Genomic DNA, 44,017 nt, shown 5'->3' on the forward strand with positions numbered 1-44,017 from the left:
AGAAGCGTCGTCGCGTGGTGCTCCCCACCTACCCCTTCGAGCGCAAGCGGCACTGGCTGGACCCGAAGCCGGTGACTGCGACGGTGAGCGTGGAAGCCTCGCTCGCCCGGCGCAAGGACGCCTCCGACTGGTTCTATCTGCCGTCGTGGAAGCGGACGCTGGCCCCGCGTCCGCCCGCCGCCACGCTGGGACACTGGCTCCTCTTCGTCGATGAGCGAGGCCTGGGTGACGCGCTGGCCGCGCGGCTCATGGAGACCGGTGGCCGCGTCACCCGCGTGAAGCAGGGCTCCGACTTCCGCCGCCTGGAGGACGGAGACTACGAAGTGAACCCGGCCCGCGCGGACACCTACGCGTCGCTGATGGCCGCGCTCGCCGAGGACGGGACGAAGCCCGAGCGCATCATCCACCTGTGGAGCACGGAGGCCGGAAGCACGGGACTGGCCGGCATCGAGCGCGCACAGGACACCGGGTTCTTCAGCCTCCTCTTCCTGGCGCAGGCGCTGGGCGGTCAGGGGGCACCGGGACAGGTGCACCTCACCGTGGTCTCCACGGGTGTGCAGGCCGTCAGCGGACACGAGGCGCTCGCGCCCTCGAAGGCGACGCTGCTGGGCGCATGTCGCGTGCTGCCCCACGAGGTACCCGGCCTCACGTGTCGCACCATCGACGTGGAGCTGCCCGAAGGAACGAAGGACCTCCAGGCGCTGGCGGCGCGGCTGGCGGGCGAAGTGTGCGCGGCCTCCTCCAACGGCGCGGTGGCGCTGCGAGGAGCCCAGCGCTGGGAGCAGGCGCTCGAGTCCGCGCGCCTCACGCCCGCCGAGGCGGATGCTCCGAAGCGGCTGCGCGCCGGGGGCACGTACCTCATCACCGGCGGCCTGGGTGGCATCGGCCTGGTGCTCGCGGAGTTCCTCGCGCGGAAGGTTCAGGCCCGGCTGGTGCTGGTGGGCCACCGCGCGATGCCAGAGCGTGCCGCGTGGGATGCGTGGCTCGCGACGCACGACAAGCAGGATGTGGTGAGCCAGCGCATTCGCAAGGTCCTCGTGCTGGAGGCGCTCGGGTCCGAGGTCCTGGTGCTCCAGGCGGACGTGGGCGACTCCGGGCAGATGGCGGAGGTGCTGCGCCGCACGCGAGAGACCTTTGGCGCCCTCCATGGCGTCATCCATGCCGCGGGTGTTCCGGCGGGCGGGCTGGCGCAGCTTCGCACCCGGAAGGCGGTGGAGGACGTCCTGCGCCCGAAGCTGCAGGGCACGTGGGTGCTGAGCGAGCTCTTGAGCGGCATGTCGCTCGACTTCCTGATGCTCTGCTCGTCCCGCACCGCGTTCACCGCCGAGCCCGGGCAGATCGACCACTGCGCCGCGTGCGCCTTCCAGGACGCCTTCGCCCATCAGGCCTCGGCGACGGGCGGACTGCCGGTGGTCTCCCTCGGCTGGGATACCTGGCGCGAGGTGGGCCAGGCCGTCACCACGCAGCTTCCCGACGGAGCCAGCGCGCTGCGCGAGGCGATGCTCGCCCACGCCCTGTCGCCCACCGAGGGCGTGGACGTGTTCGAGCGCGTCCTCTCGCAGATGCCCACGCACGTCGTGGTGTCCACGCAGGACCTGCGGGCGGCGATGGCGCGCAGCGCCTCGTTCCTCCAGGACCTGATGGGCCCGGCCCAGACGGATGACTCGGCCCCGGTGGAGCGCGCGGTCATCGCCACCATGGACGAGGCGGAGCGCGAGCTGGCGGACATCTGGCGGCGCTTCCTGGGCGTGGACAACGTGTCGCTGCACGAGAACTTCTTCGAGCTGGGCGGCAACTCGCTGATCGGCCTCAAGGTCATCAACGAGGTGAAGCGTCGCTTCGGCACGGAGGTGCCCGTGGTGGCGCTCTTCGAGAACCCCACGCTGAGCTCCATGGCGCGGTTGCTGACTCGCGGGCAGGAGCAGGCCCCGACGACGACCACCAGCGACCGGCGGAGCCGTGGGGCGCGGCGCCGGGAGCAGATTCAGCAGCGCCGTCAGTCGGGTCATTGAGGGGGAGGAATCAGCGTGTCTGAAGGCAACACGGGCGTGGAGATCGCAATCACCGGCATGGCCGGACGCTTCCCGGGCGCGCGCAGCCTCGATGAGCTGTGGCGCAACCTGTGCGATGGCGTGGAGGCCATCGAGCCCCTCACGGACGAGGCGGTCCTGAAGGCGGGCCTGCCCCCGGAGGTGCTCAAGGATCCTCACTTCATCAAGGTGGCCTCGAGGCTGGAGGACGTCACCGGTTTCGACGCGGCCTTCTTCGGCTACACGCCACGCGAGGCGGAGGTGATGGACCCGCAGCAGCGCCTCTTCCTGGAGTGCGCGCTGGAGGCGCTGGAGGACTCGGGCCAGGGAGCGCCTCCCCAGGACGTCCTGGTGGGTGTCTTCGGCGGCCAGGCGCTGAGCACGTACCTGCTGCTCAACCTGATGGGGAACTCGGAGCTGTTGCGCACCGCGGATCCGCTCCAGCTCAACCTGGGCAACGCGGGCAGCTTCCTCACCACGCGGGTCTCCTACAAGTTGGATTTGCGAGGCCCCAGCTTCACCGTGGAGAGCGCGTGCTCCACGTCGCTCGTGGCGGTCCACGTCGCCTGCCAGAGCCTGCTCAACCATGAGTGCGACGTGGCGCTCGCGGGTGGCGTGTCCATCAACCTCCAGCTCCAGGGCGGCTACCGCTTCATGGAAGGTGGAATCCTCTCGCCGGACGGTCGATGTCGCACCTTCGACGCGCAAGCGAAGGGCATTGTCTTCGGCAGCGGCGCGGGCGTGGTGGCGCTCAAGCGGCTGGAGGACGCGCTGGCGGATGGCAGCCCCATCTACGCCGTCATCAAGGGCTCCGCGGTGAACAACGACGGCGCCGCGCGCGTGGGCTACACCGCGCCGGGCGTCGAGGGACAAGCCGCCGTCATCTCCGAGGCCCTGGGCAGCGCGGGCGTCTCCGCCGCGAGCATCGGCTACGTGGAGGCTCACGGCACTGGCACCGCGCTGGGAGACCCGATTGAAGTGCAGGCCCTCACCCGGGCCTTCGGTGACGAAGCGGCGGGACCGCGCACGTGTGCCATCGGCTCGCTCAAGCCCAACGTGGGCCATCTGGATGCGGCGGCGGGCGTGGCGGGGCTCATCAAGGCGGCGCTGTCGCTCAAGCACCGCAAGCTGACGCCCAGCCTCAACTTCGAGACGCCCAACCCCAACATCCCCTGGGACGACAGCCCCTTCTACGTCAACACCGCGCTGCGCGAGTGGAAGGCCTCGGCCCACGGTCCACGGCGCGCTGGAGTGAGCAGCTTCGGCATGGGCGGCACCAACGCCCACGTCATCCTGGAGGAGCCGCCAGCTCGCGCCCCCGTCCGGGCGACTCGCGCGCACCAGGTCCTGCTCCTCTCCGCGCGCACCTCCACCGCGCTCACGGCGCAGGCGCAGCGGCTGGCGGAGCACCTCCGCGCGAACCCGGTCCTGGAGCCCGCGGACGCGGCGTACACGCTCCAAGTGGGCAGGCGTCGCCACACGCAGCGTCGCGCCATCGTCTGTCAGGGACGAGAGGACGCGCTCGCGGCCCTGGTCGACCCCACGCGGCACCTCTCCGTCGCCGAGGAGCGCACGAGCCGCTCCACCGTGTTCATGTTCCCCGGCCAGGGCGCGCAGTACGCGGGAATGGCCCAGGGCCTCTACGAGAGCGAGCGCACCTTCCGCGCGGTGGTGGACGACTGCGCCACCCGGCTCGCCCCCGAGCTGGGCCTGAACCTGCGCGACGTCCTCTTCCCCACCGCCGAGCGCGCCGAGGAAGCCCAGCGTCAGCTGCAGCAGACGCGGCTGGCCCAGCCCGCCCTCTTCACCATCGAGTACGCGCTGGCGAAGCTGTGGATGAGCTGGGGCGTGAAGCCCGAGGCGATGATCGGCCACAGCATCGGTGAGTACGTGGCCGCGTGCCTCGCGGGCGTCTTCAGCCTGCCGGATGCGCTGGCGCTGGTGGCCGCGCGCGGGAAGCTCATGCAGGAGCTGCCGCCGGGGACCATGCTCTCGGTCGTGCTCTCGCACGAGGCGCTGGCGCCCTTGCTGGACGCGCGGGTGTCCGTGGCCGCGGTGAACGCGCCGTCGCTCACGGTTGTCGCCGGTCCTGAAGACGCGGTGGATGCGCTGAAGGCCCGGCTCGAGCAGCGCGGCGTCCAGTGCCGCAAGCTGCACACCTCGCACGCGTTCCACTCGGCGATGATGGACCCCATCCTCGCGCCGTTCACCGAGCGCGTGCGCAAGGTCAAGCTCTCCGCGCCCCAGGTGCCCTACATCTCCAACGTCACCGGCACCTGGGTGACGGCCGCCGAGGCGACGGACCCGGGCTACTGGGCCCGTCACCTGCGCCAGCCCGTGCGCTTCGCCGCGGGGCTCGGCCTGCTGCGGCCCGCGCAGGTGTTGCTGGAGGTCGGTCCCGGTCGCGCGCTGTCCACCTTCGCGGCGCAGCCCGGCGCGCTGCCGCAAGTACCCACCACCGTCACCTCGCTCCGTCACCCGGACACGCGGCAGTCCGACGCGGCCGTGCTGCTGGGAGCGCTGGGACAGGTGTGGATGGCGGGCGTGGACGTGGACTGGGAGGCCTTCCACGGTGGAGAGCGACGCCTTCGCGTGCCGCTGCCCACCTATCCCTTCGAGCGCAAGCGCTACTGGGTGTCTCCGGATGGGCACCGCGCGCTGGCCGCGTCCTTCTCGCCGGAGCGCGCACCCGAGGCCCGGGAGCACGAAGAGGCGGCGTCCGCCGGCTACACGCGCCCCGCGCTGGCCACGGAGTACGTGTCGCCCGACACCGCGGATGCACGGACGGTGGCGCGCATCTGGGAGGACGTGCTGGGCGTGCGCCCGGTGGGCCTCAACGACGACTTCTTCGCGCTGGGTGGACACTCGCTGCTGGCCACCACGGTGGTGGGACGGCTGCGAGACACCTTCGGATTCACCGTGCCGTTGCAGTCCCTGTTCGAGGCGCCGACGGTCGCGCGCCTCGCGTCACTGGTGGCCGAGCAGCGCCAGAGCCCCGGCCACGATGACCCGGAAGTCGAAGCCCTGCTGAGGATGCTGACGGAGCTCACCCCCGAAGAGGTCGCGGTCAGTCGCTAGTCGCGCTCCACACCCCTTTCGAGAAACAGCCGATGGCACTCTCCAACACCACACCCCTGAAGGTCCTCATCCTGGCCATGGAGTACACCCCGAACGTGGCCGGAGGCGTGGGCACCTACGTCTACGAACTGGCCCGAGGGTTGGCTCGTGGTGGATGCAAGGTCACCGTCGTGGCGTACACGCCGGGCGAGCCGGCCGTGCTTCGCGAGCCGCAGCTCACCGTGCACATGGTTCCGCCGAGCCGAGGCAGCCTCTCACAGGCGGCGCAGCTCTCGCTCGTGGGCGGCATCCGCCTCTTCAACGAGGACCTCATCCACCATGGACGAGAGCGCATCCGCGAGGAGCAGCCTGACCTCATCCACTTCCACCAGTGGCACACGCATCGCGCCGCGCGGGTGCTCGGCCAAGAGGCTGGCGTGCCCGTGCTGGGCACCAGCCACTACATCTCCGAACCCGCCGAGCGCTGGTGGGGCCAGACGCCCGACCCCGAGATTCTTGAGGAGGAGCGCAGCTTCTACGACGGGACGACGCCGGTCATCTCGGTGAGCGAGTCCATGAGCGAGCTCATCCGGGAGACCTACGGCCTGTCGTCGTCGCTGCTGCACACCATCCACTGCGGCATGGACGCGGGGCCGTTCCTCCAACCCTCGCACACGCCCGAGCAGTACGCCCGGCTGCGCGCCACGGTGGCCACGCCCAATGACCCCGTCGTCCTCTACACGGGCCGGCTGCATCCCCAGAAGGGCATCACCGCCATCTTCGCCGCCGCCGAGCGCGTGCTCGCGAAGCGGCCCGAGGTGCGCTTCCTCCTCGCGGGCGGCACCGACTCGCGCGAGTCCACGCAGATGGTCCAGGGGTTGAGCAAGCGCTACGCGCACCTGCGCCATCGCATCAAGCTGCTGGGCAAGCTGCCGCGCCGTCAGCTCGGCCTGCTGCACCGAATCTCCGACCTGGCGCTGGTGCCCTCGCTCTACGAGCCCTTCGGCTACACGGCCATCGAGGCCATGGCGTCCGGCCTTCCCCTCGTGGCGACGCGCTCCGGTGGCCCGGCCGAGATTGTCGAGCACGAGAAGACGGGGATGCTCGTTCCGGTGCTGCCCGGTGAACCAGGTGGGCCGCGCGAGGTGGATGTCGAGTCACTCGCCAACGCGCAGCTCGCCCTGCTGGAGGACCGCGAGCGCGCGAAGCACATGGGCCAGGCCGGGCAGCAGCGCGTGGTGGAGCTGTTCGGCCTGCCGCGCATGGTGGCCGCCAACCGCGTCGTGTACGAGAAGCTGATCGACATGCCTGTCCAGCAGGCCGAGGCCCCTGTCGCCCGGCGCGAGGTGCTCTCATGACGTCCCAGGTGTCGTCGACCTCCGCGCTGGCCGCGGTGGAGTGGCTGGCCTTCCACGTCCCTCAGCCGACCGCCTGGACGCGGCTGTTCTGTCTGCCCCACGCGGGCGGCAGCGCCTCGCTGTTCCGCACCTGGCAGGCGGAGCTGGGGCAGGACATCGAGGTCTGTCCGGTGCAGCTCCCCGGCCGGGAGAACCGCCTGCGTGAGCCGCCGCTGCGCGAGCTGCCAGCGGTCGTCGACTTCCTGGTGGAGGTGGTGGCGCGGAATGGGGACAAGCCCTTCGCCCTCTTCGGTCACAGCATGGGCGCGCTGCTCGCCTACGAGCTGACACGGGCCCTGCGCGAGCGAGGGCTCCCCACGCCGCTGCACCTCTTCGTCGCCAGCTACCGCGCGCCCCAGACGCTGCGGGCCCACCCACCCACGGCGATTACCCACGACATCGACGCGTCCGAGGCGCGGCGCATGGGCGAGGCCATCTCCGTGTCGGGTGACATGGCGGAAGAGCTGCTGAAGCTGATTCGCACCACCCTGCTCGCGGACACCGCGGTGTGCGAGGGCTACACGTGGAAGCCGGGCCCCGCCCTGGCCTGTCCGCTGTCCGCCTTCCGGGGCTTCGACGACTACGTCCCCGAGGACGCGACGGAGGCGTGGCGTCAGCTCACGTCCGGAGCGTTCTCCACCCAGACCTTCCTGGGGGACCACTTCTTCCTGCGGCAGACGCCTCGCGGCCTGTTGCAGAACCTCCGCCGGAGCCTCGCGAAGCTGCGACCCGCGCCTTCCCCCTGATTCTTCCCAAGGAGCTGCCCAGATGAAGTACCTCATCTACGTCAAGGACCGTACGTCGGGCCCCGTGCCCCCCGACCCCATCGCCCTCAACCGCTCCGTCCGCGAGTGGGTGGGAGCCCGCCTCCAGGACGGCACCATGGACTGTGCCTATTACGTCCTCCCGAAGATGGGGCTCTGTATCGTCAACGCGGACTCGCACGAGACGCTGCTGACGCTGCTGCGCGCGTGGCCGTCGTTCGCGTTCCAGGAGTTCGAGATCCACATGCTGGCGGACGTGCGCCACGGCATCGACAACAACTTCGAGCGCCTGAAGCGCGATGGCCCCCCGGCCAAGGCCGAAGAAAACGCGGCGTGACGCGCCACCCAGGAGAGCAGTCATGAGCACCGCCACCGTCCAGAAGGCTGTCGGGCCCCGGGCCCCCGAGCGCATGCCGCTCGACAACCGCCGGGCCTTCTATGAGGGCCTGGAAGCCAACAACAAGCCCATCATCTTCACCGATGCCATGAAGGGCTGGCCCGCCGCCGAGCGGTGGTCCTTCGACTGGTTCACGCAGCAATACGGCGACGTGAGCGTCCCCGTGGAGTGGCTGCGCTACAACGCCCGCCCCGCTGGAGACGTGGAGCGCGTGGGCCGCGTGCGGAAGATGACGATGAAGGACTACGTCGCCTCGCTGAAGGTGAAGGATGGCGAGGAGACGCCGGGCTACCTCATCGGCAACGACTTGTTCCGCACCCTCCCCGCCCTGCACCGCGACGTGCGCTTCGACGAGTACGCCGTGCAGCGGCGCCTCACCGAGCAGCTCTTCTTCATGGGGCCGAAGGGCACCTTCACCCAGCTCCACTTCGACCGCGCGCACAACCTGCACGCCGTCATGGTGGGCCGCAAGCAGTGGCAGCTGTATTCGCCGTCACGAGACGCGGAGCTGAACCCGGCGAAGCTCAGCCACCCCTGGTCGGTGATGAGCTCGCATGACCTGACGCCGCACGGTGGCAAGCCGGACCAGCTGCCCGCGGACAAGGTCCCGGACTACGACTTCGTCCTGGAGGCGGGAGAGATTCTCTACCTGCCCTATGGCTGGTGGCACCGCGTGTACACGGTCGAGGACGCCATCGCGACCAACTACTGGTGGTGGACCTGGTCCATGCTGGCCCGCATCGGCCCGCGCCTCATCCCCTCCATCGCCGTGAGCGCGGTGAAGAAGATGAGGAAGCAGCAGACGCTCGGTCGCGAGTTCCGCGAGCAGTAGCGCGGAACCGGCGGCTCACTCCAGCTCGATGAGGGCGGCGAACATCGCGCCCTGCGAGACATTGACGACGCCTGTGCCCTCTCCCATGGGGCTCAGGCGCAGCGAGTGGCCGCCGTAGGTCTCACCGAGGACGAAGAGGCCCCAGATGACGATGTGGGGCATCACCACGCCCTCGGGCCCCGGGTAGTGGAAGGGCGCGGGCCGCACGCGCTCCTGCACCACCCAGCCGCCACCATCGAGCGCCTTGCGCACGGCCGCGTCCCACGCCGGAGCGGGCGTCGACGCCCCGAGCAGCACCGACGCGCCGCCGTAGTCCCGCCCCGCCTTGAGCACCAGCTCCTCACGCCGGGAGGCCAACAGCTCGGGCAGGAAGACGCGCTCTCCTCCCCGCTCGACGTGGGTCCGCGCGACAAGTCGGGACCAGGGCACATGGGTGCGCACCAGCGCCTGCTCCTCGGGAGACAGCAGCGACGACGTCACATGCTCCGACAGGAGCGCGAGGTTGCGCTTGTCGTCGAGCACGTCCTGCGCCGGACCGTTGAAGAGGCTGAGGGCGCGGGAGGAGATGGCGGACTGGGCGTTCGCGATGAACTCCGGGCCCGCCATCAGGAGACGATCCCTCGCTTCGTATTCGACGACGGCGTGCAGCCGCTTGCCCTGGGTGGTGAGGCGGTGTCCTTCGGCGCTCTTCACCGCGTCGTAGGTCGTCATCAGGACCTCGCCCCGCGCGCCCTCGGGCCGGAGGATTTCCAGGAGCTGACCGGTGAAGAGTCGGCACGCCTGCTCCGCGAGCGCCGTCGGCGGAAGGGTGCTCGGCGAGAAGAGGATGCCGATGTTGACCTCGCCCTCCCACTCGGTGTCGCGGCGCACGCAGTCCACGATGTTGGCGAAGAAGTCGCGCAGCGTCCGGGGCTGGCGGATGCGCAGCCCCTGCTCGGTGGCGAAGCGGTGCATCGCTGGCTGTGACATGATCTGCTGGACGTGGATGGCCGTCTCCCAGCCCCCGACGCCCGCCGTCAGGTTGAACTCCAGGCACTTCAAGTTCGTGCCGTCGTGGATGAAGTCACCCCGGCTGATGGCCCCGCGCGCGTCGTCCGTGCGCGCCAGTGCGTCCAGCGCCAGGCGGGCCCGCTCTTCCGGGAGCCCGTAGTAGTCCGCCGCGCGAGCCGCGTCCCCAAGCAGACGCCGTGGCGCGCGCTTGATGAGTCGGCACAGCCCCGTCGCCATCTCCCGCATCGTCCGCGCCGCGGCGCCGTCGATGAAGGTGGGCCAGGCATGCAGCTCATAGGGGAAGAGTGGCGAGGCCTCGCTCGCCAGGAAGTGGTGCCGTGCGAAGGTCTCCGGGACGCGCTCGGCGAACTCCAGGAACTTCGCGCCCGTGGAGGACAGCCCCCCGTGCAGCGCCTTGATGTCGGGAGGGAACTCTCCGCCGGGAATCGGCTCGGGCACGCTCATTCCGTACTGCTCCTTCATGGGTAGAAGTGAACCACGTCGACCGCGTGGGAGTGGCTCAAGACAGCTCGCAGACCACGCGAAGCTCGCTCGTGTACCGGTGCCGCGCCGCATCCGTGAGCCAGAGGTGGTCCGGGTCCGGCACCATCTCCGAGAAGCTGACCCGCGAGGCCGGAGCATCTTCGACCGCCCGTCGCACGAGCTTGGCCATCATCTCGACCAGGAGCGGGCTGTCGAAGTCCACGAAGCAGGGCTTGCGCTCCGTCGCCACCTTGAAGAACGCGAAGCGAGGGATGCCGAGTCCGCGCTGCCAGCGCCGCGCCTCCAGCCACTGCTCCAGCGCCTCCGTGACACTCGCGAAGCCCAGGCTTGCCGCGGGCACGCTCCACCGCTCGCGGGCGACGATGACCCCGTCCACCGTCAGTCGCGGTGAGTAGTCCTCGCCCAGCGCCAGGTCGAAGGCGCTCGCACAGCGGTGCTCCAGGTAGACGGCCAGGAAGTCCATCAGCCCGAAGCGACGCCCGCTCACGCGGTCGACGACCTCCAGCGCGCCGTCACGCCGCTCCACCATCAGGTCGCCCACGCGCAGTGCACGCGCGCCCGGGTTCGGCGACGGCTCCTGCCCGGAGAGGTAGTGGAGGCTGTCGCGAGGAAACAGGCACGGCAGCGTCCGCTGGCTCCACTCGGACTTGGGGAACACCGGGATGATGTCCGCCTCGGAGGCACACCGCTCCGCGAGCGCGAACAGCTCCGCGGGCGCGGGGTGCTGCTCCACGAAGAGCGAGGAGAGGCTGTTGCACAGGTGCAGCTCGCCCAGCACGAGCTGGTAGTCGCCGGCTTGGACGGCCTCGGCGCTCGCCGCGTCGATCATCATGTCCGGTGACGCATGCCAGCGGCGCTTCCACCCTGCCCCGCGCGTGACGAAGGCCTCGCTCACGAGGGGACGCAGCGCCTCGACGGTCCGCGTCTGACGGCGGACGCCCGGTTCCAGGGCGAAGAGGTCACGCCAGCGCCGACGGTGCTCGGCGACAATCTCGTCGATGGGCATCAGGGCCCCCGAGGACGCCGGGTCCTGGATGGCCTGGACGAAGGCGAGCTGCAGCGTGGTGAGTTCCACGGGCGCTCCGCCCTGGGACAGCTTGTCGAACAGCGCCTCCAGCCCCACGCCGGTGCGAAGGGTCACCTCGCCCACCAGCCAGCGAGCCCCCGTCAGCAGCAGCTCCAGCACGGGCCCGAGCCGCGCGAGCAGCGGCGCGCCCAGCTCCAGCTCGCCGTCCCGCACGCAGTCCTCGTAGATGAGCGTCCGCGAGGCATACGTCTTCCCCGCCGCGCGCGTGGGAAGCGCACCCGTCACTTCCTTGAACACGCCCTCCAGCTCCGCGAGCGCTCCATCCAGCGCCTCGGGCGAGCCCGCCGCGGCCTCGACGCCGGCACGCGCGTGCTCCAGCCGCTCCAGCGGAGCCAACGCGCGAGCCCGGGCCTCCGCGTCGGGAATCGCCATCAGCGCGCCGCGCAGCACCACCTCGGGTCTCACCACCAGCGGCACATCCCAGCCCCAGGCCAGGACACCCATGCCGCTCGCCTGGTCCAGCGCGGCGTAGACCTCATCCACGCTCGTGAAGGAGGGCGCGGCGCCACGCGTGAGCGTCTCAGCGAGGGCCGCGGCGCTGACCGAGCCGTCACACCGCGCGAGCAACGCCGCCTGCGACGGCAACAGCTCCACGGGCTCGGGCATGGGGCCGTGAAGCACCTGGCCGTCCAGGCGGAAGTACGGCAACAGCCGGGGCGGAGCCCAGCGGCGCAGCGACGCGTCCTGGGCCAGCGCGGCGCCGAGCGTGTCCATGCACCACGCCTCGAAGTAGACGGCGCGCCGCGAGACGAGCTGCTGTCCAGGGAGCAACCGCAGCGCGTCGCTCGACTGCGTCAGCCGCGCCCAGCCCACCGGGCCGAAGAAGCCGATGGTGTCGTTCTTCGTGGCGTAGCGCTGGACGTAGGAAGCAACCAGGCGCTCGCGCTGCCGGGCCTTGCTGTTGCGCGCCGTGGCGGGCAGCGCCGCGAGCGGCTCGACACCCGTCTTGTAGGCATGGCGGTTCTGCCAGAGGAGGGCCTCGCGAAGTCGTGTTTCACCCGCCAGCGAGCGCAGCGCGGCGCTGATGTTCAGCAGGTCCGCGTCGAACGCGGCGCGCAGTGCGTCACCGGGTTTATCAGCCCCCGTCGCAAGCCAGGTCTCGGCGGCGGCAGCGGCCGTCGGAGCCGCGAGCCGGAGCACATCCTCCGCTGGGAAACCGGCGCCGCGCAGCGCGGCCCAGGGCCACAGCGCCATTCCAGGAGCAAGCGGGACAAGCGAGGGTGAAACGGACATCGTGAATTCCAGAGGCTCGGGTACGGCGGTCAAGGAAGTCTGCCCCTTCCGGATTGTCCGCCTACTCTAGTATACAGCCCGTCCCTCTCAACGGCGTTCCCTGTATGAGCGATCAATCATCATTGCCGCGTCTTTCGTATTTCACGGGTCGAGGTGTCGCGGAGAAGATCCGCCTCGCGCTTGCCGAGTCTGGCACGGAGTATCAGGACATCGACCTGGGCAAGTTCGACGTGAAGGCGAAGGAGAAGACGCCTCCGTTCGAGGAGCTGAAGCGCACCGGAAAGCTGGCCTTCGACAAGGTGCCCTTGTGGGAGGAGCCGGACGGCTTCCGCGTCGTCCAGAGCCTGGCCATCCTGCGCCACGTCGCGCGCACCCGGGGCCTCTACGGCGCGAACCCGCGTGAGAGCGCCGCCTGCGACATGATCATCGAGGGCGTCGAGGAGGTCACCGCGCGCGCGCGCAGCCTGACGTCACTCAGCCCTGAGCAGCTGGGCGAGCAGCTCCCCATCATCCTGGGCGAGGAGCTGCCCCAGTGGCTCGGTCACTTCGAGCGGGTGCTCTCGAACAACGGCAGCGGCGACGGCTTCTTCGTCGGCACCACGGTGAGCGTGGCGGACACCAGCATCTTCGGCTTCCTGGAGCTGCTCGTCGACAACGGGCTCATGGAGGTGCTGGAGAGCAGCTATCCGCGCCTGCGCTCGTTCTTCGAGCGGATGAGCCAGCGCCCCAACCTCGCGCGCTACATCGCCTCACCGACGCGAAACCCGCCCGTCCAGCTCCTCAACGGCTGAGCGGACTCCCGGCATCCGAAGCCCTCCGGCCATGACGCTTACCCTGAAGTTCCATGACTCCGTCAGCCACCTGAGCGACGAGGCGCTGGACGTCCTCACGTCCGAGTCGAGTGTGTTCTTCGGCCGGCGCTGGCTCCGGATGCTGGACGCGGTCGACCTCCCCTTCATGGTCCGGGGGGAGCTGTCGCTTCGTTATGCCATTGTCAGCCAGGGCGAGGTCCCCGTCGCGCTGGCGCCGTGTTTCATCACGCGTAGCAAGAACATCTACACGCCCTACGCCCTGGAGAAGTTCTTCTTCAGCAGCTGGAAGGGAGGCTTCGCCAACGCGGGTGGCTTGAGCCGGGTGGCCGTCACGGTGGCGGACCTCTACCACTCGCTGGCGAAGCTCACGGGGGCTGGCATCGACGGAGGCGTGTTCGTCACCAGCCCGCTCAGCATGCGCAGCAGCATCATCTGCGCGCCCCAGTCGCCGGAGCTCGCGCGTCAGGCTCGGGAGCTCATCCTCCGGGGCCTGCGTGAGCTGGCCACGAGTGAGCGACTCCCCCTCTACTTCTACGGAGTGGATGGAGACGACGCGGCGCTGCGAGAGGCGCTCAACTCGGCGTCCTTTCAAGAGGTCTTCATCTACGACGACAACGTCATCGACGTGCCGCCGGGAGAGAGCCTCGACGCGTACCTGGGCCAGTTCAAGAGCGACGCCCGGAGGTTCATCAAGAAGGAGATGGCGAACGTCCGGGACGCGGGCGTGACGTTCGAGCGCGTCTCCCGAATGGGCGAGATGGCCGAGTTGCTGGAGCGGTTCTACGAGGTGACGTACTCGAAGTACGGCAGCGAGCACCTCCGCCACCCGCCCGCGTTCTGGTCCGCCCTCCAGCAGCACGTCTCACCCGAGGCCGAGGCCGTGGTGGGCTATCAGGGCGGCGAGCCCATCGGGTTCTCCCTGCTGCTGCAGAAGCACGACGAGGTGTGGTTCTACCGGGTCGGTCGCGCCGAGGCGGGTGCCTCGGAGACGCCGCTGTACTTCAACCTCGGCTTCTACGAGCCGCTGCGGCGTGCATACGAGCTGGGCGCCCGGAAGCTCTGGCTCGGGCCCAGCGCGTACGAGACGAAGCGGCGAAGGGGCGCGAGAAGGCATCCACTCTTCAGCTACCTGTGGATTCCAGGGCGCTGGCCGCGCACCGTCCTTCAGCCCTACGTGTCTGCCTATTCCCGCGTGAGCAAGGCGATGGCGGCGGGCAGCTCCCAGAAGAATCGGATGCGCAAGACACCCTGAACCAAAGGGTGTCTCGACTCCCGTGGCGCGATGACTTGCCACGGGACGCCAACGGACTCAGCTGTCGAGCTGCTCCGGCGTGACGCAGGCCGCGCCGAGGTCCAGGTCCTCCAACGGGATGCGCTGGATGTGCTCGCGCGGCTCGTATTTGGGATTGAGCTTGTCGCGGTACTTGTCCGAGCCGCTCTCGTACGTCACCCAGAGCTCGCCATCGATGATGTTCACGCCCTGGGCGTAGGGGTCGATCAACCCGTTGCTGATGTCCACCCGGTTGTCGATGTTGGCCGTGAAGGAGTCCGCGCTGGCCTCGAACGGCTGGTAGATGAGCTTCTGGTCGCCCGTGGTGAAGAGCAAGGCGCCGTCGACCACCGTCATGCCCTGTGCACGGTCTGGAGCACGGATGGGGCCCTGGCGCGAGTCCTCGATGAGAGAGCCTGTCTTCTCGTCAATCTCGTAACGCCAGACAGCGCCCGCCTTGCCATCGCCATCCTTGCTGTAGCTGCCGATGTACGCGTAGCCGTCCTTCACCGTCATGAAGCTGCCAGCGGAGACCAGGTCCATGCCGGTGGCGGGGTCCTTCACGCCCTCGGGGAATGGGACCTCCATCACCTGGGAGGCCTGGGCCACGGTCCCCGTCTTCGCCGCGCGCTCCAGCTCCTCGCGCGTGTAGACGTAGATGCCTCGGGTGTCGGAGACGTACACGAAGTCGCCCTCCGTCGAGACACCACCGCCGTGCGTGGGCTTGCCCTCTTCTGGGTGCTTGGGGTCCGTCCCACCGAGCTGGACCTGGAGCGACTCACTGCCCGAGTTCTTGTCCTGCACGGACAGCAACACATCGTGGTCGTCGGAGTAGTACGTCGTGAGCACCTCACCGCGCTTCGCGTCGTACCCCTGGCCCTGGGGCGTCCAGCCCTCGTCCAGATGCAGCAACTCCGGACCGACGGGCGCCGAGCCGCTCGTGGAAATCGGGTCAGCCGCCACTCGCGAGGAATCCGCGACCGCGGCCTTGGTCCCGAAGCCCGTGAGATTCACGGGGCTGGGCCTGGCGGCGTCCAAGCCGTCCTGGAAGAAGGGCGCGGGGGCTGGAGGCGTCACGGGAGCTTCGGCCGCCGGCGCCTTCGCGGCGTCCGTCTGGGTCGTGGTGGGGACGGCGCGGCGAGGAATCGAGGTGATCAAGAACAGGCCTCCGGGATAATCGATTCTCTCAGAAAGACGCCCGGGAGTTGCGTCCTCGCACACCCTACCCCGGTGGGCTTGGGCCACCGGACCCGGATTTTGCTATGGGGGGGCCATGTCCTCGGCACTGCAGACCCGATCCCCCAGCCAGCTGGCCAACGGCCGTTTTGGTCAGACGCGCTACATGATTCGCCGGAAGTTCTTCAAGCTGTTCGGCGGCGCCTTCCACATCTACGACGAGGCAGGCAACCTCGCGTTCTACTCGAAGATGAAGGCCTTCAAGCTGAAGGAGGACCTGCGCATCTACGGCGATGAGGAGATGCGTGAGGAGCTGCTCACCATCAAGGCGCGCGGCATCCTCGACTTCGGCATGACGTACGACGTGACGGACGCCGTCTCCGGAGAGCGCGTGGGCGCGCTGCGCCGCAAGGGCCTGCGCTCCCTCCTCCGAGACCAGTGGCTGGTGCTGAACGAGAACGACCAGGAGGTGGGGAAGATTGAAGAGGACAGCATCATGCTGGCGCTGGTGCGTCGCCTCCTCACCAACCTGGTGCCCCAGTCCTTCACCGGGAAGCTGGGCGAGACGCCGGTCCTCGCCTTCCACCAGCGGTTCAACCCGTTCATCCAGAAGATCGACCTCGACTTCTCGATGGACGACCGACACGCGTTGGACCGGCGGCTCGGCATCGCCGCGGCGGTCCTGATGTGCGCCATCGAGGGCCGTCAGCAGTAGCCCCTGGGAGGGGGCCCGGCAACGTCCCGGCCCCCTTCAGGAACGAAGGGGGAGTCGGAGGGTGAAGGTGGAGCCCTCCCCCATCGTGGAGCGGGCCGCCAGCGAGCCGCCATGAAGCCGCGCGAGCGACGAGGCGATGAACAGGCCCAGTCCATGGCCCCGCCCTTGTTGGCTGTCCGCCCTCCGGAAGCGGTCGAAGATGTGGGGCAGCGCCGCGGCGGGGATTCCTACGCCCTTGTCTCGCACATGGATGAGGACCGCGCCCGGGTCCACCGCCGTCCGGATGTCCACCTCGCGTGAGTCACCGCGATACTTCACCGCATTGGACAGCAGGTTGTTGAGGATCTGCCGCGTCCGCTCCGCGTCGAAGGACACTCGCTCCGGCGGCTCCTGCGCCTCCAGGCGGAAGTCCACTTCCGGCTGGGCCTCGGCCCAGTCGTGGACGACCTCCTGGAGGAAGGGAACCAGCGGCGCGCGCGCGCGCTTGAGCTCCAGCCTTCCATCCGCCAGCTGCGAGGCGTCCAGGATGGACGTCACCAACCCGTTCATCTGATCGAGCTGCCTCATCACCGACTCGGCCGAGCGCTGCTCGTCTTCGGAGGCGCCGCGCTTGAGCTGCTTGCGCAGCAGGAGCTGGACGTTGAGGCGCGCGGAGCTCAGCGGCGTCTTCAGCTCGTGCGCGACCCAGTTGAGCATCTCCTCGCGCGCCGCGCCCAAGGCGGTGGCGACATCACGCGGAGGAGGCGTGTCCGCCCTGGCCCGGTCGTGACGGGACAGCGCGGCGCTGACGGTCTTCTCGAAGGTGGCCAGGTCCACTGGCTTGGCCAGGAACGTCTCGGCCTCTTCACGACCGGGTGGTCGCGCCGCGCTGAGCAGCACGAAAGGCACGTCCGCCAGGGCGGGCTCCGAGCGCATCGCGTAGAACAACTGCATCCCCGTGCGGCGGGGCATCATGTGGTCGCTGATGACCAGGTCCGGAGGCTCCGTGCGCGCGAGCATCAGGGCCTCCTCGCCATTGCTCGCTCGCACGACGCGGTGGCCCAGGTCCTCCAGCACCTCGGAGAACACTTCCAGGAGCGCCTCCTCATCCTCGGCGATGAGAACCAGGCTCATGTCTCACTCCCGCCGATGGTGGTCCCCACGGGACGGGCCTGGCCCGTGAGCAAGCCCTGAGAGGAACGCATGGGGGCGAGCACCCGCAGGCCAGAGTCGGCCACCTCGAACTCGCGCAGGGTGCTGTCGTACTTGCTGTCTCGCATCTTGAGGATGGACAGGATGCGGTGCAGGCGGCCGTGCAGCTCCACGAAGCGCAAGAGCAGGATGTTCTCCGCCAGGATGGCCACGGGCGAGTCGCTGAAATCCAGCTCGGTGCCCACGACCTTGGAGACCTCGCGGGTGAACAACGACGTCACCCCCAATTGCCGCAGGCGCAGCGCCAGGGACGACAAGAAAGCGCGGCGTCGCCCGCTCTCCATGATGGAGTGCTCCAGCTCCGCCAGTCCATCCAGGACGAGGCGCTTCACGCCGCGCTCCTCGATGCGCTGGATGATGCGTCGGATGAGGACGTCCGCCTCGACTTCCGCGGGCAGCTCCTGAATGATCTCCAGCATCCCCGACTCGTACGCGGGCCGCATGTCCAGCCCCACCCGCTTCGCGCGGGAGATCACGCGCTCGGGAGAGTCGAAGAAGGAGACGAAGAGCGACTTCTCCCCATGGCGCGCGCCGTCCAGCGCGAAGTACGACGCCAGCAGCGTCTTGCCAATGCCCAGGCTGCCGGCGATCAGCGTGGCGCTGTTGGACGGAAAGCCGCCGTACATCAAGGAGTCCAGCTCCGGAAGCCCGAAGCCCCTGCGCTCCTGGTCCAGAGGTGCTTCCGGAACGTCGGGCAGCGTCGCCTCCAGTCGAGGCAGGAAGTCCACGCCCTCCGTGGTGATGCGCATGACGTGCTCGCCCTGCAGGTGCGGGCGACCGCGCAGCTTCACCACCTCCACCCGACGCAGGCGGCGCGACCCCTGGGACTGGACCGACACCGCCACGATGCCGTCCATGGTGGTGGCCTCCGGCAGCTCCATCAGTCTCGGGAGTGGATACTCCGTGGTGAACATGCCGATGCAGTTGAGCGCCGCCAGGCCCAGGCCCAGCTCGTAGAGGAACTCCCGCAACCGCGCCTCGTCCTGCCACAGGTCGCGAATGGAGCGCAGGCCATCGATGAAGAGCAGGCGAGCGCCGCGCTCACGCACCGTCTGGAGGAGCAGCTCCCTCGCCTCCTTGGCGCCCCGCTTCAGCGCCGAGTAGGCGCTGATGAGGAACAGCTTGTCGCCCAGCAACTCGGGATTGTGGAAGGAGAAGCCGGACAGCGCCTCCACCAGCTTGTCATGAGGCTCGGACGTGACGGTGACCGCCACGACGGGCATGCCCCGTGCCGCGGCAGCGAAGGCCACCTGACTGCACAGCACCGTCTTGCCGCTGCCGGGCGTGCCCGTGACGATGATGGACTGGCGAGCGGGCAACCCACCCGCCAGGAGCACGTTGAAGCTGGGGATTCCGGTGTCGAAGTTCTGCGGAGGACTGACCATTCGAGAATTCCGGGGAACGTGGAGGCACAGGCGTGGGGGGCCAGAACCAGAAGATGTGCGCGACAACGCGGCACTCAACCTGGAGGTGACGTGGGCCACTTGCAGCCTGAAAAAACGTTCGACAACCCCGAATTGTTCACCGGTTAGCACCCGTCAGCCCTCCAGGGCTGGGTACCGAACCAGCGAACGGCTGGACGACGACACGCCGTCCAGCACCTCTCGCTTCGCTGCGGCTAGCGCGAGGTCCCCTGGCACCAACCGGAGGAACTGCAGGTGCGACGACCATCACACTGGCAGGCGTTGGAGCAGCGGTTCGAGCCCCCCGCGTTCCAGGCCTCATTCCAGTGGTACTGGGGACTGGTGCAACTCACGGAGGGACGCGCCGCGCCCTGGCACCACCCCCACTGGCTGCAGGTGCGCATGCCATCACACTGACAACTGTTGCTGCACCGGTAGGCCCCGCCCGGGTTGCGCGTCTCATCCCGATAGTAATTGTAGAAATCGCACGGCGCGCCGAGCTCCTGTGACTGCGTCTCGACAGACGCCTCCTCCATCAGGACAGGCTCCGTCACGTCATCGACGGACTCAGGAGCCCCGCCACCACACGCCGATGAGAACGCCAGGACCAGGGACACCACCGACAACACCACACCGCGCAAGACATGACGCTGAGAAACCACGACAACCTCCAGAAAACCCGCTTCTCGGAACGGACCGGTAAAACGGGGCCGCACATAAACCAATCGAGAAGGACAGGCGCAACCCAACCTCCACGCGCGACGGATTGTGGATGTTATTGGCGTTGACTGGAGCGCATCACGGCACCCGGAGGAACCCCGCAGCCTTTGTCTGGCCATGCCCGCACACCTGGAGGACATGGCCAGACACTGTCAGGACCGTGGCTCAGTCGTTCAATCCGAGCTCGCGGTTCTCCAGGGACGTCAACCGGGCGGCATCGTAGATGCTGCGCAGGAGCGGATTGGAGATCTGCTCCCCGAAGAGGCGATGGAAGGGAATGGCGTCCTTCGGGTCGTCCGCGTGCTCCTTCAACGCATCCACGACCCACTTTTCAATCTGGTCGATGGTGAGGTCCTGGAGCTTCCCGGCTCCGGGGAGCTTCGAGCTGGGGAGCAGCTCCTTGAGCTTGAAGAGCAGGCCCACCAGCCCCTCGACGGCCTCGTTTCGCTTGTCCAGCTCCTCGACGGCGAGCAGGAAGCCGCCCTCAATGGCTCCCACCAGGCTGCCCATGGCCCGGGCCAGGCGCTGAGTGTCCTGCGAGGGAGGATTGGCCTGGGCCTGCGTCTCCAGCGTCTCCAGCATCTCGCCCAGCTTCGACGTGACGAAGGTATGGAGCGCTTCCTGGCCCTCGAATTCGGGCTCCGTGAAGAGGGTCCGGGTGAAGAACTCGGAGAGCTTGCCCGCGCCCTGGCTGCCAATGGACCCGGAGGCGTCACCCACCGCGGAGAGAATCGCGTCCGCGTTGCGCGTGAAGAACCGGGCCGCCGCCGCGCGGGAGTCGGAGTTCTCGCCGAGGTGCCCGATGCTGTCCATGAACACCTGGAGGGACTCCTCGGTGGGAGGTTGGATGGCGCTGGCCGCATCCAGGAGCTTGCCGAGCGCCGACCCACCGCCGACGACGATGGGCTCGTCCAGGTTCTTGAGCACGAGCGGAACGACGTCCGGGTGGCGCTCCAGGAACTCCTGAAGCTCGTCCGGAGGAAGCCCCGCGAGGGCCGTGGCGATGGCGACGGCGCGCGCCGGGTCCTCGGCGTTGCTCGCCGTCATGATCTCCAGCTCGCGCTCCACATAGGCGTTGATGAGCTCGGGGTTCCCCGTTCCGGCGATGATCTTCGCCAGCGCCTCGTGCGTCTCGCCGCCCCACGAGCCGTTCCCATGGGAGCCGACCGCCTCCGTCAACTCCTCGAGCGTGAGCGCGCCCGAGCGGTAGGCCGCGTCCACCGCATCGGAGAGGAGCTGCTGGTCCTCGGGGCTCAGCTCCCCCGCCTTGTCGAGGAGGTTGCCGGCCGGAGCGCCATACTCGAAGAGCATGTCCATGAAGGCCGCTTGCTGCGCGGGGTCTGGATGGGCCTTCAGCCACTCGGTGATGTAGGACGGGTCCTCGCGGTTCGTCGCCTCCTGGAGCGCCTGTCTCGCCGACTCTTCGTCCGCGCGACTCATCACCGGAGGGGGCGTCGCGACGACCTGGTTCGCCGTCGCCGTCGGATTGCCCAGGCTGGCCAGCGCCCGCTGGGTCAGCGGCGCCCCCTGAAAGGCATCCACGGCGCCCTTCAAACGCGACCGCTCCGCGACGCTGTTACCGGCGGTGCTCCGGGCCGGAGGGGCCGCAGGCTCCTGCTTCTGGGTCGTCCCCACGTTCGTGCGAGGGTTTCGGTCGATGCGCGTGGACATGGCCAGCTCTCTCTCGGGTGGCGATTGGAATTCACTGCCACCGGAGTTGTCGGCACTGGACGCGGACTTGTTTCCTCTCGCCGTCTGTCTGACTGGGACGGGATGTCTGGATGACGCGCTTCGTCAGTCATTCACCCGAGCTGGTGGACGGCTTCGAGCTTGTACCCGTCCGGGTCGGTGACGAAGCAGGCGTAGTACGAATCGCTGTACTGCGGACGCAGGCCGGGCGGTCCCTGGTCCGTGCCCCCCGCCTTCAAACAGGCGGCATGGAATTGGTCGACAGCCTCCCGGCTCGGCGCATTGAAGGCCAGGTGAAAGCCGGGCCCGGGCGCCGAGGTGTCTGGCCGTACGAACAGCGCCAGGACATCCCCCTCTCCGGGCGGGCCGTAGCCCGCGGAGCGCTCGCTGTTCCACACCCGCGCGTAGCCCAGGGGCGCGAGGGCCGCGTCGTAGAAGGCCATGGCGCGCGCGAGCTCCCGAACACCGAACGAGAGGTGCCCGAGCAGGAGGCCGGCCCGCGCGATGCTCTTCTGGAGAGCCCGCGCCAGCACGGCCCGCTCCGCGACGCTCAGCTCCGAGGTGATGGACGCCAGGATCTCTTCGCTTCGCGCCGATGGCTTCATGACGTGCACACTTCCAGGTTAGGGCTCGACCCGATATCCGTAGCGCTTCAACGGCTCCGCGAGCAGCTCGCTCACGTAACCATGCCACTCTGGCGGGATGATGCGGCGCCACTTGTCCACCGATCCATCCCCCGTGACATGCAGCCCGTTGATGCCATCAATCGTATAGGCCTGCCACTTGTCGTCGATCCACCCCTCGCCGCCCTCCTTCCGGCAGACCACTGCGACGCGCTCGGAGCGCTCCTTGTTCGCCTCGAGGGAGAAGTTCTTCGAGGCCTGCTCCTTCTGCTCCCGCGTCAACTTCATCCGGAAGAACGTCTCGAGCTGCCCGAACAGGTAGTCGTGGTCGTTGACGAAGTCCTCGTACCTCAGCCAGAGCGCGTTCTCCTTGCCGGCCCAGGCCTCGCTGACCTGATACAGGTCATTGAACGAGGAGTTCGCCTCCGCGTGCTCCTTGACCAGGAAGTCGATGCTCTGCTTGGTGACAGGCAGATTGGCGCGCTTGAAATACGTACACAAGATGTCTCGAAAGTCTCGGATGGTGACGACCACCCGGTCGTCAGCGCGATACTTGGGACACTTGTGGGTCTTCTTCACGTTGCCGAAGATGGAGTTGAGCACCTGCCAGACAAACGTGGAGCCGCTGCCCGGGAAGCCGAACTGGATGATGAGCGGTTCGGTCCGCGCCTCGACGTGCGGATCCACTTCTCTTTCAAAGTCAGAATAGGACTTCACGGCTGCGGTCATGGACGTGTCTCCTGTTGCGGCTGCTCCGGCCGGGGGGCGGAGGTCTTCTTGCGGCGCTTCTCCGAGGCCTCATGGGCCCGCCGGATGCGGCGCGTCGCCATCTCCGGGGTGTACGCGGGGGCCAGCGACAGGAAGCGGCTGCCCTCCAGACGCGTGCCCTCGCGGTAGAGGATGCGCTGCCCGACGAAGCGCTCCAGGAGCGCGGAGACCTCTTCCGTGCTCGCGCGCCCGCTGTCGATGAAGGCCTCGCGGAGGTCCTCCCAGCGCTGGATCTCCATGCACGCCATGTAGAGGTCGCGCTCGAGCCCGCGCAGCACGATGTTGTTCAGCGTCCCGCCCCGGGTGTCATAGAGGCGCATCGCGTCGCCGCTGTCGAGATAGGTCAGCAGGTGCCGGTACTGCGTCTCCCGCGCGGCGGCGTAGGACCTGCTCCACGACTGACAGGCGTTATAGACACTGCTCCAGTCCGCGGGCGCGCTGGGGCTGTCGTAGGAGAGGTCGAGCAGCGAGATGCGCTGATACACCTCCTCCGGCAGGCCGACGCGGTAGAAGTCGGCGTTGCGGATGTTCCGCAGGCCATACTCCTTGTTCAAGGTGTCGATGGTCGCGCCGCGCCCCAACCAGAAGCGGTTCGGATTGAGCGGGGTGAAGATCATCGCGTAGTCGAGGATGGTCTGACACGTCTCCGTCACCTCCTCCTGCGTCGCCCCGGGGAAGTCGGTCAGGAGGTTGGCGCTGTTGAGGATGCCCAGCTCGTGGCAGATCTTCATCGCCTGGAGGTTGGCGATGACCGAGGTGCCCTTGCCAATCCGCTTCAGGAACTCGTTGGAGAGGCCTTCGATTCCGAACTGGACGTAGCGCACCCCCGCCTCCCAGAGCTTCAGCAGCTCATGGGGACGGACGCTGGCGCGCATCTCGTAGAAGATGACGAAGTCCTTGCCGGTGTCGATGACCCGGTCGGCGAACTCCTCCAGCCCCTTGGCGCGGATGATGTTGTCCAGGAAGAAGAGGACGTTGGTGTGATAGCGCTCGTTGAGCGCGAGGATATCGGTGACGACCCGCTCCGCGCTCTTCTCGCGGTAGCCGTTCCACTGCACGTTGAGGTTGCAGAAGTAGCAGGTGGCCTTGGGATTTCCGGTGCGCTTGGCCCGGTCCCACCAACAGCCTCGGGAGCCTTCGATGGTGAGGAACCACAAGAGGTTCCCCTGCTCCGCCTTCGCCGCGTACTCGTCGTAGTCGGGCAGCGGGAGGGCGTTGATGTTGGGGACCTCCCAGAGCGGCGCCCCTCCGGCCAGCTCGGCCGCCGTGCCCTGGGCGATGATGCCCTTGATGCCCCGCATCTCCGTCTGCCCCTCCTGGAGCTGCCGGACGAGCGCGAGCAGCGGCTGCTCTCCCTCCCCCTGGATGACGTAGTCGATGAAGTCGAACTCCTTCAGGAGCGAGGGTCCCACCAGATTGGAGATGGTCGACCCCCCCAGGAGGGTCCTCGTCCGCGGAGAGCGCGCCTTGAGGCGCTGGCAGAGCGCCAGGTTGGCGAAGAGCTGCCCGAAGCAGGTCGTCAGGCCCACCACGTCGTAGCGCCCCGCAAGGTCGTCCGCGAGCCGATCAAGATGGGCCTCCAACCGCTCGGAGAGCGTGTCGTAGGCGCTGGCCCAGGTGGGCTTCTCACCGAAGAGTGCGGGCGGCAGGATGCCGTCCGGCCCGTCGAGCGGAATCCCCATCCCCTCCATCCGTGACACGAAGAAGTCACGGACCTTGGACTTCCGCTCCGGGTAGAGGCACGGGGTGTACAGCATCTCCCCCACCTCATAGGAGTTCTGCGAGATGCGGTCGTAGCACGCGAGGCCAATGGCGTTGGCCACGTCGAGATACGCGGAACGACACTCCACCGTCACCGTGGGCTCCTGCTGTCGGAGATAGGCCGAGAGCGCGCCAATGGCGGAGGACGGGTGCCTGTGGAGGGACCACGGCAGCGCGATGAGACAGATTCTCAAGGGAGGCTCCTGGAATACGGCGACGGGCCAATCGTATTGACAACCATCAATGCCTGCCACAACATCCTGCATTACGCGAATTCCTCTTACTTCGCAAATTTACAAGAGATGCCTTGGATAGGCTTCGTCGGCACAACCCAATCCCTTTCGGTAATTACGTACGGGATTCGGCTGGGGACACCAAATGACAATCCGAAGCGAACCATATGGAACGGGAAGCGGGCGGCTTGTGCACCGGGAAGGTCACAAAGACATCCTTGAGCTCCCGACCGACGAGGTCATTGAGCTGTTCAAGTCCGCGGGGCTGGTCATCTTCCGTGGCTTCACCACCGGCCCGCAGGTCATGCATGACTTCGCGGGGAGGTTCAGCACCCGCTTCAACCGGGACCGGCTGCGTCCCGTCGTCCCCGGGAGCGATGGCTACGTTCAGTTGGTGACAGAGGGCATGGGGTATGTGGAGCCGCACGCCGAGCAGGCGAACTCCCCCTTCCGTCCGGATGCGCTCTGGTTCTGCTGCAGCGTCCCCGCCGCCGAGGGGGGCGAGACGCTCGCGTGGGATGGCGTCCGGCTCTGGGAGAAGCTCAGCCCCGAGCTGAAGCAGCTCTTCCGCGGGAAGAAGCTTCGTTTCTTCCAGCGTTACTCCCTCGACAAGTGGCAGCGCTTCATGGGCGAGGGCGCCTCGCTGGCCGACGTCCAGAGCACCCTCGATAAGAAGCCGGGCGTCTCCTATTACGTCAGCCCGGACGATTCCATCTACCTGGAATATGTCTGCTCGGCGGTAGTCCAGACACGTTATGGCGGGCAGGAGGCCTTCGCGAACAGCCTCCTCTCCGAGCGCAAGAACACCCTCGGGGAGTTGATGTCGTTCGACGACGGCTCGCCCATTTCAGACACCATCGTCTCCGAAATCCTGGAGGCGATGGAGGAGCTGGAGGAGCCCTTGTCCTGGCACCCCGGCGACCTGGCGTTCATCGACAACTCCCGCTACCTGCACGGCCGGAACGCCTACACGGACCCGCGGCGGAAGATCTTCTCGAGCCTCAGCTTCCTGAACTTCTGAGCGCGTCCCTCCCCTGCGTCCCTTCCCAGGAGTTCCATCAGTGGATCCTCTCGACCCCACCAGCGATGTCGGGTCCGCGGTCGCCATCATTGGCATGGCGGGCCGCTTCCCCGGCTGCACGGACGTGGGCGCGTTCTGGCGTGCGCTGAAGGCGGGGACGGAGACGCTCACGTTCTTCTCGGACGAGGAGCTGCGGGCGCGGGGTGTCTCGCCCGCGTTGCTGGAGGATCCCCACTACGTCAGGGCCAAGGGCGTCCTGGCCGGCACGGAGCTCTTCGACGCGTCGTTCTTCGGGTTCAGCCCGAGGGAAGCCGAGCTGACGGACCCGCAACAGCGCATCTTCCTGGAGGTGGCGTGGTCGGCCCTGGAGCACGCCGGGTACAACCCGGACCTGCACCCAGGCGCCATCGGCGTGTACGCCGGTGCGGGTTGGCCCAGCTACCTGCTGTTCAACCTCGCGACCCACCCGCACCTGCTGGGCCCGGAGAGCGGGCATCAGGTCCTGCTGGGCAACGACAAGGACAACCTGGCGACGCGAGTCAGCTTCAAGCTGAACCTCAAGGGCCCCAGCCTCACCCTCCAGACGGGCTGCTCCACTTCGCTGGTGGCGACGGCCGTGGCCCACCAGGCGCTCATGACGTACCAGTGCGACCTGGCGCTGGCGGGCGGCGTCTCCATCACCGTTCCCCAGGCGGGCTACCTGCATCAGCCCGGCAGCATCTTCTCCCCGGACGGGCACTGCCGGGCCTTTGACGCAAGGGCGCAGGGCACGGTCATCGGCAACGGCGCGGGCGTGGTCGTCCTCAAGCGTCTGGAGGATGCGCTCGCGGACGGCGACAGCATCTACGCCGTCATCAAGTCCGCGGTCATCAACAACGACGGCGCGGCGAAGGCCGGCTACACGGCGCCGAGCATCGACGGGCAGGCCGCCGCCATCATGGAGGCCCACGCGTCGGCCGGAGTCGATGCGGAGACCATCACCTATGTAGAGGCCCACGGCACCGGCACCATCGTGGGAGACCCCATCGAGGTCGCCGCGCTGACCCAGGCCTTCCGCGCCAGCACTGACGCCACATCCTTCTGCGCCCTCGGCTCCGTGAAGACCAACGTCGGCCACCTCGATGCCGCGGCGGGGGTCACCGGGCTCATCAAGACCACCCTCGCCCTCCAGCACGGGCAGCTCCCCGCGAGCCTGCACTTCCAGACGCCCAATCCGCAGATCGACTTCCCGCGCACCCCCTTCTTCGTCAACACCGCGCTCGCCGAGTGGAAGACCGATGGGTTTCCCCGGAGGGCGGGCGTCAGCTCGTTCGGGTTGGGCGGGACGAACGCCCACGTCATCCTGGAGGAGGCTCCCAAGGTCCGGAGGACGAAGGCCGCGCCGGGGCCGCACCTCCTCGTGCTCTCCGCGAAGACGAACGAGGCGCTGGAGGTCGCGAGCGCCAACCTCGCCCACCACCTGGAGACGAACCCGGAGGTGGAGCTGGCCGATGTGGCCTTCACGCTCCAGGTTGGTCGCAAGCCGTTCGCGCATCGAAGGGCGATTGTGTGCGGGAGCGTCGCGGAGGCTGTGGCGGCGCTGAACGGGCGCGATGCGCAGCGAGTCCTCACGCGGCATTCGGAGTCACCCGCTCGGGGCGTGGCGTTCCTCTTCAGTGGACAGGGGACGCAGTACGTCGGCATGGCGCGCGAGCTTCATCAAACCGAGCCCACCTTTCGTGAGCACGCCGAGACCTGCTTCGAGCTGCTCCGGACCCGGCACGGGCTCGATCTCCGCGCGCTCATCCATGCCCCCGAAGCGCAGCGAGAGAGTGCGTCTGAACAACTGAAGCGCACCGAGAACGCCCAGCCCGCGCTCTTCGTGGTCGAGTACGCCCTCGCGCGGATGTGGATGTCCTGGGGCATCCAGATGGACGCCGCCATCGGGCACAGCCTCGGCGAGTACGTCGCGGCGACGCTCGCGGGCGTCTTCTCCCTGGAAGATGCGCTCGCGCTGGTGGTCGCACGCGGCCGGCTCATGCAGGCCCTTCCTCCCGGCGCCATGCTCGCAGTGCCTCTCTCCGAGCAGGAGCTGACGCCGCTCCTCGGGCCTCGGCTCTCCCTGGCCGCCATCAACGCGCCGGGCTCGTGCGTGGTCTCAGGGCCTCCCCAGGCCGTTGAGGTGCTCCAGCAGGAGCTCGGCGCACGTGGCGCCAGTGGCTCCTACCTGGAGACGTCCCACGCCTTCCACTCGGAGATGATGGAGCCCGTCCTCGCTCCGTTCGCACAACACCTGAGGCGCCTTCACCTGAGTGCGCCCCGGACGCCCATCCTGTCGAACGTCACGGGCACGTGGCTGACGGACTCCGAGGCGACAGACCCCGCCTACTGGGTCCGTCACCTTCGCCAGACGGTGCGCTTCGCGGACGGGCTCGGTGCGCTCCTGAAGGACGGGCAACTGGTGCTCCTGGAGGTCGGACCGGGCCGGACGTTGGGCCAGCTCGCCAGGAGGCAGCCGGGTCGTGACTCGACGCAGCTCGTGCTCTCCACCCTTCCCCATCAGCGGGACTCGATGTCGGACCTCACGTCCGTCCTCAGGACGCTGAGCCAGCTCTGGCTGGCGGGGCTCACCGTGGACTGGCTGAAGGTGCGGGGAGAACAACGCCCTCACCGCGTTCCCCTGCCGACGTATCCCTTCGAGCGTCAGCGCTACTGGATGGAGCCGGCCGAGCGTGCGGCTCCGGACGTCCCGCGAGCGCAGTCCCCTCGCGTCGATGAGCTGTGGCGAGGTCTCCTGGACGCGGCTCGGAAACAAGGCGAGGCCGAGCTGGCTGGGTTCGACGCCGGGACACACCTGCTCGACAAGCGCAGCCTCGACGAGGCCTGCACCGCCTATATGAATCTGGCGCTGCGCGAGCTGGGGGCCTTCTCCCACGCGGAGGAGTCCTACACGCGCGAGGCGCTCCTCGAACAGTGCGGGGTCATCCCCCGCTACGAGCAGCTCGTCTCCCGGTGGTTGCAGCTGCTCGTGGAGGCCGGCCACCTCGAACAGGACGAGGCGGGGCGCTATCGAGCACTGCGCCCCTGCGCGCCTGAGTCCGGCGAGTCACTGGTGCGCGGAGCGGAAGCCCGGTGGGCGCGTACGCCGCAGGTGGTGGAGCTCATCCGACGCTGCGGCGATGCGCTGAAGGACGTCCTGCGCGGCGAGCAATCTCCGACGGAGCTCTTCGCCTCCATCCTGGAGGGCTCGGCCGAGAAGGCGCAGACGGAGTTCGGGCTGCGCACGTACTACCGGGCCATCCTGCGCGGAGGCATGGAGCGACTGGTCCAGCAGCTCCCTCCCACGGCGAAGCTCCGGGTGCTGGAGATTGGAGGCGGCACGGGCATCGCCACGAGCGAGCTGCTTCCCATCCTCCCGGGTGAGCGGACCGAGTACACGTTCACCGATGTGGCGCCGCTCTTCCTATCCCAGGCGAAGCGGAAGTTCGGCGCGCACCCCTTCGTGAGGTTCGCCCCCCTGGACCTCGAGCGACCTCCCGCCGAGCAGGGGCTCCCGCTGGAGTCGTTCGACGTCATCGTCGCGGTCAACGTGCTCCACGCGGTGCGGAACCTCCCCGCCACGCTCTCGCACGTCCGCTCCCTGCTCGCCCCGGGAGGCCTGTTGCTCATCGGCGAGCTGACGCAGCCCACCCCGGACTTCGCCATCACCTACAGCTTGATGATGAACCCGGTCGAGGACCCGGAGCGAGACCAGGGCAATCCCTTCCTGTCTCCCGAGCGTTGGTGCGCGGTGCTCGAAGCCAGCGGGTTCGCCCGCGCAACGGCGGCTCCCGATACCGACGTCCTCGGCCAGCATGCCCTCATCGCGCAGGCACCGCATTCAAGTCAGTCCGTGGCGCCAGCCTTCTCCGCCTCGCCGACTCCGACTCTGGACCCGGTGCGCCGTCCTCCCTCGGGACTGACGAAGAAGGCGGAGGTCGGCGACTGGTTCTACGTCCCCTCCTGGAAGCGCTCGCCACGCACCCGTCCGACGACCCGCACCAAGGCCGCGCCGGAGACGTGGCTGCTCTTCGTCGATGACGTCGGGCTGGGCGCCGCGCTGGCGGAGCGCCTCATTCACCAGGGGCACTCGGTCATCACGGTGAGGGCCGGCGAGGGGTTCCACCAGGACGGGCCCGGCCGCTTCTCCATCAACGCGAAGGAGTCGGGCGACTACGACTTGCTCCTCGGCGAGCTGCGAGCGCAGGGCACGTCGCCGGGGAAGTTCGTCCACCTGTGGAGCGTGTCCCCTGGTCTCCCCTCACTTGAAAGAGCGCGGGAGCTCGGGCTCGACGGACTGCTCCTCCTGGCGAAGGCGCTGGGCGCGCGGGGCATCACGGACTCCCTCCGACTCTGGGTCGTGTCCAACGACGTGCAGGAGGTCCAGGGCGACGAGGTCTCCCCTGAGAAGGCGCTGCTCCTCGCCCCCTGCAAGGTCATCCCGTTGGAGTATCCGAACATCCAATGCACCAGCGTGGACTTCGTGCTGCCGGCCTCGGGACACCGGGACGCGCTGGAGCCGGAGACGCAGCTCCTGGAGGAGGTCCAATCCGGGGCGACCGATGCGGTCGTCGCCTACCGGGGCCCGCATCGCTGGGTGCGGACCTTCGAGCCGGCTCCGCTGCCCTCTCCTCCCGAACGCTCGGACCGACTGAGGGAGCGCGGCGTCTACCTGCTCACCGGAGGACTGGGAAAGGTGGGCCTCACCCTGGCCGAGTACCTGGCGAGGACCGTCCAAGCCCGGCTCATCCTGACCCGGCGCAGCGCCTTCCCGGACCCACGGGAGTGGGACGCGTGGCTGAGCGCGCATCCCTCGGAGGACCCGACCAGTCGAACCATTCGGAGCCTGCGTGAGCTCGAAGCGTTGGGCGCGGAGGTCCTCGTCCTGCGCGCGGATGTCTCCCAACCCGAGCAGATGCGGGCCGCGCTCGCACGCGCCACGGAGCGCTTCGGCGCGATTCATGGGGTGATTCACTCGGCGGGTGTCCTAGGAGACGGCGCCATCCAGCAGAAGTCCTCCGAGGAGCTGACGCGAGTGCTCGCGCCGAAGGTGCTCGGGACGCTCGTCCTCCACGACCTCTTCGCGGACGCGCCGCTCGACTTCTTCCTCCTCTTCTCCTCGCTCTCGGCCCTCGAGCCGGGCTTCGGACAGGTCGCCTACTCCGCGGCCAACAACTTCCTCGACGCGTTCGTCCACAGCCGCCGGGCCCGTCGTCATCGCCACGTGGCGTGCATCAACTGGGACGTCTGGCGCGGAGAGGGCATGGCCTACGACGCGCGAACGCCGCTCGCGCTCCAGAAGTTGAAGGAGGAGGACTTCAACCAGCGAGGCATCCTCCCGCAGGAAGGTGTCGAGATCTTCCGGCGCGTCCTGGAGTGCCGACTCCCGCACGTCCTCGTGTCGACCTCCGACTACCTTCACGTGTTGCAGACGCGAGGGAGAGACCTCTCGCAGCTCTACATGGAAGCCCTGGGCGAGACGCGGCTGTCCGCGTCGCTGCATGCGCGACCGAAGCTGGGCAACACCTTCGAGCAGCCCCACGGAGAGACGGAGCAGTCCCTCTCCAGCCTCTGGCAGGAGCTGCTCGGCATCGAGGGCATCGGAGCGACCGACGACTTCTTCGAGCTGGGTGGCGACTCGCTGATTGGCACGCAGCTCATCTCGCGGGTCAACCGGAGCTTCGGAGTCAAGCTGTCCACGAAGAGCCTCTACGCGCACCCCACGCTCCGGAGCATGTCGTCGGCCATCGACGAAGCGCTCATCGGGCATGTGAGCGAGGACCGGCTCGCCGAGGTCCTGAGGAAGCTCGATGGCGACAAGTGACCCGCAAGCGGGAACCGAGTTCCCGACGTTCGTCGACCTCTTGGTGCACCGCGCGGAGCACCAGCCGGACAGGCTCGCGTTCACCTTCCTGGGCGACGACACGGCGCGGACCGAGTCCCTGACGAACGCACAGCTCGACCGGAAGGCGAGGGCCATCGCGGCGACGTTGCGGACCACGAGCCACGTGGGAGCTCGCGCGCTCCTGCTCTATCCCCCCGGGCTGGACTTCATCACCGCGTTCTTCGGGTGCCTGTACGCGGGGGTCGTGCCGGTGCCCGCGTATCCGCCAAAGCGGAACCAGAAGGTTCAGCGGCTCCAGGCCATCCTCCTCGACGCCGAGCCCACCTCGGTCCTCACCCTCGCCTCCCTGGCGCAAGGCATCCGCGCGCACTTCGCGGAGCAGCCCGACGTCCATCGGCTCCGGCTGCTCCCCACCGACGAGGTCGACGTCGAGCGGGCTTCGTCGTGGCGGAGGCCCTCGCTGACCGGGAGCATGCTGGCCTTTCTTCAGTACACCTCGGGCTCCACGTCGACGCCGAAGGGCGTCATGGTCAGCCACGCGAACCTGCTCCACAACTCGGAGCAGATCCGGCACGCCTTCGGGCTCGGGCCGGAAGACGTGTCGGTGACGTGGCTCCCCAGCTTCCACGACATGGGCCTCATCGACGGAATCCTCCAGCCCGTCTACGCGGGGTTCTCCGCGTACCTGATGTCGCCCACGTCGTTCCTTCAGCAGCCCCTCCGCTGGTTGAAGGCCATCTCGGACTATCGGGCCACTCACTGCGGCGGACCGAACTTCGCCTACGAGCACTGCGTCCGGAGGACGACTCCCGAGCAACGCGAAGGGCTCGACCTGAGCTGCTGGACCATGGCGTACAACGGCGCGGAGCCCATCCGCCGAGCCACGCTGGAGGAGTTCGCCTTCGAGTTCGCGCCACAAGGCTTCCAGGCCCGGTTCTTCTATCCCTGCTACGGAATGGCGGAAGCGACCCTGATGGTCACAGGAGGGCTCGTCGACGCACCGCCTGTCTTCCGTGACGTCGACGCGCAACTGCTGGAACAACACCGCGTGGCGGAGCCCTCCAAGGATGGAGACAGGGCGCTGTCCCTCGTCGGCTCCGGACGAGCACATGGCGTGACGAAGGTCGTCATCGTCAATCCAGAGTCGCGGACCCGCTGCGAGCCGGGCCAGGTGGGCGAGGTCTGGGTGTCGGGTGGCAGTGTCGCCATGGGCTACTGGCGGCAGGCAGGGAAGACCGCGGAGACCTTCCATGCCCACCTCGCCGATACGGGAGAGGGGCCATTCCTTCGGACCGGTGACCTGGGATTCCTCCAGGACGAGGAGCTCTTCGTCACGGGTCGACTGAAGGACCTCATCATCATCCGAGGACGCAACCACTATCCCCAGGACCTCGAGCTCACCGCCGCGCGGAGTCATCCGGCGCTGCGGCCCGACGGCGGCGCGGCGTTCTCCATCGAGGCGGAAGGCGCCGAGCGGCTGGTCATCGTGCACGAAGTCGAGCGCGTGGCCTTGCGCAAGGCGAACCTCGAGGAAGTCATCGAGGCCGTGCGCGCGGCCATCTCGGAGCACCACGAACTGCAGGTGCACGCGGTGGTCCTCCTCCGGCCGGGGCAGCTCTCGAAGACCTCGAGCGGCAAGATTCAACGCGGCGCCTGCAGGGCGCGATTTCTCGAAGGGACGCTCGAAACCATCGGTGTCGATATCCTCGCCTCCGAAACAGAGCCCGAAGCGGGGCAACTCCCGCGACTCTCTCGGGACGACCTCATCTCGCTGTCGCGCGATGAGCAACGGGCACTGCTGACCGGACACCTGCGACACCTGGTCTCGCGGGTGTTGAGGCTGCCCATTTCGCGAGTGGAGGCGACACGAACGCTCCCGCAGCTCGGCATGGACTCCCTGGCGGCCACGGAGCTCCAGCACCAGCTCGAAGTGGAGCTCGGCGTGAGCCTCTCGCTCGTGCTCTTCCTGCAAGACAGCAACGTCGATCAGCTCGCCGGACAGCTCCTCGCGCTCATGGCCGAAGGACCGGACCGCGCGCCGTCGCCACTCGCGCGGTCGACGGCGCGGGAGGCCACGCACCAGGCACTGTCGCGAGGACAGCAGGCGCTCTGGTTCCTGCACCAGCTGGCTCCTGAGAGCGCGGCCTACAACGTGTCCTTCGCGGTGCGCATCGTCTCGGAGCTGGATGTGGAGGCGATGCTGACCGCGCTGCGGCTCCTGACCGAGCGTCACACCGCGCTCCGCACCTCGTTCGAGACCGTCGCGGGTCAGCCCGTAGCGCGCGTGCACGAGGCGCCCAAGCTGGACACCGATTGCATCGACGCGACCCGGTGGCGGAAGGAAGAGCTCGACGAAGCGCTGTTGGAGTGCACCCACCGTCCCTTTGACCTTCGAGCAGCGCCGCTCCTCCGGGCGCGCCTGTTCCACCGAGGGGAGCGAGACCACGTCCTGGTCCTGACCGCCCACCACCTCGTGGTCGACTTCTGGTCCCTGGTCGTCCTGCTGGACGAGCTCTCCACCGTGTACCCCGAGGTCCGGGCCCGACGGCCCATCACCCTGCCCTCCACCGGCGCGCAGCCGACCGATTACGCGGTCTGGCAATCGGAGCTGCTCGCGGGCCCACGAGGCGAGTCCCTCTGGAGTTACTGGAAGGAGCAACTCGCGGGGAGCCGCCCGGTCCTCGCGCTCCCGACAGACAGACCCAGACCGCCCGTCCAGAGCAACCGGGGCGCGGTGCACCTCTCCCGATGGGATGACGGCCTCGTCACCAGCGTGAGGAAACTCGCGGCCTCGCGGGGCGTCACGCCCTACATGCTGTTGCTCGCGGCGTATCAGGTCCTCCTCCATCGCTACTCGGGACAGGAGGATCTGATCGTCGGTGGCTCGGTGACGGGGCGGACGCGCTCGGAGTTCGCGGGGACCGTCGGCTACCTCGTGAATCAACTCGCGCTCCGCGCGCGACTGGAGGGCAACCCCACGTTCGAGGACTTCCTGCGGCAGGTGAGAGCGACGGTCCTGGGTGCACTGGCCCATCAGGACTATCCCCTAGCCCTGCTGGTGGAGCGGCTCCAGCCGGGACGCGATTCGAGCCACTCGCCGCTCTTCCAGACGATGTTCGTGCTCGAGAAGCCGCACCGGCACCAGGAGCTGGCGTCCATGGTGACTGGCGCTCCAGGCGCGTCCACCGAGCTGGGGGCACTCTCCCTCGCGTCGCTGGCGCTGGAGCAGCGCACGGCCCAGTTCGACCTGACGTTGAAGGTGACGGATGGCGTCGACTCGATGACGGCCGCCTGGGAGTACAACACCGACCTGTTCGACGCGGCGACCGCGCGGCGCATGGATGAACACCTGCGGCTTCTGCTCACGGCCGTCGTCGAGAACCCGGCTCAGCGCATTGGCCAGCTCCCCCTGCTCAGCGCCACAACGAGGCAGCGGCTCCTCGTGGAGTGGAACGACACCCGCATCCCCTTCCCCGATGACCGCTGCATGCATGAGCTGTTCGAGGCCCAGGTCCACCGGACGCCAGAGGCCATCGCGCTGGTCCACGACGGCCAGGCGCTCAGCTATGGCGAGCTGAACGCGCGTGCGAACCAACTCGCGCACGACCTGGTGCGACGCGGAGTCGGCCCGGAGACCCTCGTCGGCGTCTGCATGCCTCGCTGCATCGAGATGGTGGTCGGTCTTCTCGGCGTGCTGAAGGCGGGAGGCGCCTATGTCCCGCTCAATCCGTCCGACCCCATCCAGCGCCTCGCTTGGCTGTTCGAGGACTCGAAGGTCACCGTGTTGCTCACGCAGCGCACGCTCGTGCCGCGACTGCCGCCGGTCGATGCCCAGGTCATCTGCCTGGACTCGGACTGGGAAGTCATCGCGAGGAACACGCGAGACAATCCAGTGTGCCGCGCCACGCCTGGCGCCCTCGCGTACGCGATCTACACCTCTGGCTCCACGGGTCGGCCCAAGGGCGCGCTGATCGAGCACCGAGGCCTGGTCAACTACCTCTCCTGGTGCACCCGGGCCTACGCCGTCGAGAGCGGAAATGGCGCTCCGGTCGTCACCTCCATCGGCTTCGATGCCACCATCACCAGCCTCTTCGCTCCGCTGCTGGTGGGAAGACAGGTCGTCCTCCTCCAGGAACAGGACGAGCTCGCCGCGCTGGTGGACGTGCTCTCCACCCAGCGGGACTTCAGCCTGGTCAAGCTGACGCCGGCGCACCTCGATCTGCTCCGGAGCGCCCTGCCCGCGCGGCTCGCGGAGGGCAGCACCCAGGCCTTCGTCGTCGGGGGCGAAGCGCTCTCACGCGAGAGCCTCGGGTTCTGGCGAGAACATGCGCCCACCACGAGGATCATCAACGAGTACGGTCCGACCGAGACGGTGGTGGGGTGCTGCGTCCACGAAGTCACCGACCTCGCCTTCTCGTCCAGCAGCGTGCCCATTGGCCGACCCATCGCGAACACCCGGCTCTACGTCCTGGACCGGCACCTGCAACCCGTTCCCATCGGAGTCCCGGGGGAGCTTCACATCGCGGGCGCGGGCGTGGCGCGCGGCTACCTTCGTCGTCCCGAGCTGACCGCGGAGCGCTTCCTGCCCGAGCCGTTCGGCGCCGAGGCCGGCGCGCGCATGTACAAGACCGGCGACCTGGCGCGCTACCTGCCGGACGGGACGCTCGAGTTCCTCGGCCGCATCGATGACCAGGTGAAGCTCCGTGGCTTCCGCGTCGAGCTGGGGGAGATCGAAGCGGCCCTGCGTCAGCACCCGCAAGTCCTCGATGCCGCCGCCACCGTCCGCGCCGAAGCGAACGGTGACAAGCGGCTGGTCGCGTACCTCGTCTGGAAGACGCCCGAGCTGAGGACGAGCACGCCGGAGCTGCGGCGCTTCGTCGCGGAGGCGCTGCCGCACTACATGGTCCCCGCGGCGTTCGTGTCGCTCGATGCGCTCCCGCTGACCTCCCACGGCAAGGTGGATCGACGTGCCCTGCCCGCTCCCGACAACACCCGTCCGGAGCTGGGAGCCGCGTTCGTCCTGCCCGGCAGCGCGCTGGAGCGCACCATCGCCACCGCGTGGCAGGCGGTGCTCCATGTCGACCGGGTGGGCGTCGACGACAACTTCTTCGAGCTGGGCGGCCATTCGCTCCTCGCCTCGCAGGTGCACCACACGCTCCAGGAAGAGCTGAAGCGGGACATCCCGCTCGTGCAGCTCTTCCAACACCCGACGATCCGCTCCCTCGCCAGCTACCTGAGCCGAGGCCAGGAGAGCTCCACCGACCTGCAGCGAATCCAGGAACGCATCAAGAAGCAGAAGCAAGCGCTCGAACTGAACCGAAGGAAGAAGGACAGGACGTAGCGCAGGCACTCCCATACCCGCTGGCCGCCTCGCGAACGCGAGCCGGCCATGAACCTCACGAGCCGAGCCCCATGACCGTCAACAAGGACACTCTCGAGCTGCTCCACAACCTCCCGCCCGAGAAGCGCGCGCAGGTGCTCAAGACGCTGAAGCACGAGGCGCTCCAGACGCAGGCGCCGCGCATCTCGCGCCGCGACACGGGGTCCGCGCCGGTCCCCGTCTCCCTGGCGCAGAACAGGCTCTGGCTGTTCGAGCAGCTTCGCCCCGGCAGCGCCGCCTACAACGAGGTGTCCGCGCTGCGCCTGGAGGGAACGCTCGACGTCGCCGTCCTGGAGCGGTGCATCCAGGAGATCGTCCAGCGGCATGAAGCCCTGCGCACGAAGTTCGCGGACTCCGCCGACGGCCCGGTCCAGCTCATCTCCGCCACGTCGACGGCGCGCCTGCAGGTCGTCGACCTGAGCGGAACGGCGGAGGCCGATCAGTCCCGCGAGCTCCAGCGACTCATCGACGCGGAAGCCCGACGTCCGTTCGACCTCACGCGAGGGTCCCTCCTGCGCACCACGCTGTTCCAGCTGGGCGCTCGGAAGAGCGTGCTGATGACAACGGTGCACCACATCGTCCTCGATGGTTGGTCCATTGGTGTCTTCCAGCGGGAACTCGCGACGCTCTACAAGGAGTTCAGCGCGGGCCGGCCGTCGCCGCTCGCCGAGCTCTCCATCCAGTACGCCGATTACGCGCTGTGGCAGCGGCAATGGTTGAAGGACGAGGTCCTCCAGAAGCAACTGGAGTACTGGACTCGGCAGTTGAAGGACGTGCCGCCCCTGCTGACGCTGCCGTTCGCCAACCCGCGACCGGAGGCGGAGTCCTTCGCGGGAGCCACCGAGTACTTCACCCTGGACGAGCAGGTCAGCAAGGGACTGGCCGCGCTGAGCCGCCAGCTGAACGCCAGCCTCTTCATGACGTTGCTGGCGGGCTTCCAGGTCCTGCTGAACCGCTACACGGGACAGACCGACCTCCCCGTGGGAACGGTGGTCGCCAATCGTGAGCAGCCGGAGCTCGAGCAGCTCATCGGGTTCTTCGTGAACACGGTGGTCATGCGTGGGGACCTGGGCGGCAACCCGCGCTTCGCGGAGCTGGTGGAGCGGACGCGCGGCACCGCCCTGGCCGCGTACGAGCATCAGGCGCTCCCCTTCGAGAAGCTGGTGGAGGCGCTCAAGCCCGAGCGCTCGCTGGGCCACAACCCACTCTTCCAGGTCATGTTCATTCTGCAGAACACCCCGGCCTCCGAGTTCACGCTGCCGGGGCTGACGCTCGCGCCCATGGAGATCGGCAGCGTCACCGCGAAGTACGACCTGACGCTGGTGATGGAGGAGACGCCCCGAGGGCTCCATGGCCACTGGGAGTACAGCAGCGACCTGTTCGACGCGGCGACGGTGCGGCGCATGAGCGGACATCTGGAGGTCCTGCTCCGGGCGCTCGTGGAGGATGCGGAGCGGCCCATCGCCGAGCTGCCGCTGTTGCCCTCGTCCGAGGAGCGACAGGTGCTGGTGGAGTGGAACCAGACGGAGACCGCGTTCCCTCGGGACCAGACGCTCCATCAACTCATCGAGGCCCAGGTCGCGCGCACGCCCGAGGCCATCGCGGTGGCCCATGCCGGCCAGCGGCTGAGCTACCGCGAGCTGAACGAACGAGCCAGCCAGCTCGCACATCACCTGCGTGCGATGGGCATCGGCCCAGGGAAGCTCGTCGGCGTATCCCTGCAGCGCTCCACCGACCTGGTGGTGGCCCTGCTCGGTGTCTTGAAGGCAGGCGGCGCCTACGTACCGCTGGACCCCGCATATCCCCAGTCGCGTTTGGCTTCCATGTTGGAGGACTCGAAGGCCTCAGTCCTGTTGACCCAGGCCTCACTGCGCTCGCGCTTCTCGCTCCAAGCCACGCAGGTCCTCTGCGTCGATGCGGATGGGAATGACCTCGCCTCGCGGAGCAAGGCCGACCCCACACCGTCAGCCAGCGCGGACGACCTCGCGTACGTCATCTACACCTCGGGCTCGACTGGCGCGCCGAAGGGTGTGCTGGTGAGCCACCGGAACGTGGTGCATTCCACCACCGCGCGCTGGGCGTACTACCGCGAGCCCGTCTCTAGCTTCCTGCTCCTGTCTCCCTACGCGTTCGACAGCTCCGTCGCGGGCCTCTATTGGACGCTGACGCAGGGCGGAACCCTGGTGCTCCCCGAGGGCGAAGGGTTGCCGGACCTGACCGTGCTGTGCGGACTGATTGCCGCGCATCGCGTATCGCATCTGCTGTGCATCCCCTCCGTCCACAGCCTGCTTCTGCGTCAGGCACGGCCAGGAGAGCTGGCGTCGCTCAGGACGGTCATGGTCGCGGGCGAGGCCTGCCCGGCTTCGTTGGTCGAGCAGCATCACCAGACCCTCGCGGGCTGCGCGCTCTTCAACGAGTACGGCCCCACCGAGGCCACGGTCTGGTGCACCGTTCACAAGCTGGAGGCAGCGCAGCGGCGCCCCATCGTCCCCATCGGGCGCCCCATCGCCAACACACGCATCTACGTCCTGGATGCCCACCTGCGCCCCGTTCCCGTGGGTGTTCCCGGTGAGCTTCACGTGGGCGGAGCGGGCGTGGCCCTCGGTTACCTCAACCGGCCCGAGCTGACGGCGGCTCGCTTCATCAAGGATCCATTCAGCCAGGAGCCCGGGGCGCGGCTCTACAAGACAGGAGACCTGGCGCGACATCTACCGAACGGCACGCTTGAGTTCCTGGAGCGAGCCGATGACCAGGTGAAGATCCGCGGCTTCCGCGTCGAGCTCGGTGAGGTCGAAGCGGTGCTGAGCGGGCTGCCCTCTGTTCGCGAGGCGGTCGTCGCCGTCAGGGAGGATGAGCGGGAGAAGAGCAAGCGGCTCGTGGCCTATCTCGTCGTGGAAGGGGCCCATGCGGGCTCGGTCGCCACACTGCGCGAAGCGGCCGTAGAGCAGCTCCCGGGCTTCGCGGTGCCGTCGGAGCTCGTGCTGGTGGACAGCCTCCCACGACTGCCGAACGGCAAGGTCGACCGCAAGGCCCTGCCCGCACCCGAGTCGCTGCGCGCGACGGAACAAGAGCCCGTCACCGCGCGGTGGACCGAACTGCAGCGGACCATCGCCGGACTCTGGAAGGAGACTATCTCCGTGGAGACGCTGAGCCTCGACGACAACTTCTTCCAGATCGGCGGGGACTCGCTGTCCGTCGTCCGCGTCTTCAACCGGCTGCGGGAGCTGGTCGACAAGGAGCTGTCCATCACCCACCTCTTCAAGCACCCGACCATCCGGGCCCTCGCGCAGTTCATCGAGCAGTAGCCCCGGCCTTCAGCGGCAACGCGACCCCTCCTTCCGACGAATTCCTCCATGCGCCTCTACGTGACGCTGCTCCTCGGTACGGCCGCCCTCTCCAAGTGCACGCGCGAGGAGCCGCCGCCCACGCCGCTGAAGGCGACGATTCAACGGACCGCCCATGGCGTCCCGCACATCACCGCCGAGGACTACCGGAGCCTCGGCGCGGGCATTGGTCATGTCCAGGCGGAGGACCTGGTCTGCACGCTCGCGGACCAGTTCCTCAAGGTCCGCGGAGAGCGCGCCCGGTACTTCGGCCGAGGGCCGGAGGGCGCCAACGTGGAGAGCGACCTGACCTACCGGGGGCTCGCGCTCCGGGCTCGCGCCGAGGCCGCCTATGCCCGGCAGTCACCGGAGCTGAGGGAGTTGGTGGAGGGGTTCGCCGCTGGCTACAACCACTACCTGGAGCAGACGCCGCCGGAACGGCTCCCCGCGCCGTGCAGGGGCGCAAGTTGGGTGAAGCCCATCACCCACGCGGATCTCCTCGCGTACCACCTCGACATCTCGCTGCTGGACACCCTGGCACCACTTCTCGGCTACGTGGCCAACGCGCAGCCCCCCGGCGAAGCGAGCACGGCGAAGTGGAGCCCACTGCCCCAGGGAGGGCTCGGGCAGCTTCGGGAGACGAGCCTCGGGAGCAACGGCTGGGCGCTCGGCCGCGAGCGGTCCACTGGACGCGGAGGGATGCTGGTCGCCAACCCCCACTTCCCCTGGGAAGGAGCGCTGCGCTTCTACGAGAGCCACCTCACCATTCCGGGGCGCCTCGATGTGTACGGCGCCTCCCTGGTCGGGCTGCCGGTGATCAACATCGGGTTCAACCGTCACGTGGCGTGGACGCACACCGTGACGGCGTCGAGCCACTTCACCGCGTACCGGCTCCGGCTCGTGGAAGGAGACCCCACCGCCTACCACTACGACGGCCAGGTCCGACGGATGACGCGAGAGGAGCACACCATCGACGTGCTGGAGGCCGATGGACGCCTGAGCCAGGTGAAGCGCACCTTCTGGCGCTCGCACTACGGCCCCATGCTGAAGCGGCCCGAAGTCCCCTGGACGAGCGCGGTGGCCTACACGCTGCGGGACGCGAACGAGGACAACCACCAGTTCGCGGAGCAGTGGCTTCGGATGAACAAGGCACGGAGCCTGGACGAGCTCGTCGAGGTGGACCGCACGGTGCGCGGCATCCCCTGGGTCAACACGCTCATGGCGAGCGCTGACGGCGACACGCGCTACGCGGACGCCTCGCGAGCACCGCACCTGAGCGAGGAGACCCTCGCCGCGTACCACGCCGCGCGAGAGACGGAGCCGGACACCCAGCGCTTCGCGAGCCTGAAGGTCATCCTCCTGGACGGAAGCAAGTCCCGCGACGAGTGGGTCGGAGTGGAGGGCCCATCGAGAGGGCTCGTGCCCGTGGACAAGGCGCCTCGGCTGTCGCGCGCGGACTTCGTGATGAATGCGAATGACTCGGCCCGGTACACGAACCCGGCCGAGCTTCTCCAGAACGTCCCCTTCCCCTACGAGGTGTATGCGAGCCCGCAGGGACGGCTCTCCAACCGGTCGCGCGGCAACCTCATGCTCCTCACCGAGCAGGGAGCGGACTCCGCTTCCGGGGCAGATGGAACCTTCACGCGGGAGGAGCTCGAGCGCGCCATCCTGAGCAACCGCGACTGGCTCGCGGAGCAGCTCCTCGTGCCCATCGCGCGGCGCTGCCAGGGAGCGACGACGGTGAGCGTCAAGGACACCCAGGTCGACCTCACCGAGGCGTGTCGCGCCCTCGCGGCGTGGGATGGCCGACTGGAGGTGGACCGCTCCGGCGCCATCGTCTGGCGAGAGTTCCTGGCGCGGTTCACGCGCGCGGACCTCAACGACAAGGGAGTGCTCTTCGCGGATCCGTTCGATCCACGCCGGCCCGTGTCGACGCCAACGGGACTCGTCCCCGCTCCCGCGTCGGGGCCCGACCCGCTCCTGCAGAAGCTCGGCGAGGCCGTCCTCGTCCTCCGCGAGGCGGGCATCCCCGTGGGTGCGCGACTGGGTGACGTGCAGTTCACCCGGAAGGGCGACCAGGTGATTCCGATTCACGGAGGCGTCAACGGAGTCGAGGGCGTGGCCAACGTCGTCGGCTTCTCCTCGGTGAACACGACGCTGCTGCCGAGGACTCCGCGGGGCAAGGTGCTCTCGGAGAACACGGGCCTCACGTCGGAAGGGTATCTCGTCAACAACGGCGCGAGCTTCCTGCTGGTCATGGAGTTCACCAAGGCAGGCCCCCGCGCGAGCGCGCTCCTCGCCTACTCCGGTTCGACCGACCCTGCGTCCACCCACTTCGCGGACCAGACGCGGCTCTTCTCGAAGAAGCAGCTTCGCCCCGTCCTCTTCGAGCGAAAGGACATCCTGGCGGACCCGGAACTCAACACCACGCAGCTCGTGGTCCCGGAGATGGCACCGTGAAACAGGATGCGCGGGCGCCCACCATCTCCCGACGCCAGGGCTCCGAGCCGACGCCGGTGTCGTATGCCCAGCGGAGGCTGTGGTTCCTGGATCGCCTCGAACCGAACAGCCCGACCTACAACATGCCGTTCACGCTGCGCCTCTCGGGTCCATTGGACGTGGAGGCGCTGCGAGGCGCATTCGAGCGCCTCACGCATCGGCACGAAGTGCTTCGCACCACGTTCGAGGCACGCGACGGAGAGGCGTTCCAGCGGGTCCATGCGCCCTCACCAGGGTCGATGCCGGTGGTGGACCTCTCGGAGTTCGCGTCCGAGCGCGACGAGGAGGCGCGGAGGCTCGCGGACGAGGAAGCGCGAAGGCCGTTCGATTTGGAGCGAGGACCGCTGCTGCGGACCACGCTCCTCAAGCTCTCCGAGTCGGAGCATGTGCTGTTGGTGAACATGCACCACATCATCAGCGACGGCTGGTCGACCGGCGTGATGATGCGAGAGTTCGCGGCGCACTACGAGGCGCTCCGTCATGGACAGGCCACGGCCTTGCCGGAGCTTCCCATCCAGTACGCCGACTACGCGGCCTGGCAGCGCGAGTCGCTCACGGGAAGGACGCTGGAGAAGCAGCTCGAGTACTGGGCCCGGCAGCTCGCCGACGCGCCCTCGACGCTGCGGCTCCCGACGGATCGCCCGAGACCCGTGATGCCGAGCGGCCGTGGAGCCGAGCTCTCCGTGATGATTCCGGCGAAGGTAGCCGAGGGAGTGAAGCGGCTCGCGCAGAGAGAAGGCGCGACGTCGTTCATGGTGTTGCTCGCGGGGTTCCAGTTGCTGATGTCCCGCCTGTCCGGGCAGGAGGACCTCGTGGTGGGGGCGCTCAGCGCGGGCCGTTCCCGCCGTGAGCTGGAGGGTTTGATCGGGTTCTTCGTGAACACGATGGTCCTCCGGGCCGACCTGAGCGGCAACCCGACCGTCACGCGGTTCATCGGGCAAGTCACTGAGACGGCGCTAGGCGCCTTCTCGAACCAGGACGTTCCGTTCGAGATGCTGGTGGAGAAGCTGGCACCCCAACGGGAGCCAGGACGTCCCCCGCTCATCCAGGTGCTCTTCACGTTGCAGAACGCCTGGGCGAACGCGTTGCGGCTCGATGGCCTGACGGCGACGCCCGATGAAGTCCACAACGGCATGGCCAAGTTCGACCTCACGTTGCAGGTGGGTGAACGGGCCGAGGGACTCGAAGCAGCCTTCAACTACAACGTCGACCTGTTCGACGCCGCCACGGTCGAGCGCATCGGGAGACAATACTCGGCGCTCTTGGAGGGCCTCTGCGC

The 44,017-nt window shown here is 68.3% G+C and carries 25 protein-coding genes; 15 read left to right on the forward strand and 10 right to left on the reverse strand.

The window, feature by feature from the left end; translation table 11 throughout:
• The 6 genes from ACN469_RS11030 to ACN469_RS11055 form a co-directional block, all read left to right on the forward strand.
• Positions 1 to 2,012, forward strand: a 2,012-nt coding sequence (locus ACN469_RS11030) for an SDR family NAD(P)-dependent oxidoreductase (protein WP_498766925.1), incomplete at its 5' end; no start/stop codon positions are given.
• Positions 2,013 to 2,027: 15 nt separating this feature from the next.
• Positions 2,028 to 5,108, forward strand: coding sequence for a type I polyketide synthase (locus ACN469_RS11035; RefSeq protein ID WP_498766927.1), 3,081 nt, complete (start codon positions 2,028 to 2,030; stop codon positions 5,106 to 5,108).
• A gap of 32 nt (positions 5,109 to 5,140) precedes the next feature.
• The gene (locus ACN469_RS11040) at positions 5,141 to 6,445 is read left to right on the forward strand and encodes a glycosyltransferase family 4 protein (protein ID WP_498766929.1); all 1,305 of its coding nucleotides are present in this window, start codon (positions 5,141 to 5,143) and stop codon (positions 6,443 to 6,445) included.
• Positions 6,442 to 7,230: a thioesterase II family protein gene (locus ACN469_RS11045; RefSeq protein WP_498766931.1), complete on the forward strand. Its 789-nt coding sequence runs from the start codon at positions 6,442 to 6,444 to the stop codon at positions 7,228 to 7,230. Before ACN469_RS11040 ends, ACN469_RS11045 begins: the two co-directional genes overlap by 4 nt.
• A 22-nt stretch (positions 7,231 to 7,252) precedes the next feature.
• On the forward strand, positions 7,253 to 7,585 hold the full coding sequence (locus ACN469_RS11050; protein ID WP_498766933.1) for a hypothetical protein: 333 nt from the start codon (positions 7,253 to 7,255) through the stop codon (positions 7,583 to 7,585).
• 22 nt (positions 7,586 to 7,607) lie between these two features.
• Positions 7,608 to 8,477, forward strand: a complete 870-nt coding sequence (locus ACN469_RS11055) for a cupin-like domain-containing protein (protein WP_498766935.1) — start codon at positions 7,608 to 7,610, stop codon at positions 8,475 to 8,477.
• 15 nt (positions 8,478 to 8,492) lie between these two features.
• Here ACN469_RS11055 and ACN469_RS11060 read toward each other — a convergent pair whose 3' ends face one another.
• Both ACN469_RS11060 and ACN469_RS11065 read right to left on the reverse strand, forming a co-directional pair.
• Positions 8,493 to 9,932, reverse strand: a complete 1,440-nt coding sequence (locus ACN469_RS11060) for a hypothetical protein (RefSeq protein WP_498766937.1) — start codon at positions 9,930 to 9,932, stop codon at positions 8,493 to 8,495.
• Between the two features lie 55 nt (positions 9,933 to 9,987).
• Positions 9,988 to 12,291 carry a lantibiotic dehydratase gene (locus tag ACN469_RS11065; RefSeq protein ID WP_498766939.1) on the reverse strand — a complete coding sequence of 768 codons (2,304 nt, stop codon included), beginning with the start codon at positions 12,289 to 12,291 and terminating at the stop codon, positions 9,988 to 9,990.
• Between the two features lie 104 nt (positions 12,292 to 12,395).
• On the opposite strand from ACN469_RS11065, the gene ACN469_RS11070 reads away from it, so the two are divergent.
• Both ACN469_RS11070 and ACN469_RS11075 read left to right on the forward strand, forming a co-directional pair.
• A complete protein-coding gene (locus ACN469_RS11070) occupies positions 12,396 to 13,082 on the forward strand; it encodes a glutathione S-transferase (RefSeq protein WP_498766941.1) in 687 nt (228 codons plus the stop codon).
• 31 nt (positions 13,083 to 13,113) lie between these two features.
• Entirely contained in the window at positions 13,114 to 14,355 is a 1,242-nt protein-coding gene (locus ACN469_RS11075; RefSeq protein WP_498766943.1) for a GNAT family N-acetyltransferase, read from the forward strand.
• 57 nt (positions 14,356 to 14,412) lie between these two features.
• On the opposite strand, the gene ACN469_RS11080 is transcribed toward ACN469_RS11075, so the two are convergent.
• Positions 14,413 to 15,531 (reverse strand): hypothetical protein, encoded by a 1,119-nt coding sequence (locus tag ACN469_RS11080; RefSeq protein ID WP_498766945.1) that lies wholly within the window; start codon positions 15,529 to 15,531, stop codon positions 14,413 to 14,415.
• Positions 15,532 to 15,646: 115 nt separating this feature from the next.
• Here ACN469_RS11080 and ACN469_RS11085 point away from each other — a divergent pair, with 115 nt between their 5' ends.
• On the forward strand, positions 15,647 to 16,264 hold the full coding sequence (locus ACN469_RS11085; protein ID WP_498766947.1) for an LURP-one-related family protein: 618 nt from the start codon (positions 15,647 to 15,649) through the stop codon (positions 16,262 to 16,264).
• A 36-nt stretch (positions 16,265 to 16,300) separates the two neighbouring features.
• Here the strand turns inward: ACN469_RS11085 and ACN469_RS11090 are convergent, their stop codons facing one another.
• The 7 genes from ACN469_RS11090 to ACN469_RS11120 form a co-directional block, all read right to left on the reverse strand.
• The gene (locus ACN469_RS11090) at positions 16,301 to 17,377 is read right to left on the reverse strand and encodes an ATP-binding response regulator (RefSeq protein WP_498766949.1); all 1,077 of its coding nucleotides are present in this window, start codon (positions 17,375 to 17,377) and stop codon (positions 16,301 to 16,303) included.
• The gene (locus ACN469_RS11095; protein WP_498766951.1) at positions 17,374 to 18,840 is read right to left on the reverse strand and encodes an ATPase domain-containing protein; all 1,467 of its coding nucleotides are present in this window, start codon (positions 18,838 to 18,840) and stop codon (positions 17,374 to 17,376) included. The genes ACN469_RS11090 and ACN469_RS11095 overlap by 4 nt, the downstream gene beginning before the upstream one ends.
• Positions 18,841 to 19,073: 233 nt before the next feature.
• Positions 19,074 to 19,520, reverse strand: coding sequence for a hypothetical protein (locus tag ACN469_RS11100; RefSeq protein WP_498766953.1), 447 nt, complete (start codon positions 19,518 to 19,520; stop codon positions 19,074 to 19,076).
• Between the two features lie 223 nt (positions 19,521 to 19,743).
• The gene (locus ACN469_RS11105; protein WP_498766954.1) at positions 19,744 to 21,249 is read right to left on the reverse strand and encodes a hypothetical protein; all 1,506 of its coding nucleotides are present in this window, start codon (positions 21,247 to 21,249) and stop codon (positions 19,744 to 19,746) included.
• A gap of 131 nt (positions 21,250 to 21,380) precedes the next feature.
• Complete coding sequence (locus ACN469_RS11110; protein WP_498766956.1) at positions 21,381 to 21,872, reverse strand: VOC family protein; 492 nt, start codon at positions 21,870 to 21,872, stop codon at positions 21,381 to 21,383.
• 18 nt (positions 21,873 to 21,890) lie between these two features.
• Complete coding sequence (locus tag ACN469_RS11115; protein WP_498766958.1) at positions 21,891 to 22,619, reverse strand: hypothetical protein; 729 nt, start codon at positions 22,617 to 22,619, stop codon at positions 21,891 to 21,893.
• Entirely contained in the window at positions 22,616 to 24,613 is a 1,998-nt protein-coding gene (locus ACN469_RS11120) for a RiPP maturation radical SAM C-methyltransferase (RefSeq protein ID WP_498766960.1), read from the reverse strand. The genes ACN469_RS11115 and ACN469_RS11120 overlap by 4 nt, the downstream gene beginning before the upstream one ends.
• A 229-nt stretch (positions 24,614 to 24,842) precedes the next feature.
• Here ACN469_RS11120 and ACN469_RS11125 point away from each other — a divergent pair, with 229 nt between their 5' ends.
• The 6 genes from ACN469_RS11125 to ACN469_RS11150 form a co-directional block, all read left to right on the forward strand.
• Entirely contained in the window at positions 24,843 to 25,673 is an 831-nt protein-coding gene (locus ACN469_RS11125; RefSeq protein WP_498766962.1) for a TauD/TfdA family dioxygenase, read from the forward strand.
• Between the two features lie 40 nt (positions 25,674 to 25,713).
• Complete coding sequence (locus tag ACN469_RS11130) at positions 25,714 to 31,515, forward strand: type I polyketide synthase (RefSeq protein WP_498766964.1); 5,802 nt, start codon at positions 25,714 to 25,716, stop codon at positions 31,513 to 31,515.
• Positions 31,502 to 36,877 (forward strand): amino acid adenylation domain-containing protein, encoded by a 5,376-nt coding sequence (locus ACN469_RS11135; RefSeq protein WP_498766966.1) that lies wholly within the window; start codon positions 31,502 to 31,504, stop codon positions 36,875 to 36,877. The genes ACN469_RS11130 and ACN469_RS11135 overlap by 14 nt, the downstream gene beginning before the upstream one ends.
• A 71-nt stretch (positions 36,878 to 36,948) precedes the next feature.
• Positions 36,949 to 40,221 carry a non-ribosomal peptide synthetase gene (locus ACN469_RS11140; protein ID WP_498766968.1) on the forward strand — a complete coding sequence of 1,091 codons (3,273 nt, stop codon included), beginning with the start codon at positions 36,949 to 36,951 and terminating at the stop codon, positions 40,219 to 40,221.
• A gap of 48 nt (positions 40,222 to 40,269) precedes the next feature.
• On the forward strand, positions 40,270 to 42,699 hold the full coding sequence (locus tag ACN469_RS11145) for a penicillin acylase family protein (protein WP_498766970.1): 2,430 nt from the start codon (positions 40,270 to 40,272) through the stop codon (positions 42,697 to 42,699).
• A partial coding sequence (locus ACN469_RS11150; RefSeq protein WP_498766972.1) for a condensation domain-containing protein occupies positions 42,696 to 44,017 on the forward strand: 1,322 nt, incomplete at its 3' end. The genes ACN469_RS11145 and ACN469_RS11150, both read left to right, overlap by 4 nt.

This window comes from Corallococcus terminator (assembly GCF_049194865.1).
Taxonomy (GTDB): Bacteria; Myxococcota; Myxococcia; order Myxococcales; family Myxococcaceae; genus Myxococcus; species Myxococcus terminator_A.

Coding starts and splice junctions, on each gene's coding strand:
- ACN469_RS11045 (WP_498766931.1), top strand. CDS start 6,442: ATGACGTCCCAGGTGTCGTCGACCTCCGCGCTGGCCGCGGTGGAGTGG.
- ACN469_RS11135 (WP_498766966.1), top strand. CDS start 31,502: ATGGCGACAAGTGACCCGCAAGCGGGAACCGAGTTCCCGACGTTCGTC.
- ACN469_RS11055 (WP_498766935.1), top strand. CDS start 7,608: ATGAGCACCGCCACCGTCCAGAAGGCTGTCGGGCCCCGGGCCCCCGAG.
- ACN469_RS11140 (WP_498766968.1), top strand. CDS start 36,949: ATGACCGTCAACAAGGACACTCTCGAGCTGCTCCACAACCTCCCGCCC.
- ACN469_RS11070 (WP_498766941.1), top strand. CDS start 12,396: ATGAGCGATCAATCATCATTGCCGCGTCTTTCGTATTTCACGGGTCGA.
- ACN469_RS11075 (WP_498766943.1), top strand. CDS start 13,114: ATGACGCTTACCCTGAAGTTCCATGACTCCGTCAGCCACCTGAGCGAC.
- ACN469_RS11065 (WP_498766939.1), bottom strand. CDS start 12,291: ATGTCCGTTTCACCCTCGCTTGTCCCGCTTGCTCCTGGAATGGCGCTG.
- ACN469_RS11050 (WP_498766933.1), top strand. CDS start 7,253: ATGAAGTACCTCATCTACGTCAAGGACCGTACGTCGGGCCCCGTGCCC.
- ACN469_RS11090 (WP_498766949.1), bottom strand. CDS start 17,377: ATGAGCCTGGTTCTCATCGCCGAGGATGAGGAGGCGCTCCTGGAAGTG.
- ACN469_RS11060 (WP_498766937.1), bottom strand. CDS start 9,932: ATGAGCGTGCCCGAGCCGATTCCCGGCGGAGAGTTCCCTCCCGACATC.
- ACN469_RS11095 (WP_498766951.1), bottom strand. CDS start 18,840: ATGGTCAGTCCTCCGCAGAACTTCGACACCGGAATCCCCAGCTTCAAC.
- ACN469_RS11040 (WP_498766929.1), top strand. CDS start 5,141: ATGGCACTCTCCAACACCACACCCCTGAAGGTCCTCATCCTGGCCATG.
- ACN469_RS11105 (WP_498766954.1), bottom strand. CDS start 21,249: ATGTCCACGCGCATCGACCGAAACCCTCGCACGAACGTGGGGACGACC.
- ACN469_RS11115 (WP_498766958.1), bottom strand. CDS start 22,619: ATGACCGCAGCCGTGAAGTCCTATTCTGACTTTGAAAGAGAAGTGGAT.
- ACN469_RS11145 (WP_498766970.1), top strand. CDS start 40,270: ATGCGCCTCTACGTGACGCTGCTCCTCGGTACGGCCGCCCTCTCCAAG.
- ACN469_RS11110 (WP_498766956.1), bottom strand. CDS start 21,872: ATGAAGCCATCGGCGCGAAGCGAAGAGATCCTGGCGTCCATCACCTCG.
- ACN469_RS11085 (WP_498766947.1), top strand. CDS start 15,647: ATGTCCTCGGCACTGCAGACCCGATCCCCCAGCCAGCTGGCCAACGGC.